Raw genomic sequence first — 56,073 nt, 5'->3', positions numbered from 1 at the left:
GACGCAAGCGCTGTGACCGTGAAGGCGGCATCTTCCGCAGGCGGCGGGTCGGCAGGGACAGCGGCTAGGGCGGCGTCTTCGGACCAGGTCAGGGCGAGCGTGCCCACAGACAGGATTGCGACGCCTGCTGTCAGCAGGATGTAGGGTTTCATCATGGAGGCTCCGGGTAGGTCGTCAGGGAAGACGAATCAACATAAAACGGACATACGTCCTTTTACATGGAAAATAAAAAGGGACAACCGTTTTATAATAGAGTCTGATCCTGGCGATTACGGTGACCTCGCAGCACTGGTTTATGCCCATTGCGATGCCTGAGCGCGCGCGGGAGAGGGGCAGCGCGTCCTAGCGAAGGCGTTCGTCCTGTGCTGGTGGGAGGAGGCAAGGATCAGGGACAAGTTGCTTGCCGAGGGGTTTCGCTGGGTGCGAACTGGCCGCGGCTATGTTGATTTCGCCTGAGCCGGGGAGGTTCTGACGATCCTCGCGACTCCGTGCATAGATTTCGCTTGCAAAGCCCTGCGACTCAGTTCATAGAACGGGCGTCCGTTTTAGAGATAGTGTCATGCCCAAGCTAAGCCAAAAAGAGATGGAAGCCCGCCGCCGCGAGATCATCGCGGCCGCCGGGCGCTGCTTTGCGCGCAAGGGTATCCAGGCGACCACGATGCGCGAAATTTTCGCCGAGGCGGGGATGAGCGCCGGTGCGGTCTACAACTACTTCAAGACGAAGGACGATCTGATCGCTGCAGGGATCAGGGACAGCACCGACGAGAATGTCGCTGCGCTGCGTGGCGCCACCGATGCCGAGGGCAGAGCGCTTGGCTTTCGCGACCTTGTCGAGATGTTCCTGTTCGATCTGGACGCATCGCGCCGAGACGGTCGCGCACGGTCAACGCCAATGATCCACGCAGAAGTCGCGGTGAAGCCGGAGCTCCTCAAGATGTTCCAGGAGGGGCGGCAGAATATCCGCATCGCCGCACGCGAGAAGGTCCTTCAGATGCGCCCCGAACTGACCGAGGCGCAGGCCGCCACGCTCGTGGATTTTGTCTTCCTGCTCTATCAGGGCATGGTCACCGAAGCCGCGCTTGACGAACCCACCAACATCGACGGCATGCGCGAGGTCATCGACCTTGTGCTGCGACGCTACCCAGAGGGCTGAGAACCTTCGCCCCCAGTCAGAACCCGATCAACTTGCGTCCCCATAAAAAACGGATGTCCGATAAAAAGAGTGTTCCCACATGCTAGACCAGACTCCCGCCCTCCGCCTTTCCGCCCTGCTCCATCGGCAGGCCATAGCCATCCAGTCACAGCGGAAGCGCCGCAGGATTTCCACGCCGCCTGCGCGGTTCGCAACGGAGACCATCCCCATGAACACCGTCACCCTTCGCCCCTGGCACCCGTCCGACATTGAAGCCTGCATGACCATCTGGCGCGCAGGCTCCGAGCAAGGCCACCCGTTCCTGAGTCGGGCCGAACTCGATGCTGATGCAATCCTTGTGCGCAATGTCTACATGCCCGCGACCGACATCACCGTGGCCGAGCAGGCGGGCGAGATCCTTGGCTTCATCGCGCTTTCGGAGAATTTCATCGGAGCGTTGTTCGTTGCCCCCGAACGGCACCGGCAGGGTCTGGGCAGGATGTTGCTGGCCGATGCCGCCCAGAGGCATCCTTTGCTTCAAGTCGAGGTATATGCCGAGAACTCGGCCGCGCGCCGGTTCTACGCGACCTCGGGTTTCATCGAGACGCTGTGCCACCTGACCGATGATCAGGGCCGCCCGCATCCGCTGATCCGCATGCAGTGCGATGCGGTCGCGCGCCCTGCGCCTGTGCAGACCGCCGCCTGACGCCCGACCCGGAGATCGCCCAATGTTCCCGCGCATGACCCCGATCCTTGCCATTGTCTTTCTGGACGCCATCGGCATGGGGATCATCATCCCCGTTATGCCGGGGCTGATCACCGATTTGACCGGCAGAGAGGCAGCCGATGCAGTCCTCTGGGGCGGGCTATTGACCGGTGCTTATGCCGCCATGCTGTTCATGTGTGGTCCATTGATCGGGGCGCTGTCCGACCGTTTCGGACGCAGGCCCGTCCTGATCGCGGCGCTTCTGGCAATGGTTCTGGACTACCTGTTGCTCAGCTTCGCTTGGACAATCGGCCTGTTGCTGGTCGGTCGGCTGATCGCCGGGATTACCGGGGCGAGCTATGCGGTTGCCACGGCCTGCGCGGCTGACATGACACCAGCGCGGGATCGACCGCAGGCCTTCGGTATGATCGGCGCGGCCTTTGCGCTGGGTCTGGTTCTCGGGCCGGCGCTTGGGGGCGTTGCGGCAGGTTTAGGATTGCGCGCGCCCTTCGTGCTTGCGGCTGGGCTTTCGGCCACGGCCTTGTTGGGTGTGCTGTTTCTGCTGCCCGAAACCTTGCCCGGGGCGCAGCGTCACCGCTTTGACTGGCGCCGCGGCAACCCGCTGGGCGCGCTTCTAATGCTGAGGCACACACCGGCGCTGGTCCGCCCTGCGCTGTTGATCCTGTTCGTGAGCATCGCCCACCAGGCCTATCCGTCGGTCTGGGCGTGGTTCACGACAGTGCAATTCGGATTGAACGTCACAATGATCGGCCTGAGCATCACCGCTTTCGGCCTGTGCATGGCGCTGGTTCAGGGCTTGCTTGTCAGCCGCGCCATCGCACGGCTTGGGGAAGCCACGACCTTGCAGGCGGGTCTGGGTGTGAACGTGATCATCCTTGCCGTCATCCCCTTCGTCACGAAGGAAGCGGTCTTCTTCGCGCTGATCCCGGCCATGGCGCTGGGCTTCATCGTCGGTCCGATCCTGCAGGGCATGATGTCGCGCGCAGTCAGCGCCGATTCGCAGGGTGCGTTGATGGGCGTCATGAGCAGCCTTGCCGCCGTTGCGATGATGATCGGTCCCCTTGCGATGACAGGTGTGTTCCACCTCGCCACGATGAAGGACAAGGCCATCCAGTTGCCAGGCGCACCTTTCCTGCTGGCCGGGTTGCTGGTGGGGGGGTGCCTGGCCTTTGTGCCGCGGCGGGTCGAGCGTGCGGGCTCTCACGCCGCTGTCTTATGTCCAACCCTCAGAGGGTTACAACGGCCTTCGCAAGAATGAGCGAGAAACGGCGCGCAGAAGCCTTTGCCTCTCGCGCTCCAATGCGCAAGATCCGGGTCGCGCGTCGTGCAACAGCCTGCCTATGTGCTTGTCCAACCCATGGAGACACTTTCAATGCTTGAGTTAACCGTCGCGCTGCTCCTTTTCCTTCTGCCGCTTGCCTACAGCCCGGGTCCCGGGAATATGGTCTTTGCCGCCATTGGGGGACGGTTCGGATTGCGCGCCTCGATCCCTGCCTCGGCAGGCTATCACCTTGCGACCTTTGGCGTCACCGCAGCGGTCGGGCTCGGGTTTTCGGTCGTGGCAGGCTGGAACCCGCTTGTGTTCGACATTCTGCGCTATGGTGGGGCTGCCTATGTGCTGTGGCTCGCCTATGTTCTGACGCGCGCCGGTGCCGTGATTGAGGGCGTTGAAGCGCGCCCCGCCTCGGCGCTGGACGGGGCCGTTCTTCTGGTTCTCAACCCCAAGGCCTACCTGATCATCGCGCTGATGTTCACCCAGTTCCTCGCCGTAGGATCGGATCCAGCACGCGTGCTCTGGATCACTGCAATCTTCACAATCAACAACCTCGTCGCCTTCACGCTGTGGACGGTGATGGGGGATGCTCTGATGCGCCGCTTTCGATCCGATGCTGCGGCGCGACCGATGAATATCGGCTTTGGTTTGATGCTGGCTGCGGTTGCGGTGTGGATGCTGCTCAGTTAGCGCAGAGGTAGGACTTCCACATGATTACTTTTCCCACTGACCGCACCGACTGGCCATTGATCCTCCTGCTCTGGACAACAGGCCTGCTGGTCGCATGGCAATTTGCGAAAGTGACTCTGACGCTGGACAGCTTGCAAACGCTCTATCCCGGCTCACCGGTCGCCTATGCGGTCTCTGGTGTGGCATTGATTGGCATTTTGGGCGGGGCGATGGCGGGGTTCGTGGTGGCACGGTTCGGGCTGCGTCATTCAGTGCTCTGGGCTTGTGGCCTCTCGGCAGTGCTGGCACTGGCCCAAGGGCTGGAACTGCCGTTCCGGGCCTATATGATCTTGCGTATCGCCGAAGGGGTCGGGCATCTGCTCTTTGTTGTCGCCTTGCCAACCTTGATGGCCTCACGTGCGCGCGCAGCAGACAAAAGCGTGGTCATGGGCCTTTGGGGCACGTTTTTCGGGGTCGGTTATGCGCTGATGGCAGTAATCGTACCGCCAGTTGAGGCTTGGGGTGGTCTGCGGGCGGTGTTTGTCGGCCATGGTCTTTTGTTGGTTGCGGTGTTTCCCTTGCTTTGGTGGGTCTTGCCACGCGGCATCATGGGTGTACGCGATTCGGTTCCTAACCCGGTCGAGGTCCACCGCCGCATTTACACCAACCCGCGACTGGCTGCGGCCGGACTGGGTCATGGTACATATACGGCGCTCTTCATAGCGCTTGTGGCATTCCTGCCTGCCGCAATGGGGGCCATGTGGCTCTTCTTGGTGCTGCCAGTCGCAAATCTTCTGGGCACCTTTGCTGCGGGATTTCTGTCACGCCGGGTAGCGGCACCCCGCATTGTGGTCTGGGGGTTTGGTATCTCGGCACTGCTCTTTGCGACAATGGCAATAAGCGGCCTTCCTGCCATTGCGGTGCTCGCTTTTCTAGCCACGGGGGTTGTAGCGGGTGGCAATTTTGCGGCTGTTCCTATGCTGAACGACGCCCCCCGCGACCAGGCCCTGGCCAACGGCGCCATGGCGCAACTGGGCAATATCGGCACCTTCAGCGGTACACCGCTGTTTGCGTTTGTGGCGGGCAGCCTTTGGGGGCTGGCCGGGCTGTCGATTGCGATCTGTATGTTTGGAGTAATCGCCGCTGGATTTGTCTATCGAACGGCTGGGCGCGGTTAGGTCTTCGATTTGTGTGGCGGGATCCAGCGTTGCGCCGCAATTTTCCACGCCGATGGAGTAACGCATAGGACGCTGCCGCCGACGATGACCATCACTTCGCCGTCCTGAATGTTGCCCCGGAGTTTCAGGGTGGGGTTGCCAGCTTTGCGACCTCGCCTGTGTCGCTGGCGGAAAAATTCATGACTTGAAGGTTCTCAAAACGGGTTGCGGGTTTCTTGATCTTGTTCCCCCACATCGCGGGCGTCTTGCCACCGTAAGGATAGACAATCACCTTGACTGCTTTGCTGCAGGATTGTCGCATCACCTTCTCGCTCGGAAGGTCCAACCGAAAGGACCGCGCGATCCGATGCCTTGACCTGCGTCATGCCGGGGATGCGCTTGATGTGATAGGGCGTGTCGAAAATGCGCGATAACGCGGCCGACCTGACAGGTATAGCGATGTTGACCCGACCCTTTGCCGCGCTTTGCGGCGTTTTGCCGAGTTTGTGGCTCTGCCTGTTTCCCGCCATGGCAGACACGTCCACGCGCGACGCTCTTGCCGCACACTTCGACGCGCTGGCCTTCGGCGGGATGAGCTGAGCCATGCGGGGGCTGCGTCTGCGCTGGCTGCTGCTGATCGCAACCTGCTGCGCCATGGTCGTTGTCGGGCTGGTTTGGCAGCGCGACATGCGCGCCATCGAGGCACAATTGGCGGCCAGCGCGCGGGTGATCCAGACCTCGTTCGGACCGGTCGCCTATGCGACAGGCGGGCAGGGCGCGCCGGTGCTGGTGATCCATGGCGCGGGCGGCGGGCACGATCAGGGGGCGCTCATGGCGCAGGCCTTCCTGCCCGAGGGCACGCGCTGGATTGCTCCCTCGCGCTTCGGCTATCCCGGGTCAGGCCTGCCCGCCGATCCCTCGACCGCCGCGCAGGCCGTTGCCTTGGCCGAGATGCTGGACGCGCTGGGGCTGGACCGGGTGACCGTCGCCGCCATGTCGGGCGGCGTTCCCCCGGCGCTGCAATTTGCGCTGCGCCATCCGGAGCGGACGCAGGCGCTGGTCCTGTTGTCGCTGGCCCCTTACGCCCCGCTCTCGGCCGAGGAACAGGAGCTGCCGATCCCGATCTGGCTTTATGACGCGCTCTTTGCCACCGACCTGCCGCTCTGGGCCATCCTCCGCCTCTCGCCCCGGGCGCTTGCCCCGGTCTTCGATGCAAGGCCCGAGCTGACCGCGCATATGACCGCCACCGAGGCCGCCTTCCTTGATGCGATGATCGCGGCCTTCCTGCCAGTCACCCAGCGCCGCGCGGGGCTGGCGAACGAGGGCGCGGCCATCGATCCTGCCGATCCCATCGACCCGAGCGCGATCCGCGCGCCCGTGCTCATCGTCCACGCCGCCGACGACCGCCTGACCCCCGTCGCAACCGCACAGTTCACGACGGAGGGGATTCCCGGCGCCGAGGTGCTGATCCTTGAGACCGGCGGGCACCTGCTGCTGGGCAATCACGATGCGGTTCGCCAGCGGATCGCCGCCTTCCTTGCCACCCATGTCCCTGCATTGGCAGAGTGATACCTATTTCAGGAGCTTGCCCCATGACGATCCTCAAGATCACCCTTCTCGCCCTCGCAGGCTTTCTTATCGCTGCCGCCGCACTCAGCATCTGGGTTCATTCCCGTGACAAGGCGCAGGCCGCGCGGGTCTGGGAGGCGCTGGAGGGTGCGCGCGAGGCTGACCCGCTGCGCTACGATCCTGCGATGGTCGCAGACCTGCCCGAGGTGGCGCAGCGCTACTTCGCCCGCGCCATCGAGCCCGGCACGCCCCCGCACCGCATTGTCCGGCTTCAGATGGAGGGCAGCTTCATCATGAACGGCAACGCGATGCAGATGACCGCGCGCCAGATCCTCGCGCCGCCCGCGCAGGGCTTCGTCTGGCAGGCCGATATCGGCGCGGGGCTGATGCGCTTTGGCGGCTCGGATGGCTATCACAAAGCAAGCGGGGCCGAGGAAAGCTGGACCAAGTTCTGGCTGCACGGCCTGATCCCGCTGGCGCGCATCGGCGGCACCGATGACCACGCCCGCGCCGCCGCCACCCGCGTGATGCTAGAGGCGATCTGGGCACCTGCGAGCCTGCTGCCGCAGTTTGGCGCGGAATGGGTGCAGACCGGCCCCGACAGCGCTGAGATCCGCTTTACCCACACGCAAGGTATTGAGCCGATGCAGATCACGCTCGATGCCGAAGGCAACCCGGTCGAGGTCTGGTCCTTGCGCTGGACCGATGCCAACCCCGAGCGTGTCCACCGCCTGCAACCCTTCGGCGGGCGGATGCTGGAGATGGTGCGGCATCAGGGCTTTCTGGTCCCGTCAAGGGTCGAGCTTGGCAACATGTACGGCACGCCGGACTATGCGCCCTTCTTCCTCGCCACCATCATCCGCGCCGAGTTCTGAGATGATCGCCCCCGCCGCCGCGCCCGGACTGCTCCGCCTCTCCGATGTGGCCGCCGTGCTGACACTGGCCGCCGTCGCCGCGGCTCTGATACTTGCCGACCCCTACGCCGCCGTCCCCGACCACCTCCGCCCCGGCGCCTGGAGCCAGGACACGATCTCGGCCCCCGCCGCGCTGGCGCTGCTGGCGGTGAACGCCCGGCTGCGGCAGGGCTGGGCCAAGGGCTGGCTGATCTGGGCGGGGCTGATCGGCTATCAGATCTATGCTTACGGGCTTTACAGCTTCGACCGGGTGATGAACCCGGCCTATCCGCTCTATCTCGCGGTGCTGGCCGCGAGCGTTCTGGCCGCGGTCCTTTTCGTGCGCGCGGTCGAACCCGGGCGGCTTGTCAGCGCGCACCGTCCGCCCCCGCGCCGCATTGTCGCTGGACTGTTCGGGTTGCTGGTGGCGCTGTTCACGGCGCTCTGGCTGTCGCAGCTTCTACCCGCCATGGCTGCGCGCCAGCCCTTGCCGGGGCAGACGATCTTCGTGCTCGATCTGGCCTTTGCGCTGCCGCTGACCGGGCTGACCGCCTGGCTTCTGTGGCGTGGCACTCCCGTGGGCGACCTGATGGCGATCCCAATGCTGATGAAGGTGGCGGTGCTGGGCGTGTCCGTATTTCTGGGCACATTCTACACTTGGGCCTTTTTCGACGGGCCGTTTCTGGCCTTCGATCTGGCGCTTTACGCGCTGATGGGCTTCGGCCCGGCCGCGCTGATCTGGCCCTTCTGGCGCGGACTGGAGATTTCGGAGGCGCCCGAATGATCCGCCGCACGGCGCTCCTTGTCCTCCTTGCGGCCGGTCTCGGGCTGGGGTGGAAGGCACTACCGGGCCGCACTCCCGTCCTCACGGGCCCCGATCCCATCGCGGCGCTGGAACCGGTCGCGATCGGCGGCATGACCCAATGGCTGCTGATCCGCGGGCATGACCGGACCGCGCCTGTTATCCTATGGCTGCATGGCGGGCCGGGGGCGGCGCAGATGCCACTCCCGCATGCCACCACCCGCGCGCTGGAGCGCGATTTCGTCCTTGTCCATTGGGACCAGCGCGGCGCGGGCAAGTCAAACCCGCGCGGCTTCGACCCAGCCACCATGACGCTGGAGCAGTTCCTGCAGGACGCGCATGAGGTCACGCGTTACTTGCAGGCGCGGCTTGGGACCGAGCGCATACTTGTGTTGGGCCATTCCTGGGGCACGATGCTGGGCGCGCGGCTGGTGGCGCGCTGGCCCGAGGAATACGCGGGCTATATCGGCGTGGGCCAGCAGGTCAGCACCCCGCGCGGGGTTGCGGTGACGCTGGACCGCCTTGCACCGCTGATCCGCGCTGACGGCAATTCAGCCGATCTGCGCTGGCTGGAGGGCGCGACACCCGAGGGGTTGATGAAGCACGCGGCCTATGTGGCGATGATGCAGCGGCTTGACCGCTACAGCGGTGGCATGAATGTGCCGACATGGCGGCTTGCGCTGATGCTTGCGCGCGCGCCGGAATACAGCCTTGGTGACCTTTGGCGCTGGCTGGATGGGGCCATCCGGGGCAGCGGGTCGATGTGGCCCGACTACCGCTCGCGCGACCTGCTGGCTGAGGTGCCAGAGATGCCAGTGCCGATGCTACTCATCTCTGGCGCGCGGGTTCTAAACACGCCGGTTGAATTGGCCGCCGAGTGGTTTGTGGGCGTTGACGCACCGCAGGGCAAACGACACGAGGTCTTGAAACCTCCGGCCACGCGCCCTTCCTGACCGAGCCAGCACGCTTCGCCGACCCTCGCGTTATCTTCGTGCGTTCGCGATCAGACGCTTGCGAGCAGCTTTGATTCAATCTGTGACTTGCGCCGTTGCATGGAAATAACGCGGCGCCATTCCAGGCCACCGCGCTCCGTCCTACGGTGCGAGGTATCTTTCACGCAGTATGAACAGAGTGCTTGACATGTTACCTACCGGTAACGTATGTATGTTACCGGTAGGTAACAGGAGATTCGCATGCCCGTCGATCAGGCCCGAGACCGTGACGCAACCGAGGCGAGCCTCATCGCCGCGGTCGAGGCGATCATCCTCGAGGAAGGTTTCGGCGCCGTCGGGATCAACACGATCGCCCGCAGCGCCGGGGTCACCAAGCCGCTGATCTACCGCTATTTCGGTGGTCTTTCCGGCCTGCTTGCCGCCTATGCCGAGCAGGGCGATTTCTGGTGGCGGGTCGACGACGTTCTCGCCGACCCGATACCCGCACCAGATTCGCCCGACGCCCTGGCCCGGACTCTGGCGACTGTATTCGAGCGCCACGCGGCCTTCCTGCGCACGCATCCGGTGACGCTCGAAGTCATCACCTGGGAAATGTTGGAGCGCAACGAGTTGACCGAGGCGCTTGAGACGGTGCGCGAGACGCGCAGCGCCGAATTGATGACCCGCCTCGCCGTGCGGTTCGACCTTCCGCAGCGCGAACTCGCGGCGCGCCTGCAGCCGATGCTCGCCCTGCTCGGCGGGGCGGCAAACTATCTCGCAGCACGCGGCCGGCGAATCCGCCGGTTCGGCGGCATCGACCTTCAGAGCGACGAAGGCTGGCACGATCTGAACGACTGCGCGGCCGAAATGATCGCGGGAAGCCTCTCGCGATCCTGACCACGGACGGCCCTGAACGCCGTCAACCGATAAAGGAGACCTTGACCATGACTTCCCGACTCAACCGACGCGGCGCCCTGCGCGCGCTGACCGGCCTCACAGTCCTTGCTGCTGGCGGTGGCGTCTGGCACGCCCATGCCAGCGGCGCGATGGGTAACGGCGCGTCCTCTGCCTACACCCCTTGGTACGCATGGCGCAGCGGCGCTGATTCCGGGCCGCTCGCCATTGTCCGCGCCGGCATCCTGGCCGCGAACGCTCACAATACGCAACCATGGCGGTTCGAATTCGACGCAAACGGGATCCGGCTCCATGCCGATCACGACCGCCATCTCGGCGCCTTCGATCCCTACCGCCGCGAGATGACGCTCTCGCTGGGTTGCGCGCTTGAGAACATGATGCTCGAGGCTCGGGCGCAGGGCTACACGCCGCGGCTGACAATGACGCCTGCGCGGCTGGAACTGGGCGGACCGCGAGACAGGACGAGCCCGTGTGCGCATCTGACTCTCGAACCGGCTCCGCATGACAGCGATACGCTGCACCAGGCGATAGGTCGGCGCCATACCCACCGCGGCGCCTATGTGCCTGACCTGCCCGTCGATGCAGAAACGCGGGCGTTGCTGCGCGAGACTGGCGCGAGTCCGGACGTGCGGCTCTTCCTGCTGGACTCCCCCGAGCAGATGGCGCGCTTCGCTGAACTGACCGTGGGTGCGACCGAACGGATCATCACGGATCACGCCATGGCGACGGCAAGCGCCGCCTGGTTCCGCTTCAACCGCCGCGACATCGAGACCCACCGCGACGGGGTGACGATCGACGGGTTCGGCCTGCCCGCGCATCTGACCGCGGCACTGAAGATGCTGCCGCCGCCCAGCGACGAGGAGGCCGACCGGCAGTGGCTGCGGGCGACGCGCGAGACGCATCTGCCCACTGCGCCGCTCTTCGGCCTGGTCGCGGTTCGCGACCTCTACGACCGGGCCACAGCGCTGCAGGCCGGCCGCGCCTGGCAGCGCATGCATCTGCTCGCCACCACGCGCGGCCTCGTCGCCCAGCCGCTCAACCAGCTGCCGGAACTCGTCGATCGCGAGGCGGAGTTGGGTCTGCCTTCCGCAACCGCCGATGCTTTGGCCGAACTGCTCGGCACCGAGGAATGGCGGCCGACCTTCGCCTTCCGCATGGGCACAGCCGAACTAACGCCACGCCCAAGCCCCCGCCGCGGCACCGAACTGGTCGCCCGCGCCGTCTGAACCCTCCGCTTTCCCAACCGAAAGGAACCACCATGACCTACAGTGCTGCCATTCTCCCATCCGCCCGCAATGGTCTGATCGCCATTGGATTCGGCGCTGCCGCGGCGCTCGCCGCCGGCATGGTCGCCGATATCCGCGGCTTCGATCAGACGCGCGGCGGCTACGAGGCGCCCTACACCGGTTTCACCGGAACGCCGATCGACTGGTCCGAAGTCGAGACGACCGACACCGGCATGCGCCGGGATGGCTACGTCATCGACGTCACCGTCGATTGCTCTTCGGGCATGATGCATTTCGATCTCTTCGGACTGGCAATCCCGTTTCGCACCTTTTCGGAGCGGGCGCTCGTCGTCCACCGCCCACGCGAAGCCTGCATCGAGCGCGGCTTCGATCCACAATTCTGACGGCGCTGCGTTCCACGTCGGAGCCTCGTCGCCAACCCTGCCCAGCGCAGGAGCGGGGGCGACTGATCCCGAGCTGGCCTGCCGGAGACGATCCGGCAGGCCTAAGCCTTGAGCGAGGAAAAGCCGGTAATTTGAAGTTCTCAGCCACTTCCGAATGGAGGGATTGGGTCGGACATTTTATTCTGTGCCAGCAAAGCGGATCGTCCTGCTGCGCTCCGTCCTAATGTCGGTGAAGGGTTCTGCACCGCGAACCAGTGCGGCAGTTCGCATTTAGAGGGGCAACGATGGAATGGCTGCTTCAACCGCGTGCCGCGAACGGATTGCCGCACATGCATCTATCCGCAGTCCGCCCTCCACGTCGGTGACTCCGTAAGCGCGAAAAGGTATCTGCGCAGGTGTACCGCATGGCAGAAAGGGGGTGCTACGGCCTCCACTCCGGCACTTGCTGATCAGCCCGCAACGCAAACCGACGAGCCTGAAGACCTGCGAAAATCGGCGCAGGGCCGTCTGCGTTGTCCCCGTTGATCGGTAGGGAAGCACGCGCTTCGGCCTGAAATCTTTCGGCGATGTTACGCTGGCACAGCCATGCTCGTTCCCACCAATCGAGGATTCGATCCATGCTGTTATCCAGCACCTCGGCAGCAGGCAACCGGTCGCGCTTGCCATGGCGGTTGACGGTCGGATCGGATGGCAGGAGGTTCCAGAGGTCCTCGCAGGGCCATGCGGCCCAAGGCAGGCAATGGTCGATGTCGAGTCGTCTTTCTGTGAGTTTTCGGCCCGTCCAGACACAGAATACCGAGCTGTCACTTATCAACATTGCAGCGGTTTTGCGGGCAAAAGCGACGTCCCGGCTGGGTTCGTGCCAGCGCATAGCACGGGCTACCAACGCTGGATCGAGATCGCGTCCTTGGCCCCGAGCATAACCTTCCATCAGTCGCACCCATTCCGCAACCAGCGCCGGTTCGATCCAGACGTCATGACGCACCATGGCACGCCATAGATGGAGTGGTACCCGAAGTTCACCGAAGTCCCAGAGATATCCGGCATCGACGAAGAGGCGCGCTGGTGCCATACCCGCACGCCCGGTGCGCGTTGGCAGTACTGGTGCTTGTGACCCGGGGAAGGTCATGTAGGTGGCCGGCATCCGCGCGATCGTAACAGCGGCGTCGCGCAGCGCAGCATGGAGCGCCGCTGCTCGCATGCCGCTAAACTGCGCTCCCACCCGCAGATCGGATGCCGAGAACTCAGCGATTCCGTGCCACCCGTCCTTGATGAACCCGAGCCCCACCGGTCCGCGATTGCGTGGCATTTGCGGAAGATCGGCGTCGATAAGGGGTTTATAAAGTCGCAGCCAGTTCAGCGCGATCAGCCCGAGGGGCAAGGCCATGGTGGTGTCATCGACGGCCCGGGCCATGCCCTGGGCGCCATCGGCGGCACGAGCTACTGCGCGCAACAGAGCAAGTTTGTAGGTGGCTGATTTAGCGTCGTTGAGGATGACGTGGCGCAGAAGAGGAAGCGCCCCCGTCCCGTCGTCTGGAAGACGCAAAACCAACTGTGCCCATGAGACCTCATCTCTTCCGAGGCGATCGGGGGTATGTTCCACGCTTACGACAGCGACTCCGTGGTCCCGCGAAAGCGCTTCAATCTCAGCGACATTTACTGGATGCATGTCGCGGTCGGGCGCTGGCGGTCCGAGCCGGAGGGTGATGGATAGCGTGCCGCCGGGCTTCAGAAGCGTGACCAGTTTGCGAAAAGCGCGAGGGCGGTCACCGGGCGGAATATGCATCCAGACTGCAGAAAGCAGGATGACATCAAACGCCGTGCTGAGACGGAATACCGCTTCAAGCCCCGGCAGGGTGTCGGTCACCCAAGAAATGCCAGGCAATGGGTGTCGTCTTTGGCCTTGTGCGCGCATTGTGGCTGAGGGCTCAACCGCAAGCACACTGTGTCCCAAATTGGCCAGCCAGGCTGCGTCGCGCCCTGAACCGGCACCCACATCGAGGATGGCGGCCGGCGCCGGGGGCAAATGCGGAATCAGTGCCTGATGTAGAACCGCCGGATCAACGCTCTGATATTGCTCAGCAAGTGCGCGTCCGGACTCTCCTTCATATCCCCGCGGCGGCTTTCCCATGGATATCACGCCACCGACCGGAATATCTCGAAACGTGAGGCAAGCCGATCCCTGTCTGGGCGATCCCGTTCCCGACCGGGCAAGTGTATGACCTCGCCGTTGAGGGATTTTAACGCCTCAAGGACAGGACCGTCCTGTTGGGAGAGGAGTTGTTCAGACACATGCAGGCGGTAATCTGGATCGATGCCGATCAATTGGGCATCAAAGGCAGCATGGTGGATCTTCGAGAGAGGCAAGCCATTGGGCACGACGGGCTGGCCGAACCGCTCGTCAGCATCAGCGACGATATGGGCGGCATCCAGAAGCCGAGCTTCCGGCAGGCGCGACAGCGCGCAGCGGCCTCCGTAAGCGGCGATGACTGCGGCGCGGAACTGGGCTTGATGCAGCCGTTGCTTGACCAGTCGCAGCCCATAGCGCCGTTCGGCGGCGTTTTCTGGTGGAGCCATTTCACTGGCCGCAGCCTCGCCGAAGACGACTTGGGCTTTAAGATTCCGGGCGTCCCAATCTCCTATAAATGCCGGTAAGATGGCGTGATACCGCTTCGGGGCGATGCCCAGAAAATAGATAACGGGGATTTGCCGCTCCCAGGCATCTCGAAGCCATTGGTTGTCGGCGGACTCAGGATTATTGCCCATGAATGCATAGTCGACCGCCTCGTGCCCACCGTAGATCTGCGCATGGACTTCGCGCTGATCATCATACCACACACGGCGGCCGACGCTTGGAAAGACTGTCCGTATCGAGAGGAGGTATGGCATGCGTCTTGGCTTGAAAATGCCGCGCTGTGGATTGACCAGTGGGACCCTCTCACCCTCGAAGGTGAAGCCTGCCAAAAGATGTTCCGACGTCAGAGCGTCATGGAGCATTCCCAGTTTGCGAACATGGGAAAATGCGGCGAGGCGCAGGGCGGTATCCGGATCATCCGCGTCCATCGACTTTGCTCCATTCACCCTTCGTTAACCCTTTTAGCTCAAGGTGATACTATGCATGTTTGGAGCTTTTGCATAGCTGCAAGCCAGCGCGAGCCAGACCTCGCCCGTGGCTTCGTACGCGCCCGCACTGCGGTCGAGGCGCTACGGCGTATCGGCCATCCTGACGCAAACGTCTATCAATGCATGTGCGATGTTGATCTGCCCTCCGGCAGCGGTCCCTTCTATGAGCCCGCCGACCACGACGTATGCCGGGTGTTTCGACAATAGGAGCGATGCACCGGTCCCTACACTGCAGGTATTCTTGGTAAAAACATGTGCTCGACTATCGGGGCGCACCGTGGTCACAGCCGCCCCAGATCGATATCGACCGAAATCGGGCAATGGTCTGACGGATACTCAGCGACTGGCCCGCTGAAGGTCGTCTCGGTGAACGAGCCCTGCAGCTTCGCACCAACCGCATCATCGTTCAGGATCAGAAAATCTATGAACTCGCGGTACTGGGGCAGGCAGTTCGGGCGGATGCCCGCGCCTGCAATGTGCAGGTCATTATACTCGTTGAGAACAGCCCAGAAGGCGTCATTCGGAACCTCGAGACGGCGGTTCAGGTCGCCGCCAATGAGGACGGGGCCGTTATGCGCGTCATACCAGTCGCGCAACACAGGCAGCTGCGCGAAGAGATCGCCGCAGGCTTGACGTCCTGTGCCTTCAAAGCAGCCGGATTTCAGATGGGTGTTGAGAATGGTGAGAGGGCGGGGGCCTGTCAGCTCGATCAGCACGCCATGGCGTAGCGACCCGCGCCCCGAGACATCGAGCGCTTTGAGATCGGGCAGACGGCGATGCGCGACATCCTTGCGGATGACAATCGCCGCGGCCTGAAACGAGAGGCGTTGGCCAGGGGTATGTCGGCATTCCGGATAGGATCGACGCGGCCTGCGCTCCTCGATATGCACCACCCATTCATCGTCCTCGAACACACGCGCAAGGGCGGCTGCCCCTTCGATTTCCTGCAAGAGCCAGATATCGGCATCGACTTCTGCGATGACATCGCGCACGCGCTGGAAATCCGCCTCGCTGCGCGGCCGACAGCCGCTGTCATTGCCTGCAACCAGATGTTCGATATTCCAGCTTGCGATCCGCAGGGGCTCGGCGCTGGCCAAGGATGCCCAGAACAGGGCGGCGATGATCGTCAAAATGCGCATCTTTTTCTCCAAAAATTTGTTTTGATAAGCAATCCAAGCCCTCGCCCGCGGGACGCCGGCCATGGACAAAGCGGTGATATGTTTCCGTCGATCATAGCGGTCGGATTGCAAAGGTGCCAGACGCGCGGGGCTTTGATCGCGAGCGCGATGGCTGGGTGCGACCGTGACGCCCGCCCACCACGTGACCTCATGAGTGAAACATAGCATACCGCTCCGACCACTGTCTGACATGTCCTGCAAGACCACATATAAGCCGCCATCATGGCCCATCGTTATCATTCATGTTGTTACGCCCTGCGAGATACCCTAAGCCCCGTCGCAGAAACGTAGTGCTCGGGACATGAAAGGATCCAGGATGATAGAGACGCGCGACGAGCAGCCCAATGTAGTGACCGAGGAAGTGCTGCGTGGTTTTCTGGCGGGTGGGTATTTGCTGGAATTGGTCTGCACCCAAACCGCCGAGAGGCGTCACAACACATGGTATGGTACTTGGATGGCGCGCGCTGTGACTGAGGATGGCCGCCACGCCATGCGGCTTGTGACCAGTCGCAGCATTCTCAAGACGCGCGAGTTCAAGACCATCGTGGGCCTCGTGAGCTTCCTCGCGGAGATGGGCTGCACGACAGCCAGCATTCCGCTGAAGGAAGGCGGGTGCGAGCGCCATGCGGCTCCAGGCCAGCTTGCGTAAGTGCGCGCTATTCACGACCGCGACCTGAGGCGCCCCGCGATACCTGCCCCTTACCTCTCACGTTACCGGCCTTGCAGCCTTGCAGAAATTCACCCACCGGCTTTTGACGGATGGATGGTCAAAACTGACGGCATAGCGGGCGAGATTGCCCCTGAACTTCTCGGCAATCCTGTTCATGCAGGGTCGCGATCGCCCGCTGGGGAGGTGGGTGCGAGCGAGGCTGGCCCAGTATTCATCATACCGGATCGGACCAGAGGCCGGAAATGCCGGGGTGCTCTTCTGATCCTGAGGATTTTCAAGGGTAATTGATTTATCTTGGAAATCTTTCTTCTTGGGCGGACAGGAGCTGTCCGGGGTGGCTGATATCTTCTTTCTGAACCAATCGCAGAACCCTGCAAATCGCACGCGGTTCAGCAGGTTCTTGTACCGATGATGCGGGCTCTTGCGGTATTCGCGGGCGATGAGGCCGAGGATCTTGAGCTCGGCCAGCCAGCGTCGGACTGAACGGATGGTCACACCGAAGCGCTCCGCGATCGCCGCATTCGCCAAGGGGCGCGTCTGAAACGCGCGCCCGGCTGAGAAATCATAGCGCTGTTGCTCCAGCCAGCCCAGGAGGTCGATCAGGACCGAGACCTGTGCGCGGCTGACATGGGAGGCGAGCAGAGGGCGCACCACCTCCTCGAGATAGGTGCGGAAACTGGCGGATGAGGGTTTGAGCGGCTTTGGGTTCTTATTCATGGGTCTTGCTTCTGTTCAGAGGCAGGAAACCGGCCGCAGGAGATCATTCGCACAAGATGCGTTTTTCCACTTGCGATTGGGGAGATATCGAGCTACTCAACCCATGGTTTTTGTTGGCGTTTCCAAGGCTGGCACCTTGGCGTTGGTGAGCTCGATATCTCCCCCGTAGGTTTCCTGCGGGGGTTTTACTTTTGCGGTGAGGGGATGGCCTTTTCTGGTGGGGGGTGTCTGGGCCGCGCAGGTGATGCTCAGCGGGGCGCTTGGCGTCAGTAATTCACGAATTCAGTGTGCTTGCGGCCTTCATGGTCTTCATAGCGGATCGCGACCACGGGACTGTGCCCAAACCACATGCCGCCAGAGGGCCAGTTCTCATAGTGAGAGACGCGCCATTCCCAGCAGCCATTGTCCGTCTCACGCACACAGACCTGGATCGGCACGCGCCGGATGCGATCTGACTCTGCCAGCCATTCGGGCCCATGGCGCAAGCTGGCGCTGACCCAGCGATGACTGCCGTCCTCGAGATAGACCCCGCGCTGCGTGTGATCGCGCCAGGAGTTCGGCGGATCGTCACGGTCCATGGGAGGGAAGGTGCGGATGTGATAGATCTCGATGGCATCGCGGTATCCACGCACCTGATCGGTCAGCCCGTCCGGGCCAAGACGGATTTCCGGACTGCCCGGGGCGGGAACAAAGCCAGCGGGCAGGCCCATCGGGCAATTCCAGAGCTGCAAAGGCGGTGTGACCGGCCAGGGCGTGATGCGCCGGATCATCGTGGCTTTGGCAGCCATGCATTCCGCGCTCGGGGGAAACCCACCCGCAAGGCAGAGAAGGATGGCACAATCGATCGGATAGGCCTGCGCCTTGGGCGCAGGGAGTGCGGTGGCTGTCAGGGCAAGCAGCAGGGTCGCTGCGCGGGATGTGAACATGATCAGACTCTCTATTGTCGGGTGGGAATGTGACGAAGGAGCCGGGCGCCTGAGGCCAAGCCTTGATCTGAGTTGGCCGGTCGTCCTCATGGCGGCGCCCTGCGCAGCGCCTCGAGAAACGCGCCATATTGCGCGGTGACCTCAGCCGCCTCGCGCCAGGCACGCGCGCGCTCGGCATCGATACAGCGGAAATACAGGGTGACTTCCGAGAGGTAGTGTTCGAACTCCGCGCGCAGAAGGTCCTCGAATTCGCGCATGAGCCCTGCGTCGCTAGGCAGGTCTGGCGGGATCAGCGGGAGGCAGGGCTCCGCATGGCCTTGAGCCTGCAGCGAGGCGGCAGAAGCGCAAAGCATCACCAGCCCCAAACCCGCCCGGATAACGGACGTCTTCGGCCAGACCCTCACGTGCCTCACGAATCGCCCGCCCCCGAAACCGCCATGGACGATCTGATTGGGAGGTGATTCGCACGTGCGCAACTGGCGGAGAACCCGACCGTGAAGCGCCGTCACAGGGCAGCGCCGAGAGCCCTCACCACCCCCGAAATGCTGCAGTTGCATTGGTGCGCTACCCTTGCAAAACAGGCCGGGACAAAGAGTAAACAGAAATCGTCTCATGGTTGTGTTTTCCGGGTTGTGCCTCAAGAACTGGGTGTCTAAACAGCGCGCCAACACAACTGATAGAGGATTTGAAAAATCATCATTTCGACTACAGCGTGCATCAAATGCCCGCCTGCCTATGTCGGAGGAGCGATTTTTCTGCAAGTGCAAATGAGGATTTAAGGTATTATAGTAAAACAATAATCTGACTGCAGTGCTGCTGTGACAGCGCGGGTTTTGCCTGTCTGCATACTGCCCGAATTGCGCCCTACGGAACTCAACCTGAAGGCGTTTTAATTTCAATCGATGAGCCCCGCTATCCTTGAGGGGCTGTTCAGGAAACCTGTCGCTGGATGACGGGTGATGGCGAGTGCGCTGCACTCAGATCACCCTTCGAGCCAAGGCCGCGCAGCTGAGGTTGCGCGGCAGGAGCGCGGCTGTGCCGAGAGCGGCGCGAGGGCCTGAACAGCATGACGAACACGCGCGGTGAAGGCCTGCGATCTGCAGGATGTGGAGTGCGGATTTTATGCGCGTGAAGTCTTGTCCCGGGGCAGCGGTCCCGACTGTGACCCGGCCCATGGTTGCTTCTTTGGCCATGCCTGTGATGTTGCCCGCAGCATTGTCCTTGGCCCTGACCCTCGGGTCCCCGGCACTCGCGGGCGAGGGGCTGATCCTGCGCTTCGGGGCCGATGGCAGTTTTGGCCCCTCCCAGAACACGCGCAGCTTTGCCAAGCATTATGCCGGTGGCGAGCTGATCGCGCCCTTGCGCGAGGCGGCTTTGGTACCCGATACGGCTGAGGGATCACGCGCTGATCGCCTGCGCGTTCGCCCGGCACCAACCGCCCGCCCCGAAATCCTTGCGCTGATTTCCGAGACTGCCGCCCGCTATGCAGGCCATGAGGCCTTGCGCGCCGTCGGGCTCAGCGCCTCGGACTGGGCGCTGCTCTTCCAGTCCAATATCGAGATCGAGAGCGCCTATAACCCGAATGCGCTTTCGCATGCAGGCGCCATCGGGCTGGGGCAGCTGATGCCTGACACGGCCCGCAGCCTTGGTGTCGATCCCCATGACATGGCCCAGAACCTTGATGGCTCTGCGCGCTATCTGCTGTGGCGTCTGGCGCAGTTCGGAAGCCCTGAACTCGCGCTTGCGGCCTATAACGCGGGTGCGGCCGCTGTGATCCGCCATGACGGCATTCCCCCTTACCCCGAGACCATTGGTCATGTCCGCAAGGTCATGGCTGTGTTTGACCGCCTCCAAGGAGAGACATTATGACCAGGATACTGACCAACCGGCCTTGGGCCATCGCCATGAGCTTCGGCATCATCGCCCTGATGCTGATGGCAGCCCCCGCGCTTGCGCAATCGATCGACCTCAACCCGGTGACCAGCCTCTTGCAGGGCATCATCGACACGGTCACCGGCCCTCTGGGCATAGCGATTGCCACATTGGCCGTCGTGGGCATTGGGCTGTCGTGGTTTTTCGGGATCATCGATTTTCGCCAGGCGATGTTCGTGGTGATCGCCATCGCCATCGTCGCCAGTGCCGCGACCATTGTCAGCGCCATCTGGCAGACCTGACGGGTAGCCCAGGCAATGTGCGCTCGTTCGACCTTGTTTCTTGGCCTCGTGCGGCCCCCGCAAATGCTGGGGCTGCCCATCCTCTATGCGGTCCTGTGGATTTTTGGGTCAGTACTGGCCCTGATCTGGTCGCAGTCGCTCTGGGCCTTTGCCCTATCGGCTGCGGCCTATCCGGCACTCTGGCTCGCCGCCCAATGGGACCCGGCATTTGTCGAGGTCATTCGCGTGGTCTCCGAGCACACGCGGCCGACCAGAAACCGCAAAATCTGGGAAGGTGACTCCTATGCCCCGTGATCTTGGCGCAGGCGCAGGCGCCGCGCATATCCTGCCGCCTTGGGCGGGCGATGAGGCCCGCCTCGCGCATCATCTGCCCTATATCAAACTCGTCGATGATCACACGATCCTGACGCGCGGCGGCGAATACATGCAATGCATCCGGGTGAGCGGCACCAACAGCTTCACGGCACCCGATGGCCGCCTCGACAAGACCCGCGCGATCATCGCCGCGGTCATCGCGCAAAGCGGGGCGGGGTTTTCCTTTTACGTGCATAAGGTCTCGGCGCGCGTGCCAGTCGAGCTCAAGCCCATGGAAGCGGGCGGCTTTGCCGAGGCGCTGGACGCGCGCTGGCAGGATCATCTCGGTGCCACCGGTCTGCGCGACCGCACGCTGACCATCACTGTGGTCAAGCGCACGACCATGCTCGAACGCCTGCCGCTCTTGCGCAGACGCGCGGGTGGCCAGCGCGCCCGGCAAAGCCGCGGGCAGATCGCGCGGCTGAAGGAAGTCGTGGAGTTTCTCACCCAAAGCCTGACCGAGATGGATGCGCGGCTTCTGAGCGCCTCCTCGGGCGAATTGCTGGGGTTTCTGGAAGCCCTGCACACAGGGATCGAGCTGCCCACCTTCCCGCGCGGCTTTCCCTCCACCATCGCCGATGATGTCGCCAATATGCGGGTCACGTATCGCGGCGACAGGTTTCTGGTCACAGGTGGGTCGGGCGAGGATCGCATTGGCCAGATCTTTACGGTCAAGAACTACCCCAGCCAGACCTGGTGCTCCATGTTCGACGATCTGGCGCTCCCAATCGACATGGTCGTGACCCACAGCTTCACGCCGGTGAATTCAAGCGTGATGGGCGACCGGATCAAGCGCCAGATCCGCATGATGCGCGCGGGCGATGATGCGGCGATCTCGCTGCAAAACGATCTCGTGCAGGCCGCCGATGATCTGGCCTCCGAGCGGCTGATCTTTGGCGATCACCATATGAGTGTCGCGACATTTGCCGAAAGCGAGGCCAAGCTCGACAGTATCGCGGCCGAAATCCGCAATATCGCGGCCTCCGTCGGCGTGAAGCTGATGATGGAGAAATACTCTGGCCGCGCGAGCTATTTCGCGCAGGCACCCGGCAATGCGAGCTACCGCGCGCGCCGCGCCACGATCACCAATCTCAATTTCGCCGATATGGCGGCGCTGCACCGCACGCCACTGGGCAAACCGGGCGACCGCGCCCCGTGGGGCACACCGATCACGATGTTTCCGACACCTGAGCGCTCGGCCTATCGCTTCTCCTTCCATGAGAAGGGCAGCCCGGACTCTGAGCCCACCAGCGGACATACGATCATTCTGGGCCGATCCGGCTCGGGCAAATCGGTGCTCGCCACATTCCTCATGGCACAGGCACGGCGCACTGGCGCGCGCATTTTCGCCTTTGACTATCGCTACGGGCTCGAGATGGGGCTGCGCGCAATGGGCGGGAGCTATCAATCTATCCGGGCAGGCGAAGCCACAGGCCTGAACCCGCTCTGGGTCGAAACCGATGCAGCCGGGCGCGAATGGCTGACCGATGCGCTGATCAGCCTTCTGGAATCGCGCGGCGCGCAGCTCACGCCGCAGCAGACCCATGCGGTCCAGGCCATCGTGCGGCGCAATGCGGAAGCGGGCGATCCATCCTTGCGCAACTGGACGGAATTCGCAGGCCAGTTCCGCTCAATCGATGATGGTGGCGATCTGGCAGAGCGCGTGCGGGAATGGACGCCGCAGGGCCGTTTCGGCTGGGTCTTTGGCACGACCGTCGAGGACCGCTTCTCGCTTGAGGGCGATGTGCTGGGCTTCGATCTCACCGGGCTTCTGGACGCCGAGAATGAAACCGCGCGCATGGCTGTGCTGAGCTATATTTTCCGCCGCATCGAGCGCAAGATCGAGGATCGCCGCCCCACCATCGTGCTGATCGATGAGGCCTGGAAGGCCTTCGACAACTCCTATTTCGCGAACAAGCTCGAAGACTGGCTGGTGACCGCGCGCAAACAGAACACTGTCGTCGTCATGATGACGCAGTTTGCCTCGCAGCTCGACAAGTCGCGCGTGGGCAGCACGATCATTCAGGCGCTGCCGACCCAGATCCTGCTGCCGAATTCGCGCGCGAAAGCTGGAGATTACGGCCCGCTGGGCCTGAGCGAGAAAGAGCTCGATGTGATGCTGAACGCGCTGCCCGCCTCGCATCTGGGGCTCATCCGCGATGATCAGGGCGCCCATATCATCGACGCCAATCTCGCCCCGCTCGGAACCCTATTGGCCGTCCTTGGCGGCCTCAAATCCGGCGAGGCAATCGTCGGCACGGATTATCGCGACACACCTGAATTCTGGAGACGGGCCCTATGAAAGTTGCCGTGTTTTTGTTGATCCTCACATCTGTCATCGCAGGCTGCGCCGCGACACCGTCCGCGCCCGTGCGCTCGGACTGCTTCCGCGCTGACGGCACCCCGCGCTGCAAGTTCACGCCGCTGCCGGCCCTCTGGGCGCAGGAGGCGGCGCGCAATGCGTGATGGAATGCGACGACCCGCAGGTCTCGCGCCTGTGGCGCTTGCCATGGGATTGGGCGTCTGGGCTGCGGCCCCGGCACTCGCCCAAGGCGTGCCGATCTTCGATCCGGCACTGGCGGCGGAGAATGCGCGCCAGATGGTCGAGCGCCTGCAGGATCAAGCCCTGCAAATCGGCAAGGGCGAGCAACGCGCCCGGATCGAGGAGATCAAGCGCGAGCAACTGGCGCAGCTCGAGGCGATTATCGAGAGCGGGACGATCTCACCTGCGAGCATGTCAGCCACGATCCAGAGCCTCGAGGCGGGAGCAGGGACAGAGACATCCGCCGCCGCTGTCTATCCCGAGAGTGAGACCAGCCTGCCTGCGCGGCAGCTCTTTGGCGATGCGCGCCAGAATGTCGAGGAAATCATCATCCAGGGCGCGCGCGACACCTATCATCATCCCGGTGTTGCCCGCGCTGGCCTATCGCCAGTGCAATGGCGCGCGCTGTTGCAAGCGCTGATCTGGCAGGAAAGCCGCTTCAACCCCGCCGCCGAAAGCCCGGTTGGCGCTTATGGCCTTACCCAGATCATGCCCGGCACGGCGAGCGATCTGGGTATCAACCCCGCTTACCGCACGGATCCCTTGTTGCAAGTGCAAGGCGGTGGGCGCTATCTCGCGCGCCGCCTTGATCAGCTGGGCGGTGATATCATTCTGGCGCTCGCGGCCTATAACGCAGGGCTGGGTCGCGTGCAGCAATATGGCGGCGTGCCGCCCTTTGCCGAGACACAGAATTACGTCCAGGTGATCCCGCGCAAATACAATGAGTATCTGCGCCTCATCGGGGGCGAGGACGCGCTTGGCACGATCTCGGCCGGCCATATGGCCAATGCCGAACTTGGCCTGCGCGGTATGGCCGCCATTGGCTATGCGGAACTGGGCCACGCCAATATCCGCCACGCTGCCGAGCGTCTGGCTGCGATCGTGCGCCAGGTTGGCGAGGGCGCGGATTGGGCCGAGGCCCAGGCGCTCAACACCTATGCCCGCGCCGAGATCGGGCGGCTGCTAGTTCTGTCCATGCGCCTGCAGGCCGCGCGCGCCCAACCCCTGAGTGCAGAGCAGCTGATGGTCATCGCCCAGATGGCCGATGAGAAGCGCTTTGCCGATCTGACCCTTGAGGAGTTCTGAGATGCGCCCGGCATATGTTTCATCCCTGATCGCAGCCTATCTGAGACCGCGCCGGACCGCCCGCCTGCGAACCAGCCGCTTTGCTCTGGCAGCGGCGCTCGGTATCGCGCTCGCGCCCCTCACGGCACTGGTACCCGCTCCTGTCCTCGCGCAGGGCGTGCCGACTTTTGACGCACAAAACTTGACCAACCAGATCCGGCAGCTCCAGCACATGCTTGATGATATGGGCATTCAGACGGATCAGCTCGACGCGCTCTTGGAACAGGTCAGCCTTCTCGATGATCAACTCACCCAGCTGCAGGATATCTACGGCATCCTGACCAGCGAGAACCCGATGTCGCTTCTCCGGGGCGGGGATCTCGACTGCCTTCTGCAGCAGGACTTCGAAAGCCTGACCAGCGCGGTCAGCAGCCTCTCGCAGGGCGATCTGATGGGCGCGCTCACGGGCGGTTGTGGCAATATGGCAGCCTCGGTCGAGCGTGTGCTGACCAGTACAGGTCTGTCGCCTGCCATCGTCCAGCAACTCTCGCAATCCGAGGTCACGGGCGAGCGTCGGCTGGGCCAGCAGGCCTCGGCCGCGGTCGTTTCCAGCGCGGCCGCGCAAAGTGCCCATGAGCGCTCGAACACAAGCGTGCGGCGCATCGAGATCATGGTGGGCGAGATCGGCAACCTCAATGATGTCAAAGCCTCGGTCGATCACAACACGCTGGTGACCGCCGAGATCGGTATCATCCTTTTGCAGATGCTGGACCTGCAAGCCGCCCAGACCATGGCCGATGGCGTGGCCGGTGTGGCAACGGCTGCCCAGCAGGCCGAAGAAAAAGCGTTCTCTGACCTGACCATGCCGCCCCTGCGGGTGCAGCAATGAGAGGTTTTGAGCGCAAGCCCAAGGCACTCCCCGATATCGGGGAAACCGTCACCGAAGAGCTCGTCTTCGGGGCACTGCGCCGCGAACGGCTCTGGCAGATCATGGGCCTCAGCGGCGCAGGCTTTGGCGCTGTTATGGGGCTTGGCATGATGCTGGTCGCCTTCAAGCACGAGATGCCTGCCCCGCAGCTGGTACCGTTTGACACGGCAACCGGTGCCGCTGTGCCCTGGGCCGAAGTGCGTGCGATTTCACTTACTGAAGAGCGCGCTGTCACCGAGGCGATGATTTTCTCCTATGTGCGCGACCGCGAGACCTTCAACCAGCTCGACAATGATCTGCGCGTGCGCTCGGTGATGAGCCGCTCCACGGGCGATGCAGCCGCCAGCATGCGCAGCCTCTGGAGCAGCGCGAACCCCAACTATCCGCCGACGCGCTATGGCTCTGCCCGCATGGATGTCGAGATCATCTCGATCGCACCCCTCTCGGGCAACCGCGCACAGATCCGGCTGCGCAAACGCCTGCGCTCGAATGAGGGTGATCAGATCGGGAATTTCACCGTCACGCTGGCTTATGATTTCGAGCCGATGGAGTTGCGCGAGATCGCCGATGTCTGGGCCAATCCCTTCGGCTTCAAGGTCCGCGAATACGCCATCACCTCTGACCGGTTCGAATGAGGATTTTGCAATGAGATTTGCGCCCCGGAAACTGATCCCCCTGTCACGCGCGCCGATGCGACTTGCGGTCAGCACGGCCCTGGGCCTGTTGCTCTTCTCGGGGCCGCTGGCCGCCGAGATCACCCCGCGCGCAGGCCCGCATGATGCCCGCGTGCGCGATGCCATCTATATCGACGGGCAGGTCTATAACCTCGTGCTGATGCTCGAGCGCGTCACCACAGTAGAGCTGCCGCGCGGCGAAGAGATCGTCTCGGTCGTGGCCGGCGACACCCAGAGCTTTGATTTCGACGCTGTCCCCGGTGGCCGGGCCTTTGTCATCAAGCCCAAACGCTCGGGCGCGCGCACCAATATCACCGTCTTCACCAACCGCCGAACCTATTACTTCGTGGCCCAGGAATCGCGCAACACCGCCTTCTATTCGGTTCGCTTCACTGTGCCTGCAGATCAGGCCCGTGAGCGCGGCGCGCGTGTGCCGGAACACCGCGTTATCAACAACCGCTATGGCGGCAGCGCGATGACCGCGATCACGCCGCAAGAGGTCTGGGATGACGGGACCTTCACCTATTTCCGCTTCTCGGGCGCGCGCGAGCTGCCCACGATCTTCGCGATCTCCGACGGGATGGAGCGCATCGCGAATGGTCAGGTTCAGCGCGACGGCACAATCCGTGTGAGCGGCACCAGCCCCTATTGGGTCTTGCGGCTGGGCCAGCTTGAGACCGCCATCGCCAATCTGGGGGTGCGGCAATGAGTGATCCGTCCGATCTCTCCTCGCGCCTCAAGGCGCTCGAGGATGATTTTGCAGCGCCCAAAGCCGCAAAACCCAATTCGCCATTGCTGGTGCTGGGAATCTTGGGGGCGGCGGCCGTCGTCGGCACTGGGGTCTATTTTGCCCTGAGTGGGCCTGAGACCACGCCGCGAATGGCGACGCAGAGCGCGCAGGATTTCCAGATCGGGGGATCGGCCTTTGGCGACATGGATATGGCGCGCCGTGATCCGCCGCCCGCGCCCCCGCCAGCCGCTGCGCCAGAGCCCGAGACACCCAGCGAGATGACAGCGCTGCTCGAGCAACTCTCCGCCATGCAGGCGGAACTGGCCGCTCTGCGCGACACACCCACACGCCCCGATGACGGGCGCGCGAACGAACTCTCCGATCTGCAGCGCCAGATCGAGGAGATGCAGTCTGCGGCCAATCAAGCGCAGCGCGAGGCGCAAGAGGCCGCGCGCAGGCTCGATCGCGAGCTTTCCGAGCGCAATCGCGAGATCACCCGGCTTGAGAGCGAATTGCAGATGGCGCGGCTTGCGCCCCCGCCTGTGCAGATCGCAGGCGATACCCGTGATCTGGAGCGCGAGGAGCTGGAACGCCGCCGCGCCGCCGCCGAGGAAGCGCGGCAGGCGCGCCTCAACTCCCCCATGCTCGCCATTGGCGGGCGCGGTGGCAGTGCCGGGGCGGAATCTGAACAAGAGGCCCGGCGTCTCGATGACAATGAAGACTTCGTGCGCAGTGTCGGGCGGCCTGCGCCGGTCGAGCGCGCCAGTGTCATCGTCAATCCGGCCAATACCGTCACGCAAGGGGCCGTCATTCAGGCCTCGCTGGAAACCGCCATCGACTCGAGCCTGCCCGGGCCTGTGCGTGCAGTGGTCACGCAGGATGTGCATTCCTATGACGGCACGCGCATCCTGATCCCGCGCGGCAGCCGGTTGATCGGGCGGTATTCGGCCAATGTCAGCATCGGGCAATACCGCGCCATGGTCGCCTGGGAGCGCATCATCCTGCCCGACAATCAAAGCGTGGCCCTCTCGGCCTTTGGCGGCGATGCGATTGGCCGCGCGGGCGTTGCAGGCCGTGTGAACCGCCGCTTTGGCGAGCGCTTTGGATCGGCGGCGCTCATCTCGCTGCTCTCCTCCGGCCCCGCGCTTGCCGCGCGCGAGATCGAGAATGACATGGCCCGCGATGGTGCCACCCGCGTCTCGGGCGATCTGCGCGATGCCACGGGTTCGGTGCTGAGCGATTATCTGAGCCTGCCGCCCATCATCACCATCAACCAAGGCGCGCGCGTCACCGTGATGGTCGACCGCGATCTGGAGATTTTCTGATGGACGGGCTGATCGCGCCGCGCGCGAGCGGCGGGCAGGCGAGTTATTTCGCGCAGGAAATGGAGCGGCTGGGGCCGATTGTGAAGGACCCAAGCCTGGTCGAACTGTGCGTCAATCCCGATGGCCGCGTCTGGGTCGAGCTGCAAGGCGATGCCATGATGCGCGCCACTGACCAGACCCTCTCGCAAACCGAGATGGGGGATCTGGCAAGCAATATCGCCTCCACGGGCAACAGCACGCTGGGGCGCAGCCGTCCGGTGATTTCGGGCTCGGTTATGTTTGCTGGGCGCGCGGTGCGCTATCAGGTCGTGGCCCCGCCGGTGGTCGAGCACGGGCATTCCATCTCGATGCGGTTTTTCTCGAGCATTCCGCTGGAGGCGATTGAGCTCAAATTCCTCCATGGCAAGGAAATCTCGCTCGGCGCGCAGCGCGCGGCTTTGGGGCGGGAGTTAAAGGCGCTGGTCGCGACAGGTGATCTCGATGCTGCCGCGCGGTTTTGCATCGCGCATAAGCTCAATCTCATCGTTGCAGGCGGCACCTCGACGGGCAAGACGGTGCTCGCGCGCAAGCTGATCTCCTTTGTGCCCGCGCATGAGCGGATCATCACCATCGAGGAAGCGGCCGAGCTTTTGCCCACCCAGCCCAACACCGTCACCCTCCTCTCCGAACGAGAAAACCCCCTGCGCTCGACCGATGCCCTGCTCACCTCTTCGCTGCGCATGCGCCCTGACCGGCTGATCGTGGGTGAGGTCCGCGGGGCCGAGGCGATGACATTTCTGGAAGCCATCAACACAGGCCATGGCGGCTCGATCACGACCCTCCATGCCGAGACCCCGCAGCTTGCCATCTCGCGCCTGGCCATTGCCGCGCTCAAATCCAACCTGCCGCTCACCTATGACAATATGTGCGCCTATATCGCCCGCTCGATCGATGTGATTGTCCAGGCCGGGCGCAAGGACGGCGCGCGCGGCATCACCCAATTCTATTTCCCCGCTCTTCCCGATGAATAGGACCCCCGGATATGAAACACGCCCTCCTTGGCCTTGCGCTGACCTTTGCTTTGCCCGCCCTCGCGCAGACCGCGCCGGAACTTCGTGATCTCGACCCGGACACCCTGCCGCCCGCACCTGCGGAGAGCGCGGCACACGACTTGACCCTGCCAGAGCTCTACACCTCCGCCGAGCCCGACCGCGAGGTCAATGGCTGCATCGTCCCCGGGCGACCCGACTGGCTGGTCGAGATGAACCCCGCGACGACGAATGAGCGAATGATTGTGCACGGGATGCAGCGGCTTCGGTGGAAACAGGCCGTCGTTGAAAGCGGGGAGTGTTCCTGTGAACTGCGCTATCCGGACTGGGCTGCGATAATCTCTGATTTCAACGAAAACTATGCACTTCTCGATCGCCAGGCGATGTTCGAAATCGACATGGCATATCACGACAAAGCCGCTGCTTTGCGTGCAGAGGCAGCAGCAATTTGTCATGAACACGGACGATAGGAATGAGCGGGATAGTCTCTTGGATTGTCGGAACGGTCGACGGCTATCTGGATGGGGCAGGCGAGACCACATTTGGGGCGCTGGTCTCATCTGTCGGCACGATTGGCATGGCGATGGCAACCTTGGCGGTAATCTTTGTCGCGCTCAATGCAATGCTGCAGGTCAAGTCGATCGATCTACGCACGGCTGTCATGCTGGGGGTCAAGCTGGCACTTGTCGGAATTTTTGCCCGCAACTGGGCAGAGTTCAATTCCGTGACGAACGCCATCATCGGCGGATCCGAGCGATTGGCGGGCGTCATGGTGGGCGCAGCCGGAGGTCAAGGAAATGGGTCGGCGCAGAACTTTGCTGCGCAATTTGACAGAATTATCTCAGACTATATCGGTATGGCGAACTCTATTGGCAGCGCCATGAACTGGGTCGGCGGCGCAGTATTCACAAATATCGCTGTTATCATTCTGGCGGCGATGGGTGCAGCGGCAGGCCTGATGATGGTTTTCGCCAAGCTGATGATCACCTTCTATGTCAGCATCGCACCGATCATGATCACCATGTCGCTCCTGAACGCCACCAAGGACTATTTCCAGAACTGGCTGACCGGGATCATCAGCTATGCCTTCTATCCGATCATCATCGCAGCGGTTTTTTCGGTGATCATATCGATGAGCCGAAGCATGGCCGCAAATGTCAATGCGGGCGATCTGGCGACCCTCGGTCAGGCGATCCCCTTCTTCGCGATGATCATCATGGCCTTCTTTGCGATCTTCCTGATCCCCGTGATCATGCGCCAGATCACAGGCAATATTCAACTGACCTCCGCCATGAGCGGCCCGATGGCAGCCCTTGGCACACTCTCTGCCGCGCGCATGGCTGGACTTATAGGACGGCCCGGGCCAGTACAGCCCGCAGGCCCTGGCGCAGGTGGCGCAACGCGCGGACCCGCGCCCGCAGGCGGCGGCAGTGCCGCTGCACGGGCGAATGCGCGCATGGCCCGATCAGCGCGGCTGGCAGGGAGATGAGCATGGAATTGACGCCGGTGAGCTTTGGGATGATCGCGCTTGGCGCACTCCTCCTCGTAATCATCGCCGCCTGGCTCTCGCGCAAGGGCATTTTCGCGCCGCCGTTCGAGCGGCGTCCGCTCATGAACCAGACAGAACTGCGCCTCTTCAAGATGCTGCGCGGCGAGTTGCCCGCAGGCTGGAGCGTGATGTCTCAGGTGTCCTACGGCGCCTTCCTGCGCAACAAGAGCTTCAAGCGCTATATGAGCATCAATTCCAAGCGCGCGGATTTCGTGCTGCTGGGTGCCGACCTGAATGTCGCTGCCGTGGTCGAATATCAGGGCAAGGGTCATTTCGGGAACTCCCGCGACAGCCGCGCCCGCGCCGAGAACAGTGATGCCGTCAAGCGGCAGGCCCTGCGCGAGGCGGGGATTGCGCTGATCGAGCTGCCTGCAAAGTTTGACCGCGAAACTGTCACAGGGATGATCCAGACCTTGACCACGCAGGATGACAAGGAAGGGCAGCGCATGGGTGTCAAGCCCTGAGCCTCTGCACCCGCGACACGATTATGCCTTCTGATCTTGCCTATACAGACAGCAGCCTGACAGCGGGCAGGCGCGCGGCTTTGCGGTCGAAGGTCACAAGTTCCCGCGACCCGGCGCGCCTGGCAGCAGCCGCAATCATCAGATCGGCAAAGCCAAAACCCTCGAGGCGGTAGCGTTCCACAGCCTGGCCTACATCGTCAGCTGCTTCGATCACCAGTTCGATTGCGGACAACAGGCCATCGAGCGCCGCCGCGATATCGGACCGCGCGTAGCCATAGGCGCGCTCGAGAACCCAGACCAGCTCGACCAGCACCTCGCGGCTGACAAAGCCCGGATCTGCATCGGTCAACTGATCGAACAGGGCCGTGGCGATGCGCGCCTGATCCGGGTCATCCTGAACCAGAAACCGCACCAGCACATTGGTATCAAGCGCGATCATCGCTCAGGCAGGGCGCGTTCGGTCGCAGCCGCGCCAATCGCCTCATCCATCTCGTCAAGGGATACTGGCCGCTGGTCGGACCGGGCCAGGGCGCCGCGCAATTCCTTGACCGACCGGGCCTTCAGGATGCGCACCTCCCCGTCAAGGATCACATAGCGCACACGATCACCGCTGGTCAGACCCAAAGCCGCGCGCACATCGCGCGGCAGCGTGGTCTGTCCTTTGACTGTGATGGTCGATTCCTGCATCGAGACTGCCGCCTTACTTATCCATCACTCTCCTTACTATATAGTCAGTTGCATTGCCAGCGCAAGCTGCAGGACGGTCCCTGTGCCATCCGTTACGTCTGACTTGAAATTTGCTCCGCGCGATGTCATGTATCTCAAATGCGATACGCGAGCCGATAGTCTCCGGAGGTCACCCCATGCCCGCAAAAACATCGATGGTCCATATTCGCGTTGACGACAAGCTCAAGCAGGACGCCACCGAAGCGCTGGCCAGCGTTGGGCTGACCTTGTCCGATGCCGTGCGTATCCTTCTGACGCGGGTGAGCGCAGAAGGTGGTCTGCCTGCGGGCCTCGCCAGCGATCCAGATGCCTATGACGCATGGTTTCGCACCAAGGTGCATGATGCGCTTGCCGATGCAGGCCCAACGATACCTCATCGACAAGCAATGGCCGAGACACGAGCTCGATTGAAGCGCCAAGCCAGTGCTTGACATCGAATGGAAAGCGCTGGCGCTCGCCGACCTTTCCACCATTCTTGACTATATCGCAGAGGCAAACCCGACAGCGGCAACTGCATTGCTGGACGAGATCGAGGCGAAGGTCGAGGACTTGGCGGAACATCCAAAGCTCTGTCGGCCAGGCAGGGTTGTCGGCACTCGAGAGTTGATTGTTCGGCCCAACTACATTGTTGTTTACGCAGAAAACGAAACCACCGTCACAGTTCTTCGCGTGCTCCATGCCGCTCAGATGTGGCCTTGATCAGGATCACCCCTTCGAGAGGTCGGGGACGTATATCTGCTTCAAGGGGATCAGCGAGCGGTAGCGCGGGGACAGCTTGTCGTAATTCTCCAGCAGCATCTCGACAAACTGCTCGCCGTCGATCAGGCGCAGCTTCGCACGGTTCCGCTCCAATTCTATCGCGCCGCGCGCGTATGAGCCGAGATTGACATAAAGGCCATACTCTCCCTCGCCAAGCGTCCCGAGTAATTGGTCAACCTCGGGCCGGGGGGTCTGCTCCGTCTTGCGCTTGCACTGCACCTTGACGATGGGCGGCTGAAAACCGAGTGCGTCCATGTGTGCGATGACATCCACGCCGCCGTCGCCGGACTTTGCCGTGACGCGGGTAGTATAGCCCATGCATTCGAGAACATGGGCGACGAAATGCTCGAATTCGTGCCCGGTCATCCCGGTCATGATGCGCCGGATCACGAAGTCTGACGTGGTGCCTTCGGCCTGCTGCGCGACGGCCTGTGTCGCCGTGTCATCGTCGGCGGTTTCCTCCGTCCCCTCTGCCGCCGTGGCTGGATCAGGCGCGTCGCCCGTCGCGGCGAGCTTCGACAGGAACTCGGCTGCATGAGAGCGCACCCGAAAGATGGTGACCGCCGAGCCGATCTCATTCAGCGCGCTCTGGCTGAACTCGGTGCGCGGAAAATGCCCAAGCCATTCCACCGAGCGCCGATTCGGGTATTCGTCAAGATCATCGGGCAGATAGCTCGCGTCGCCGGTGAACCGCCCGATGTTGATCATCCTGTCGTGCTTGGAAGGGTAGACCACCACGTCACCCGCACTCATTTCATGCACGAAGCGAAACAGCGTCCCGGCGTTGACTGGCACAGCCCCCTCTTTCAGATCGGGCAGATGCTGGCGCAGGGCGCTCTTGAAAGCTTCCCTGTCGGCGGGGATGGCGCGCAGATCGCCGAGCGCCCGCCAGCCGATGGCGACGTAGTTTCCCTCAATGGGGCGGTCGCCAACATGGCCGCCCATGTGGAGGCCCCAGACAGTTGGTTGTTGCTTCATCGGTCCGGGCTTCCTTCTTCAGATGTCACGGTTTCCACGCAATTCTGCGCACGATGCTTCTCAAGGCTTTCTTTTTCAACGCGGGCGGCGGAGTCACCGATATCGGACGCAAGTGTTTGAATGATTTTGACGTAGACCAACCGGTCCAAATTGGGTTCGCCATGCAGAAGAAAAGCTGCGGTCATTTGCGACAACGAAATCGCGGTCATGTGCAATGGGTCGATGAAACCGGAATTGCTCGGGCCGATCTGAAACATCGGCTCTTTCGCTTCGACCATGCCGAGAAGTTCTCCGGGGCGACGGAAGGCAGAATGCACATGCTGTGACGCCCATTTGTAACGCGGACGCCAGTGATCCAAGCCGACGTTTCGCTCAAGGTCGATGAACTTTATCCGATCACGTGCAAACACACTTGATGCCCAATCCCACTCACCCCTCAAGCGACGACCGATATGGGCTTCGGCCTTATCTCGCATCGCCTCGATATCGGCGAACTCCGCTTCAGAGAACGGCTGCATGTTCGCGCGTTCGGCAACCGCGTTCAGGGCAACGGCAGCCTTGTGATTTTCAAACCATATGGATGATCGGTAGTCGCGCGCGACCTCATGGCCATGCTTCGCGATGAACATCGCAGTAACGACTGTCTCGTGAAGTGATCGCCAACGTGTCAAAGCACCATCGGCGAACCCGCCTTCCAGCAGACACATGATTTCGCTTGTGATCAGCAGTGCCCTCGGGTGCAGATGTGCCAAGGTATCGAACACCAAGGGATCGGTCCCATTCGGCCCTTCGTGGGCATGTGCCTCGCCGATTTCCTGAGCCGTGATCCAAAGCATCCAGAGCAAGTCCATCGGCTCGCGCCATCGCTCGTAACAGCGTGATCTGAAACCTTCATTGTCTTCTCGCATCGCAGCGAGTTGATCTGGTGCACGCGCTTTGAAATCGTCAAGAAGCTCCGCATGGCCCAACGAAATGCATCTCGCAATAAGGGCCTCAACCTCATCATCCGAGAAGCAATGCTCTTTCGTGGCTTTCTCGATCTCCGCAAGTAGCGTCCGGTCGAGCATTTGCAGGAGTGGTGTATGCGTGGGCAATCGCGGCTCCGTTTCAGTCTCATGATGCTGCATCGTTGGCTATTCCCGCCCGCTTCTGATTGAGCCGGAACAAGCGGGCGAGGATTTCGTCGTCGCTCAGGCGACCCGCGCGCCAGTCATCGCCCCAGCCATAGGCTTCGGCGACGGCCTCATCCAGCGCCTTGTGCGCATGGTCGAGCCATGCGGGGCGGGTGTTGTAGAGGTTGGTTAGGGTGCGCTTCTTCAACTCCTTCTCGGCGGCATCGTCCTTGGGCAGGATCCGGTCGGGGTAACCGGGGACGACCTCGGAGACGCGCTCGACCAGATCGGGCGGGTTGAGCCAGTTTTCGCGCAACTCGTTCAGCCTGACGGCGGCGGCGGCGATCTTCTGCGCGCGCGGGTCGTCGGCATAGTCGGCCGCGGGGATGTTCGGGGTCAGGCCCTCGGGGAAGGGGAAGGTTGCGAAAGTTGATGTGTGTGTATAGCGCGGCCTGTCTTGAAGGTCCGACCCCTTTCTACGCGCCCAAAGTTCGTGGAAACAGCAATGCAAAATCCCGAAAATAGTGTCGTCGGCGCGGGGAATAACAATTAAGTTCTTGTCAGGAAGGACTGGTAAACTCAGCCAAATAAAGAGCCGATGCTGTGCTGTCTCTGGCGTGACGATGTATCGATCAATCGTCGATATTCTGGATCGCATTTCAGGTCGAGGCCAGTGCGGCTCCCACCAACGTGGCCCCCCGCGATCACCAAGCTCTTCTCGTAAAGTCTTTACAGTTTTACCATCACTGTCTTTGGTGTTCGCGAGATGATTAAAAGGTGCCGAAAAAAGTGCTGCCTCAGCCTCGCTTACGCCCAAAGGCAAGTCGATGAACCACATGTCACGAGGGCGCCCAGTTACATCATCTCCATTCCAGTATGGTCTCAGGACTTCGGAATTGTGGCGTCTATTCGGGTTGGTCGGCTCCTTGAGCCATTTGCGTGCAACTGTCCCTGAGACATCAAAGGGGCCGCTTTTCTGGATGCCGAGGAATGCGCCTTCATGGTTCTCTGGCTGGATGGCAGCTTTTGTAAGGTCGAGGCCCGTTGTTAAATCAGAGTTTATTTGCTGAACGGGGCAACCATTCAGCATAGGAAGGTTCTCGCTGTGCCCGAAGCAGACCAACGACACATCGACCGCCGCGCCGTCAATGGTCCACTTTTCTTCTGACCATGCATCAAAAATTTGCGTTGTAGAGACGATCCGCTTCATGACGGGTAAATTTGTATTCTTTCGAATTGAGTTCGTTGAAACAAACCCAGCCCTCTGAGCCCTTCCTGTCTCTATCATCTCTCGAGCGTTTTCGAACCAATAGCAAACTAGATCAGTAAATCCGGGCAGTCGATCATGGTACAGCGCTCGTATGGCCTCGGTTTCCAAGATACCAAGCCTGCGTTTCAAGAGCTTTGCTCCTAGATACGGGGGGTTGCCAACGATTGCGTCTGCGTCTGGCCAGAACACAGCGGTACCATCGGGGTTCACGATGGCGTTTCGGTTTTGAATGGTGCCCAGTTTGCGCAGGATCGGGTTTTTCGCGGCCTCGAACCCGTTGCGGCGCATCCACTGGATTTCCCCGATCCAGACCGACACGCGGGCCAGTTCAGCAGCGTAGGGGTTCAACTCGATGCCCTTCACAGCCTCTGGCCCGACACGCGGCATTTCGCGTTGCAGGCCCAGTGCCTCGGCTTCAAGGTTCACGCGGTGCTCGATATCCTTTAGCGCCAAGAGCGCGATATAGAGGAAATTGCCAGACCCACAGGCCGGATCGAGCACCCGAAACGCCGCCAGCCGGTCGAGGAAGGCCGAAAAGATCGCCCGCGCCTCTGCCTCTGCCTTGGTCGTTGTGGCCTTGGCCTTGGCCTTGCGGGCGCGGTCCAGCGCGGCCTCTATCCTGTCTTTCGCATCAATCCATTCGGCCAGCAGCGGGTCCACGATCACAGGCCCGACGATCTGCATGATCTTGTCGCGGTCGGTGTAATGCGCGCCCAACTGGCTGCGCTTGTCGGGGTCAAGCCCGCGTTCAAACAGGGTGCCAAGGATCGAAGGATCGATTTCTGACCAATCAAGCGTGGAGGCGCGGATCAGATCATCCAGATCCTGCCAGTCGAGCGGCAGGGCGGCGTCACTGTCGAACAGGCCGCCGTTGAACCATTCGACCCGCTCGAAGCCGACCATGCCGCCGGACTGCATCGCCGCGAACAGCGTGCTGGCGAGGGTCTGGAAGGTTTCGGGCTTTTGCCGCCCGGCCTTGATCATCCGGGCGAACATCTTGTCGGGCAGAAGGCCCACATCCTCGGCGAACATGCAAAAGATCAGCCGATTGACGAAATGCGCGACGTCCTCGGGGTCATGGCCGCGCCCGCGCAGGCGCAGGGCAAGGTTCGCGAAATGGGCGGCGGCGTCCTCGGTCAGGCTTTGGCGGGTCTTGCTCGGGCGCAGACGCTCGGGGTCAGTGAAGGCCGCGCGCAACAGATCGCGCTTTGATCCGTCGGCCAGATCATCAAGGCTCAGGTCATAGACCTTCTGAACAGTGTTGGTCCAGTTCGTGTGAATGCGGATACGGTCGGTGTCCGAAGTGATCAGAAGCGGCGGGTTTTCAAGGGCGATGGCGTATTGCAGAAGCTGCGCGAAAGCCCGGTCGAGGTCTTTCTTCGGCCCCTTGTACTCCCAAGCAAAGTGCCCCTTGCGCCAGACATCGGCCCAGCCCTCGCCGCCGCTGGTCTTGGACGCGCCCTTCTCGAAGGTGAACCACTCGCCCTTGGGGTCAGCGGTGACAGGATCATCAACGCCCAGCAGGCGGCACAGATCGTTGAAATGCGACTGGCTGGCGCTGCGTTCTTTCAGTTCGACATGTCGCCACTTGGCGATGAATTCCTGCGGGGTCATATGGGCCTTCACCAAATCAATGCCTTGAATAGACCACCCCGGCGCGGCAAAAGCAAACCATTGGCGTGGGGCGTTTTCAGGTGCGGGGCTGCGACTTTGTCTGCGACTGACGCTGATGGGAAGAAATAGTAGGAAGCGAGCATGACACCAGAGGACATACTGCGCATCTTCGCCCGTCGCGGACCCTTGCCGATCAAGGCGATCGAGGCCGCGCGGGACCAGCGCAGCGCCATGGTGCCGCTGTTTCTGGAGCATATCGCCTTTCTGCAAAAGGCGCGGATATCTGATCTGTCAGAAGACGATCCCTTCGTGTTCATCTACCACCTGCTGGCCGAATGGCGCGAGACCAGTGCGTACCGCCCGATGGCGCGGCTGTTTCAGCGCGATCCGGAGTTTCTCGACGCGCTTCTGGGCGATGCAATCACCGAAGCCTCGGACCGCGTCATGCTCGGGCTGTTCGACGGGGATCTGGAGCCGCTCTTCGAGATCATCCGCAACCTTAAAGCCGACAGCTTCCTGCGGGGCGAAATGTTCGACGCGATCACGCTGGTCACGCTGCGCGCGCCGGCGTTGCGCCCTCAGGTCAAAACGTTTCTGGAGGCGTTTCACGACGCCTCGAGCGCAGAGACCGGAGAGGAAATCTGGTGGGCCTGGGCGCAATCCGTGGGCGTTCTGGGGTTTGACGATATGGTGAGCAAGGTCCGTGCCGTGTTCGAGCGCGGCTGGATCACCCCTGATCACACCGCCTATGCCGATTTCGAGCATGTCTTGCAGACGAACCGATCCGCAGACAGCGCCAGCGGGTTCGCGGCCGATCATCACAACCGACCGATCATCGACACAGTGGCGGAACTCAAAGGCTGGTACTGCTTCTCGCCGGAATATCTGGCGCGCCAGTCAAGGGTGCAGCCGCTCGCCCTTACCAACCCCGAATTGTTCGCCCACGAGCCCATCCACGCCGAGAGGAAACCCGGCCGGAATGACCCCTGCCCCTGTGGCAGCGGGAAGAAATTCAAGAAGTGCTGCGCCGCCTGACAGGGATCGACATGGCAAGCTGACAGGCCCGAGCAAAGTCGCCCTGCGGCGATTGTGCCACCAGCAGCGCAGATTTCACCTCGCGCGTCCCTTCACGCGGCCTTGCCCTGCTTCCGGATCATCTCGATTTCCGCGGTTATGCTTTCGACAGCCACGCAGTTCTCGAGCGTCGGGGTGATGAGCTGCGCTTTGGCCATGACGGAGCTGCTCATGCGTCGGCGATGCGATATCTGGATCTCAGGGGTATGCCTGGCATTGACAGGTCTCTGAACAGAGAGAGGCAGGCGCCTTGGTGCCTTTGCCGCATCGAAGCCTGATGTATCGAGCAGACCTGTCAGAAGTGACACGCTCGCTCGGGATCGTCTGCGCAGCAATGGCTTCGTAACGGTGCTTTCTGACGCGGCCTCACTTCCCGTGCCAACTCGCCGCGCCGCGATCATGCCTTCGGTCCGCCGCTGCACGATGGCTGCCACGCGATCATCGATCTCGGCGGCGTCCTGTGCATTCAGCTTGCCCCCAAGCGGCAGGGGATAGTCGCCGCTCTGCCCCTCGAAGAGATGGCGCAGCTTGGCGTCCTCATAGTATTTGATCCGCTTGGCGCGCGCCGGGTGCTGGCCATCAATCACGAGAATGATGTCATCAAGGCTGAGCCGCGCGGCCTCATCCTCGGTCAGCAGCGGGCGTTCCTCAGTCCGTTCGCTGACATTGGTGTCGAACATACCGCGCCCTATGGAACGGGATTTCGACACCACGCGCTTGGTGGTCATGCCGGTGGCTTCGCTGACCTCAGTGACGGTGCGCTTTTCCGAAGGGGTCATATAGAGCTTGACCCCTGCGCCGCCTTGCAGCGACAGGCGCGTGTTTTCGCCGTAGATTTCATCGAGCGCGGGGATGGTCTGGGTGATGATCGCCAGATGCCCGCCATAAGAGCGCAGCGTCTTGATGCTCTCGGCCACGATCGGCATCTTGCCCAGCCGGTCGAACTCATCGAGCAGGATCATCACAGGCCAGGGCTCTTCCGCGCCCGGCTCATGATCCTGAAGACAGGCGATCAGATCCGAGAAGAAGAGCCGGATGAGCGGGGCCAGCGGTTTGATATTGTCGGGAGAGACCACAAGATAGACCGTCTGCGGTTTGCGCCGGAAGGTTGAGAAATCGAAATCCGACACGGAGGTCGCGCGGTCAATCGTCGGGTTGTCCCAGGCGCTGAGGCCTGAGGTCATCAGGAGTGACAAATACGAGGTCAGCGTGCGGTCATTGGTCGAGGCCAGCCGCTCGAAGATCAGCTTTGCAGGCGCGCTGCGCACTTCGCCCGCATAGCCTGCATATTGCTTGGTCTTGTCACCCCCTGAGGAAGCAAGGCGGTAGATTTCGCCAATGGTGGGCTCGCCGCGTTCCATGGCGAGGATTCCGCAGGCGACGAACAGATCGATGCCGCCCTCCAGCAGGCCCTTGGCATTCTCACCATCGGCCTGCAGGAAGAGATTGGCAGTCTTGCGCAACTCCATCTGGCGCTGATCGGGATTGGAGAGGGCCGCGATGCGCTGCAGCGGGTTGTAGCGATGGGTGGGGCGCTCCCAATCGACCGGGGCAAAGCGCCAGACCTTGTCACCGCGCGCGCGGCGCTTGCGTGCGGTCTTGTCGAAATTCTCGCCCTTCACATCGAGCACCACGGCGGATCCGACAAAGCACAGCAGGTTCGGGATCACGAAGCCCGTGCCCTTGCCGCGCCCGGTGGGGGCTACGACCAGACAATGCGGGAAGCTGGTCGAGCAGAGGAACTTCGCCGATGATTTTGGCTTGCCCATCTTGCCCAGCAGAAACCCGCGCCCGGGTTTCTCAAAGAAGCCGTTGCGCTTCAGCTCGGCTTTCGACTGCCAATGGGTCTCGCCGAACCGCGTCAGGCCTTCATGGACGACGAAGGAGCCCAGGAGCAAGCTGCCCAGCGTGGCGAACAGAAAGATCAGCCCGATCACCTGCCAGAGGTCTGGGTGGCGCAGCCGGATCGCCTGCCAGTTCTGGAGGAGCAGGCCCCAATCGAGCGTGGCAGCACTGCCGGTGAGTTTGAGCGCCAGATAGCCCGTGGCCAGGATATAGGCCAGCGCCAGTCCGAGAGCGGCAAAAAGGCCAAGCCCAGCAAGAATGCGTGTCTTAATCATGCTCGAGTCCCCGCTCTTGCGCGGCATTGGCAGCGCGTTCGTCAAACCACTCTTCACTGACCTGGCGCAGGGCCTGGGGCGAATTGCCCTCGGCCTTGAGATATTCGCGCGCAACCGAGAGTTGGTCTTCGCGCGAGCCCACACCTTCGAGCCCCGAGATATCGCCCTGTTTGAGGCGTGCGATCTCGTCGGGGGTCAGACGTTCCTCCACAGCCTCGCGATAGGCCTCGGCGCGCTTCGCGTCCGTGGGCGCGGGCAGTTTCGCGAGATCGGATTTCGAGGTGATAAGGAGGCCTGTGGCGGCAGCAGCCGTTGCAGCAGCGCCAGCGCTTGCCCTTAGGCCTGTGCCTGTTCCCGTGTCCGTGCCTGTCTCAGTCCCACTTCCGCGCTGGATATCCTGCGCCTCCCATGTCCGGCGGCTGCCCTGCTTCTCGACCAGCTCATTGGTCACGGGATCACGCGTGGTGATGGTCACAGGCTCGGAGCGGGTTGAAGACAGGGTGAATGTGTCGCCCACTGAAACGCCCCGATCCGCCAGCGCCTTGGTCACTCCCATGCCCCAGACATCATGGGTGCGGCCATTGGGCAGTTGCAAGCGCACATAGGGCGACTCCGCCGCGCCGGGGCGATCGAGATAGGGCCGCGTGCCTTGCGCAAGCACTGTGCCGCGCACACCCTGACTGTAATCGACCTTGTCGCTAGATATGCTGGCGGCAACAGGAGCTCCCCGATCCTGAGACAGGTCGCGCGGCTCGGAGACCGCTCTGTCGTTCAACGGCCCATCTGTCCGCTGCAGACTGCGCGGGCGTTCCATGTCACTGCGCCGTGCCGCTTCCTCGATATCGCGCTCATTGGGCTTGTAGCCTTCGACCTTGATGCCCTTGGCCACCCCTTCGATCCACATCTCGCGCCGGAAATCCTGCGGGCCTGTGACCTTCATCGATTCCCAGCCGCGATGCGCTGCGAGACCCGCCATGTCGAGCGCGGTCGCCTTGTCGGCAGCCTTGGTGCTGAGCGTGTGCCCCGTATCAATAATGGCCGCACGCGCGTCATCGTAATGACGGTAGAATTCCTGACGGTCGCCCTGTTTGGTCACGACGAACCGCTCAAAATAGGAGGATGGAGTGTCCAGCGGATCGATCCCGCGGCGCGCAGGCGCGATACTTTCGGCCGAGGCCTCGCCTGCTGCCGTATCGCGCGCCACCTGATTACCGTCAGCCTGGGGGCCTTTGGCCGTGTCCACTGTCTGCTGTCCGGCACGATCTGCCTGCAACATAGGCTGAACTGCGGCCTCTGTGCCTGCAAGCTGTTGCGGTTGCGTGCGCGCAACGCCCAGAACTTCGGCCCTTGCCTCTGCCCGCGCCTGATCCTCGATGTCGAACGCGCGCGACGAGATCGATGCCCTGTCAAGCCCCTCACGGCGCAAGGCCGTGATCGCGTCCTGGATATTCTGCGACGTCTTTTCCTCAAGCGCCTCGCGCTGCGCGGGCGTCAGATCGAGGCCGACATCATCCCCGATCCGGTCATGCACGCGGTCCACCTCTTCCAGTGCGCGGTCGAGATCGTCCTGCTTTGACAGATCGAGCCCATGGTATTCGGCCACGCTGCGCAGATCATCCATCAGCCAATCCTGCTCCAGCGATGCAGTCGGCGCGCCTTCGCGCAGCCGTGCCATCAGCGTGTCACTGCTGATCCCGCTGCCCTCAACCGCCCCGCGTATCCGCCCTTCACCAACCCGCGCGACATGCTCCATCGCGATGGCTGCGTTTTGGGCGGCATAAATGCCCGCTTCGCTGGGTGGCGCGCTCAGCTCCTGATCCCGCGCCTCTGCAGGCAGCAGGGCGTCGAGCTTTGACAGTGCATCGCTGAGACGGGCTTCTTCTCGCGGACGCTCGCCCGGCACGGCTGCCGCAATCCGGTCTTCAGCCTGCGCCACGACAGCATCGAGGCGCTCCAGCGCCTGAGTGAAGCGCTCTTGTTGGTACATGGGGATGGCTCCGTAAGTATGGGGATGAATGCTGCGCCCGGAAGCGAGATCGCTGGCCGCGCGCTGAAGGTTTTGGGCAAGATCGGACAGACGCGTGTAAGAGGCGATCTCGCCCCGGGTGAACCGGGCATGATCGATGGCCTCGATCCCGCGTGCATGCGCGGCCAGTGCCGAATAACTCTCGGCATGGCGGGCGATCTGCGCGCGGGCATAGTCCAGATCCGCCCCGATCCGGGGGCGCTCAGTGGTCCGGCCGCGGCGATACTCGGCATCTGTGGGGGCACGATGGATAATCCCGCGCTGCAAGCGGCTGGTGGCTTCCAGTGCCACACCATAGGACTGGCCCAGCTCGACCAGTGTGTCCTTATAGGCCTCATAGCTGTGATCCGTGCCAGCGCGCAGGGTGAACAGAGTACCATCCTCTCCGCGCCGGTTGACGACGATATGCGCATGCGGATGCGCGCGGTCGCTATGCGTGGCCGCGATATAGTCGAACTGCCCCTCGAACATGCGCTCGCAGAAGCGCTCGGTGATCACTTCCACATCGCGGCTGTCGGTGTCTTGCGGGAAGGACAGGATCAGATGCGCGGTCTGGCCCGACGAGGTCATGCCCTCCCAACTCTCGCTCCAGCGCGTCGCGGCCTCGCGCGCCTCATCCGCAGTCAGCGGCCCGCGCTGCTCGAATGTGCCCTGTGAGTCAAAGACCCGGTCGGCCTTGCTCATCAGATAATCGAGCTGGTTGCCAAGCTGGCGGCTGTCATGGCACCCGCCCCCGCGCACCAGCTTGACCACGACCGCCCGGTTACCCGCCGCCGCCCGCGCCATATGCTGATAGCTGCGCGTGGCCCCGAGGCGACGCCCGAAAGACTTGGGCGCAGGCTCATCGCCCCGCCCGCCCGGGCCTCGCGTCCAGCCCTCGTCGAACAGCGTCCCCATGGCCGCGCTCACAGCATCCGGCTTACCCGCCATGCGCCACCTCCGGGCTCGTATCCCCGACAAGGGCTTCGCCCAGGATCGCCCGGAAGGCCGCATCGCGCCTGCGTGCTTTCTTGCCCCAGAGCACGGCCAGATGCTCCCGCGTGCTGGTGACGGCATCGCGCAAGTCGCGCAGCACCTCTGCATCGCGCTTGCTCAGTTTGCGGTCTCTGGGCTGCAAACGCGGGTCGTTCAGCCGTCGCGCGATCTGATTGAGGTTTGACCCGATCGCTGACAATTCGCGGCGCATCGCACCAACTGCCTCTGCCAGCTCCGCATCCGCAGTCAGAAAGCCGCTTGGGTGGCGGACAAATGCGCGCAGCGCGGTCGATTTCTGATCAACCCCAAGGCGCGAAATCACCCCCTCGAAGACCCGGATATCCATAACGGGGACACGGGCGGCCACCATCGCGCTCTCTGATTTGGCCTGCGCCCGGGCCAGCTTGTGGTCGCGCGTGATGTTGCGAATGGTCTGCTCCGACACCCCATAGCGGCCTGCAAGCGCCTTTGTGCCAGTGCCGCTCTGCTTCTCGGCGATGATGACCGCACGCTGCTGCGCGCTCAGCCTTGCTTTCGCCTTGGTTGTGGTCGCGTTCCTTTTTTGGTGTGTGTTATCATTATTCATTTCCTGCCAATCCCTCACACCAATCGTCCCTGCTTCTAGTCTCGGGCAGAGCTTTGCGTCAACCGCGATTGAGCGGGTAAGCTCATTTTGTATGTTATTTTGCAATATGTTATGTGTGGGTGTCTGCATGGCAGCGTGCGGGTATGCGTGCATGGCAACTTGCGTGCGCAGGTGCATGCGGGGGTGTGTGCTGCCGTGGGAGTGTGCGTGTGTGCGATTGTGCAGGCGTGCGATCAAGCGTGCTTGTCAATCTACTTTTGCGTGTGCTACCTGCGCCGCTCAAGCTTTTGCAGCGCCCGGATATCCCGCGCTGCATATCATGTTTCAGCAAAGAGAGATTTCAGCGTGAGCGCAAAAACACCGATCCTGATCGCCGCCATGAACCGCAAGGGCGGGATCGGCAAAACCACTTTGGTGCGCGCCCTCACCTCTGCCATCGTGCATGCAGGCAAAAGCGTGCTGTTGATCGACACCGATCCCAACCGCGCGCTCATCTCATGGCAGATGCGCGCGGAAGCGGCGGGCTTTGGCTCGCCTCTCATGTCCTGCAAGGAAACGCTGGATATGGATGCTCTCAATATCATGCTCGACGAGGCGTTTGAGGAAGCTGCGGTGGATTTCATCATCATCGACACCCAAGGCGGTGGGGGTGTCTGGGCGGATACCATAGCCGCACAGGTGCAGATCATCGTCGCCCCTGTGATCCTCGCGCGCACCGATGTGGAGGACAGCCTCAAATCCTTTGCCTGGTATCAGCGCCTGGCGGATCGTGTCGATCAGCCAGAGCTTCTGCCGAAATACTGTTCGGTCATCACCAAGTTCGATTCCAGGACACGCAGCGGGGAATCTAAGCTGCGGCAGACCGAGCAGCAGCACCTGCTGACCGTCGCGCAAAAGCTCAAACCCCTCTCCTATGCGCTGCGGCTGCGTCCGGCCTATCAGGACATGGATGAGACCGGGCTCTTGGGCGAGATTGCGCGCCGGATGCGCGAGGACGTCAATGTCTTGAAGCGCGGACAGGCGATCCGGTTCGAGGAAGCGCTGCAAGAGGCCACCTATGTGCTGAACGAATTGCTGGCCGCGGATAGTGGCGTGTCTTTCAAGCCTGAGGCCGCGCATGCCTGATCGCAGTCGCCCCATGCTCACTGTCCGCGGGGTTGATCCCGAGATGGGCAGGGCCATCAAGCCCCTGAGCGCGCCAGAACCGATTGACGCGCTCCCAAAAGAGAAGGCCCGGGAAGAGAGTGGGGTGGCAATGCCTTTAGCCGCTGGCACCCTCGACAGGCCTGCCCCGCGCAAAAGCACGGCCCTGCGGCAGGCGCGGGAAAAAGATCCCGTCGCAGCCGGTCTTGCCCCTTGCGACGACGCCGTTACCATTTGGCTCGCGCTGCATCCCCTGCAGCGCCATGCAGAGTGCCTCCACGCCTTGCGGGCGCAGGGTGTGGAGATCGCGATCCTGTTCCGCTTGGCGTGGCAGCAGTTCAACGACGCCCTTGTCTTCGTGCCGCACTATCAAAAGCCCGAGCCCTACATCTGGTGGCGTGCGCATGTGCATCGCAAGCGCATCAAATTGCCCGCATCGCTGCTCGCCGACATTTCCCGAGACGCGCGGGATTTCGGGGCGCTGAAACCATCCGAACTGGTCGCAGGCCAGATCCAGCGCCAGTGGATCGACGCTCTGGACAAGGCCATCGCCAGGGTCGAGGGCGAGGTTTGAGGCCGCTGGCGAGCGCGCGGGAGGTTCTCTCGCGCGCTGTTGCCACGCCTCGGCGCTGAGCAACCGCCCAAGTTTTATCCGGGATCAAATTGCTCCTCAGGAAAACAACCTTGAGAAGGAACGCAAACGTGAGCGATCTACCACGCCCGAAGTATTCAACAGCCCGGTTTTACTTCGAGATATTGACAGTGCTTTGCATCTTGCAGATTGTGGTCGCAGTGGTGATCTTCATCGCAGCATTCTTGTCCGGCCAGGACAGCAGAGGGGCCATCGCTCCATTCGTACACCTGCCAAGATCAACCGTGATGTGGTTGGCCTTGTTCGCCGCATTTCTGGGTCTCGGGGAAATTGCCGCGATACAAGTGTCTCAGGCGGTGCTCGACATGGCCGATAATTCGCGCATGACGCTGGAGCTCACGATCAAGCATCAGCACGTCATGATCGGTGGTGCCGCCCCGCAGATCGCAAAGCTGCGATCGGAGCCGAAACTCAAGCGAGACGCGCCGTCCGACACCGCCAGTTGAAGACAATGCGCGGGGCGCGCGCAGCACCAGCCACGAAGCTCGAGGTCCACCGCCCGCCTTGCAAGAGGGATGCAGCCCCGCAGGGCTGAGACCTGGCCGTGCATGCGACCATGCCCCCGTGGGCCGAGGGGCTGGGTCAGCATGAGACAGTCTTCGCCGCGCCTTGGGGCAGGGAGCAGGCGCGGTCGGGCTCAGAGCAAAGCTGCAGCAGCCCGGCCCCGCTTGCAGGGCTTGCACATGATCACCCACCAGAAGGCGGACACTCGGCCAGCTTGAGGTGCCGCAGGTGCTGTCGGCTGGTTCGCCTTCAGTAGCCTAAATGCCATGTGAGGGCGTTTATCGAGAGTATTCTGAACGCGCGCCCTGCCATGCAAAGACTGGGGTGAACGCTGCTGGAGCCAGTGAGTCTTCGCTTCTCATTTTCCCGATGTTCTCCGGTGTCATTAATATGATCGCTGGACCTGCTACGGGCACTTTCAGGTTCTTTTCCAATGCACGTACAGACATCTCGATGGCTAACCTTCCCTGCAAGACTGCAAAGTCGGTAGGCGCAGCCAGTATCCGACCCCGTTGCAGGGCACGAAAAACACCGTGGCTCATGTATGTCGAGACGATGCCGATCTCGTTTGTGAGACCCCGAGCGCGCAAAATCGACACGGCGACCTCAGCCATCGGGCCGCTCCCCACGAGATAATTAACAGACGAATTTTCCCCCAGCGCCTGCTCCACGAGAAGGATTTGCTCCTCACGTCCCGTGTCACCGTGATAGGTACCATGTATTTTGACCGAGCTTTCGGCGATAGCTTGGCGGAAGCCCTGATCTATGAAATCCACCCATCCTGCTCCGGATGGTCCGGGAAACCACGCAACGCCAGCTTCCGGTGCGCCCGCTGGATGACGCTCAGCCAGAAACCGCCCGGCTGCGGCACCCATCTCAATCCACGACACTGCGGATTTTGCCACAATGCCCTCTGCATCAATGTCATTCACGACCGCAATAATCGGCTTTCTCTTTGAAGCCTGCTGGACCTCCGCAAGATGTCCATCAAAGGTGACTGTTCCTAGAACAATCGCATCTGCATCTGACTGTGCGCAATGGATCAATTGCTCCATCTGACGCGTCTCGTTGGGGTAACCGCCTGCTTCGTTCAAGATGAAGGATACGCCTAGACGTTTGGCCTCTACATACATACCGTAATTTACGCTCAGCCAGTAATCGTCTTTGAGATGCGGATACAATATGCAGAGATTCCATGCCTTTTGGGCCCGAGACAAGGGCTGGTACTCAAACGGAACGGTCTGCGTCCTACCATCACTGCGGATTGCTGGACGTTCCAGTAGCCATAAGTCATCGCTCGCCCACGCTATTGATTGCCCGATTATGGCCATCAGGACGGCAAACACACCCAAGCTGCATCTGGCTATGCTCAACGCTATCTCCGCTGGTTTACCCACTGCACTGTCATCGTGAGTGAATGAAATGTCAAATCAACGGACGGTCAGTCTTGGACGAAAGTTGCTGGTAGCATTCATGTTGATTACTGGCGCACCTATCGTCATGGGAGCCCTTGGCTGGTTCGAACTGCGTGATGTGGCGCATAACCAGACTGTGGTTGTCGATGAGGCGATTCCGGCGATCTCGCTCGTACGAGGTATTGTCCGTTACACGAGCAGGGCCGTCTCGATCGCACCTGAGATGGCAGCGGTGACAACAGAGGCAGGTCGCAATCAACTGGCCAGAAATCTGCGACAGCAGGTGGATGGCTTGTCCGATCTATTGTCCAGTTATGCGCAATCCGGCGGTGAAGCGCCCGTAGCGCTGATGAACGCCGAGAAGGAATTACGCAAGAATATCGAGGCGATCGACAAGTTGGTACGATTGCGACTTGATGCTCTGGCGCGCCGCGAGCAGATGCTTAATGGAGCATTGCAGGCCACGACCGAACTGCTGGAGATTGCCGACACACTGGTCGCAAATGCAGAGACGAGCGCGGTCGCAATAGCGGTTCATCTCTATGATTTTGACTCCGGTGAGATGATGCGCGAAACCCGGTTTGAAATGTTGGACAGACTGATCGAGGTGGATCTGTTCCAGTTTCGTCTTATGCTCGATCTGCGATCACATGCTGCCGAGATCGGGTTACTACTGAGTCGGCTGCCGACCTTGACCGATATTGACGATCTGTTGTTTGTGCATACCGAAGTTCAGCGCAGAACAGAAATCGTGATCCGCCGCATCCTGAACATTCAGGATCCCAGCAGGGCACGGCAGGCTAGGACGCTTGTTTCGTCAATCTATTCTGCAAGTGAAGGGCCGCCAATGGCCGATAGTCTATTCGAGGCGGCGCGCGCGGTGCTGGAAATTCAGCCGCGACTCGATGAAGCGCAGAATGCGCTGCGCGCGGCCGCCAACATACTTGATCTGCAGGCAGAACAATTGGCCGACCAGATTGAAGGCCGCGCCGCATTCGCGGGTGTGACTGCAAAGGCCAGTATCGCCAACATGCAACTGCTTTATGCGTGGGGCGCCACCTTATCGGTGGTCCTGTCCGTGCTTGTCATGTGGCTCTATGTATATCGCAGCCTCTCGCGGAGGCTGGATGCACTTACCGGCGACATGCTGTCACTGGCTGAGGGCTCAGGGAGTGCTGAGATTGCCTTTCCGGTCGGTGACGAAGTATCGCGACTGGAGAGTGCAGTTGGCGTTTTCCGACGTCAGGCGGACGTCAACCGCAAGCTCGAGGCAGATCGCGAACGGATGCTCCAAGAACTGTGGAGGCATCGGAATGAATTGCAGCAGTTGGTCGATGAGCAGACCAACCAGCTTCGCCAAGAGGTCGAAGCCCACGATGCCGCGCGCGCGCGCGCCGAGGCTGCTGATCGCGCCAAATCCGAATTTCTCGCCGTCATGAGCCACGAAATCCGCACACCTATGAACGGGGTTCTGGGAATGCTGCGCAGTCTCTCGCGCGACGCGCTGACCGCCCGGCAGAAGTCCTGGTTGCGCGCTGCCATCGCCTCAGGCAACGGTTTAATGGATATCCTCAACAGCCTGCTTGACATGCTCAAGCTGGATGCTGGTGTTGTTGAGGTGGAGCGCACGCCGTTTCATCTCAATGCCCTGATGAGTGATATCATCTTGCTGATGACGCCGGTTGCGGAAGAGAAGGGTTTATCGCTTCTGCTAGAGGGAAATGCTGCAGCTATGCCGCCCATGTTTGGGGATGCCGGCAAACTTCGACAAATCCTGTTCAATCTGGTTTCAAATGCCATCAAGTTCACCGAAAACGGGGGGGTTACACTCGTTGCGGATTGTGTTCGGCGAAATGATACAAATGATTCTGGGCGCTTCGATGTCTGCCTGCGCGTTATTGATACGGGCCATGGTATAAGCCACGATGCGCAAGATCGGATTTTTGAGCCTTTCAGTCAGGAAGACCTTGACACGGCGCATAAGTTTGGTGGCACGGGGCTTGGCCTTACGATTTGCAAGCGTCTGGCGGAAATGATCGATGCCGAGATTACTGTCAGCAGCGAGCCAGGAAAGGGCAGCACTTTTCAGATCACGATGTCACTTGAAGAGGCGGCAAGGAACAGTCCGACACTGGATGCCTTGGATGACCCCAGTTTTCACGAGTTCGTGATTGCTGAAAGTTTGGGCATCAGTCGGCCACTAAGATTTTTGATTGTAGAGGATAATGTTGTAAACCAGAAGGTTATGGAGAGCTTCCTTGATGCTGCCGGGTGTGATTGGGATACGGTTGCGACCGGCGCTGATGCCGTCGCGTTCACATCTCGGGGCGTTTATGACATTGTGCTGATGGATGTGAACCTGCCTGACTTTTCAGGGCTTGAGGCAACGCGTCAGATCAGATCACTTGGGACGCAGCCACAAGCCGATATACCGATCATTGGTGTTTCAGCACATGTTCAGGACCGTGACCTGGAGAACTGCAAAGCTGCGGGCATGAACGCGATGATTCCCAAGCCGGTCACCCCTGAGGGCCTGGTCAGAGCGTTGCGGTATACGCTCCAAGAATCCGAGGCGATTTTTCAGTTTCAGAACAGCAGTATAGTCAACGATACTGTGTCTTCAAAGGCTCCGACAGCCATTGAGACAATTGCCAATGATCTTGGGCCAGAAAAGGCAATTCGAATGGCACATCTTTTCTTGGCAAATCTCGACCCAGCGCTCAGTGCGGTCACGGATGCAGCGCAGAGTGAGAGCATTGCGATGCTGCAACGCGCTGTTCATCAACTGAAGGGGGCTGCAGATAACTTTAATCTGCCCGCATTTCGTGACCTCATCGCCGATCTGAACCGCGCAGCTGAAAGCCAAGACATGGTGGCCATAAAAAAGATACTGGCCGCGCTGCCTGCAGCTGCCGAAGCGGCGAGGAGAAAACTGAACCAGGATATCGAGAGTTTGACCGCCCCTAGTTCGGATGAGGGATGAAAAAATATCCCTCGCCGTGAGATGTTCCGATAATGGCAGGCGCACGCGGGTCGTCGTCGAGTTTCATGCGCAATCGTCGGATCAGGACATCAACTGTGCGTAGGCTGATGTCGTCATGTCGATGCGGCAGCGAGGTGGCTAGGCGCTCGCGGTGCATGACCTGACCCGGCGAGTTCGCCAATAAGCGCAGCAACTCGAACTCCGCACGCGTCAATGCCAGAGGTTGGCCAGCAGGGTCTATAAGCTGGCGTGAAAATACATCGAGCGAGAAGCCTTTGAATTTTATTATTTTCCGGGGTGAGACATGCCTTGCACTGGTGCGTCGCAACAAATTCTTCACGCGCGCTGCAAGTTCGCGCCGGTTGAATGGCTTGCACACATAGTCATCTGCGCCAAGCTCAAGGCCGACGATACGGTCGATATCGTCTGTGCGTCCGGTCAGAAGAATGATCCCTATCTCGGATTTGACCCTCTGCTCACGGGTTATCTCGAGCCCGTCTTTGCCCGCCAGATTGATGTCGACAATGAGCAGATCCGCACCATTTTCTTCCATACATTTCTCTGCAGGCCCGGACTCTGAGAATGCAGAGACCCTGTGACCGAAGCCCTCAAGATAGCTTGCCAAAGCCTCACGCGTAACGGGTTCATCCTCAATCAGGACGATATGCGCGCGTTCTGTGCTCACCTGTCAACCTCTCCATCTGCTCCGTTGTTAACATCTTGTAACAAACCTGTCGAGTTCGTTCACGGCTTCGGCCTTACTTGTTCATAACCCGCATTTACGACTCAGCTTACGGCCAGACACCAGTGGCCGATTAAAAGAACATCTGGACATCAGAACAGCCACACATGGGAGATATGCAGAAATGAAACATCGTGCTTTCCTATTGATTGGTGTCGCCACCATGGCGATTACCACGTCACCCGCATTAGCGGCCGACTCGTCTGATCCGATCATCATTCCGATCCACAACTGGTCCAGCCAGATCGTGATGAGCCATATCGTCGGTCAGATGTTCGAATCTTTGGGGAATTCTGTAGAGTTTGTCTCTGCCGACAGTCAGTCCGTATATGAGGCCGTGCGTCTGGGCGATGTTCATTTGCAGGTCGAAGTGTGGGAGGGCGCATTCGCCGCATCCTTTGATGCTGCGCGCGAGCGTGGCGGTATCCACGCTGCAGCCGTCCATGACGCCGTGACCCGCGAAGATTGGTGGTATCCGACATGGACAAAAGAAGCTTGCCCCGGCTTGCCCGACTGGCAGGCTCTCAACGAGTGCGCGGCAATGTTTGCGACTCCAGAAACCGGCGATCGCGGACGTTTCCTTGGCGGTCCGGTTGACTGGCTCAAAAATGATCACATCCGGGTCGAAGCTCTTGATCTGAACTTCGCCGTTGTGAATGCCGGTTCCGCTGCAGCCCTCTGGGCAGAGGTGGCCGCCGCCGAGCGCACTAACACCCCAATCGTTCTCTTCAACTGGACGCCCAATTTCGCCGAAGCTGTCTGGCCGGGCGAGTTCGTGGAATTTCCAGCTTGGGAAGAAGGCTGCAAAGCCTGCGGCAACCCGGCCGACGGCTATCTGAAGATTGCAGCCTGGGATGGCATGCCGGAAAAATGGCCCGGAGCCTACGATGTTCTTACACGGGTCAGCTTTAACAACGCCCAGATTGCCGAAATGGCCCGGCTTGTCGATATCGAAGGTCTTGATCCAGAAGATGCGGCGACAGCCTGGATGGAAGAAAATCAGGACGTCTGGCAACCCTGGGTGAACTAAGCGGGGTCGCAATCGATCCCATGTTCACCCGTCCTGCCTGATGCTGCCTTATCTGTGTGGCAAACATGCTCTGCCACACAGAAGAAAAAATTCAAAAGGAGTCCGCCATGTCTGAACCCGCTATCGAATGCTGCAATGTCTGGAAAGTCTTCGGACCCAATCCGGTTGCACATGCACGAACGCTGAAACAGGAGCCTTCGGCGGGTTCGGATGGCCATGTTGTTGCAGTACGAGATGTGACCCTTCGGGTGAAGCGCGGCGAAATGCTGGTGGTGATGGGACTGTCCGGCTCAGGCAAATCAACGTTGGTGCGCTGCCTGTCACGCCTTGTCGACGTGACTGACGGCGTGATCAAGATCGACGGGCAGGATATCGGGTCGTTGTCCGAGCGCGATCTGATCGCTTTGCGGCGAGAAAAGATGGGGATGGTGTTCCAGAGCTTCGGGCTGTTGCCCCATCGAACTGTCCTCGAAAATGTCGCCTTTCCGCTGGAGATGCGCGGGCAGTCCCGCAGCGCCAGGATCGCGCGCGCGCGCGAGGTGCTCGCTCTGGTGGGCCTGGCTGAACGAGAGGACTACTATCCGCGCGAATTGTCTGGTGGGCAGCAACAGCGCGTCGGAATTGCGCGAAGCCTTGCGATTGAGCCAGATATCTGGTTTCTGGATGAACCTTTCTCGGCGCTGGACCCGCTCATAAGACGCGAGATGCAGGATGAATTCCTGCGCCTGAAGCAGTTGTCGGACCGAACGATCGTCTTCATAACACATGATTTCGATGAAGCCTTGCGCTTGGCGGACCGGATTGCAATCATGAAGAATGGTGCGATCGAACAATGTGACACACCGGATCGGATTGTTCTACAGCCCGCGACCGACTATGTGGCGCGCTTCACGCAAGGCATTGACCGGGCCCGGGTGGTTCACGCAGGCGCTCTGTGCACACCGCTAAATGGCAGCATTGTCGAGGGCGCGCCTGTGGCATCAGATGTGACAATCCGTGCACTCTCCCGCAGGCTTGTCGCCGAGACACGTGCCTTGATCCCGGTTGCGGATTCCCAAGGACACATCATTGGATCGCTGAATCGAACCCAAGCGCTTGATCTCTTGCTGGGCGAGGCACAGTGATGTCGGATCTGAAAGCAGACGCATCCGGCTTTTCGCAGCCTGCGCCCACGCCTCGGACCGGAGGAATTGCCATTGCGACAGCGGAACTGTCGGGGTGGAAGGTGCTTTTGGTTCTGGCCCTGTGTCTGGCCGCCGGGAAAATACTTTTACCGGTTGGAATGATACGGCCGCCTGATTGGATGATCCTTCCCTTCGCAGCATGGATTAATGCGGTTTTTGATTTCCTGCGTTACGATCTTGGTTTGCTCTCTATCACACGGACGATTGCTGACGGGATCGAATGGTGTCTCGATGTCACGGGAAATCTGCTCTACGGGCGGAACCGCTGGCCACATCTCGGTCCAATTCCGTGGAGCGTCCTTGCGATCAGTTTTGCAATTCTGGGCTACGCGCTGGGCGGCTGGAAGCTCGCGGTCCTGTCAGGTGGGACGCTGGTCTGGATTGCCGTCATGGGCCAGTGGCGCTGGGCGATGGAAACTCTTTCGGTCATCGTGGTCGCCGCACCATTGTCGGTGCTGATCGGTATGGTCACAGGCGTGACGGCATGGCGCTGGTCATGGTTTGAGCGCGCTTTGAACCCGCTTCTGAACATTGCGCAATCCATGCCTCATTTTGCCTATATGATCCCTGTCGTGGTGTTTATCGGCGTCGGGCCAAAAGCAGGCGCAGTGGTAACGATCATCTTTTCTGTGCCGCCTATGATCCGGCTTACATTGCTCGGATTGCGGAAGGTTCCCGAAGAGGTTGTCGAAGCCGGCAAGATGAACGGTGCATCGCAATGGGCCTTGCTGACCCGCGTCAGGCTGCCAACTGCCAGATCCGAGTTGCTGCTCGGGGTCAATCAGGTCATCATGCAGTGCCTTGCCATGGTCGTGCTGGCCTCATTCATCGGAATGCCGGGTCTTGGCCAAAGGCTGTTGCAGATGTTGCAGGCCTTGCGCATCGGACCAGCCTTCGAGATAGGGATAACGATTGTCCTGATTGCTATCACGCTGGACCGCTTGTCAAAGGCGTGGGCGACTAAAAAACCGGTTCACCACGAATCGGGCACTCATTGGATGGCACGCCATAGGCTCTGGCTTGTCTGGGCTGGATTCGCGAGCGTTGCGTGGTTGGTGGCGCAGGTGATTCCCTATCTTCATGAAGTGACCCGCAGTCAGGCCCTGTCGATGGCACCTGTGATTGACATGTCGGTCAACTGGTTTCTCACCCTCGCGGCCCCTGTGACCGAGGCGATCCGGCGGTTTCTGATCATATGGGTGCTCATACCATTTCGTGACGCCATACTCTGGTTGCCTTTCACGGCCATTCTTGTCGCTGTCGCAGCTCTGGGCTGGGCTCTTGGGGGGCGGCGCTCTGCCTTGATCTGCCTGGCGTTCATGATCCCTATCGCGATGACGGGGTGGTGGGACCGCGCCATGATCACTGTCTATACAGTGCTTACGGCGGTCGGTCTTGCTGCTTTGGTTAGTCTGCCGCTCAGTGTCTGGGGCGCTGGCAATGCGACGCGGGCGCGTAGGATGCTGTTGGTCTGTGATACGCTGCAAACCTTCCCAAGCTTCATCTATCTCATTCCTGTCGTGATGCTGTTCGGGGTTTCGGATGTGGCTGTGCTTGCGGCAGTCATGGTCTTTGCCGGTGTTCCGCTCGTGCGCTACACGATTGAAGGTCTGAACGGGATCGAGCCCGAAGTTCTCGAGGCAGGACAGATGAACGGGACGACATGGTGGCAAGCCTTGCGCCACATCCGTTTGCCCCTCGCTTTCCCTACGATTCTTATCGGCTTCAACCAGTCGGCCATGTTTGCCTTGTTCATGGTGATCATCGCCGCATTTATCGGCACGCAGGATCTGGGGCAGGAAATGCAGCGTGCGCTATCGGCAACCGATGTGGGCAAAGGGCTGACTTTAGGATTTGCAGTCGCGTTTCTTGGGTTGATGGCAGATCATTTGTTGATGCGGTGGTCGAGAAATATCCATGAAAGAAGAGAGGCGAGATCATGATGTTCATGGTGGGACCCTCTTACCGATATGCGTTCGGATCGAGAGATCCTTGCTGCAAGAAACTGGCTGCACCAAATCGGACCAAACAGGG

General features: G+C 61.4%; 55 protein-coding genes (1 of these 55 only partly in view). 37 read left to right on the top strand and 18 right to left on the bottom strand.

The annotated features are described in order from the left end of the window. On the bottom strand, positions 1-155 hold the 5' end (the start) of the coding sequence (locus tag BG457_RS07775) for an efflux RND transporter periplasmic adaptor subunit (protein ID WP_071796463.1). It extends 913 nt beyond the left edge of the window; the window shows 155 of its 1,068 coding nt (coding positions 1-155); its start codon is at positions 153-155; its stop codon lies off the left edge, out of view. Positions 156-559: 404 nt separating this feature from the next. On the opposite strand from BG457_RS07775, the gene BG457_RS07770 reads away from it, so the two are divergent. The 5 genes from BG457_RS07770 to BG457_RS07750 all read left to right on the top strand — a co-directional run bounded on the left by BG457_RS07770 (position 560) and on the right by BG457_RS07750 (position 4,979). After that, complete coding sequence (locus tag BG457_RS07770) at positions 560-1,153, top strand: TetR/AcrR family transcriptional regulator (protein ID WP_084657540.1); 594 nt, start codon at positions 560-562, stop codon at positions 1,151-1,153. A 208-nt stretch (positions 1,154-1,361) separates the two neighbouring features. Continuing rightward, positions 1,362-1,838, top strand: a complete 477-nt coding sequence (locus BG457_RS07765; RefSeq protein ID WP_071796461.1) for a GNAT family N-acetyltransferase — start codon at positions 1,362-1,364, stop codon at positions 1,836-1,838. 22 nt (positions 1,839-1,860) lie between these two features. Continuing rightward, positions 1,861-3,117, top strand: a complete 1,257-nt coding sequence (locus BG457_RS07760) for an MFS transporter (protein WP_071796460.1) — start codon at positions 1,861-1,863, stop codon at positions 3,115-3,117. 114 nt (positions 3,118-3,231) lie between these two features. Further along, a complete protein-coding gene (locus BG457_RS07755; RefSeq protein WP_071796459.1) occupies positions 3,232-3,822 on the top strand; it encodes a LysE family translocator in 591 nt (196 codons plus the stop codon). 56 nt (positions 3,823-3,878) lie between these two features. Then, entirely contained in the window at positions 3,879-4,979 is a 1,101-nt protein-coding gene (locus tag BG457_RS07750) for an MFS transporter (RefSeq protein ID WP_245770956.1), read from the top strand. Positions 4,980-5,103: 124 nt separating this feature from the next. On the opposite strand, the gene BG457_RS20565 is transcribed toward BG457_RS07750, so the two are convergent. Beyond that, positions 5,104-5,280 carry a YaeQ family protein gene (locus BG457_RS20565; RefSeq protein ID WP_245770959.1) on the bottom strand — a complete coding sequence of 59 codons (177 nt, stop codon included), beginning with the start codon at positions 5,278-5,280 and terminating at the stop codon, positions 5,104-5,106. A gap of 101 nt (positions 5,281-5,381) precedes the next feature. Here BG457_RS20565 and BG457_RS20560 point away from each other — a divergent pair, with 101 nt between their 5' ends. The 8 genes from BG457_RS20560 to BG457_RS07710 all read left to right on the top strand — a co-directional run bounded on the left by BG457_RS20560 (position 5,382) and on the right by BG457_RS07710 (position 11,699). Then, positions 5,382-5,558 (top strand): hypothetical protein, encoded by a 177-nt coding sequence (locus BG457_RS20560; protein ID WP_245770955.1) that lies wholly within the window; start codon positions 5,382-5,384, stop codon positions 5,556-5,558. Positions 5,559-5,561: 3 nt separating this feature from the next. Continuing rightward, positions 5,562-6,527, top strand: coding sequence for an alpha/beta fold hydrolase (locus tag BG457_RS07740; protein WP_071796457.1), 966 nt, complete (start codon positions 5,562-5,564; stop codon positions 6,525-6,527). A gap of 23 nt (positions 6,528-6,550) precedes the next feature. After that, positions 6,551-7,402 (top strand): DUF6544 family protein, encoded by an 852-nt coding sequence (locus tag BG457_RS07735; RefSeq protein ID WP_071796456.1) that lies wholly within the window; start codon positions 6,551-6,553, stop codon positions 7,400-7,402. A 1-nt stretch (position 7,403) separates the two neighbouring features. After that, complete coding sequence (locus tag BG457_RS07730; protein WP_071796455.1) at positions 7,404-8,204, top strand: hypothetical protein; 801 nt, start codon at positions 7,404-7,406, stop codon at positions 8,202-8,204. After that, on the top strand, positions 8,201-9,175 hold the full coding sequence (locus tag BG457_RS07725; protein ID WP_071796454.1) for an alpha/beta hydrolase: 975 nt from the start codon (positions 8,201-8,203) through the stop codon (positions 9,173-9,175). Before BG457_RS07730 ends, BG457_RS07725 begins: the two co-directional genes overlap by 4 nt. Positions 9,176-9,415: 240 nt before the next feature. Beyond that, a complete protein-coding gene (locus BG457_RS07720) occupies positions 9,416-10,051 on the top strand; it encodes a TetR/AcrR family transcriptional regulator (protein ID WP_071796453.1) in 636 nt (211 codons plus the stop codon). Between the two features lie 47 nt (positions 10,052-10,098). Beyond that, on the top strand, positions 10,099-11,295 hold the full coding sequence (locus BG457_RS19685) for an Acg family FMN-binding oxidoreductase (RefSeq protein WP_084657537.1): 1,197 nt from the start codon (positions 10,099-10,101) through the stop codon (positions 11,293-11,295). Positions 11,296-11,327: 32 nt separating this feature from the next. Next, positions 11,328-11,699, top strand: a complete 372-nt coding sequence (locus BG457_RS07710) for a hypothetical protein (protein WP_071796452.1) — start codon at positions 11,328-11,330, stop codon at positions 11,697-11,699. Positions 11,700-12,120: 421 nt separating this feature from the next. On the opposite strand, the gene BG457_RS07705 is transcribed toward BG457_RS07710, so the two are convergent. From BG457_RS07705 to BG457_RS07695, 3 genes are all read right to left on the bottom strand, one after another. Next, complete coding sequence (locus tag BG457_RS07705; RefSeq protein WP_071796451.1) at positions 12,121-13,830, bottom strand: class I SAM-dependent methyltransferase; 1,710 nt, start codon at positions 13,828-13,830, stop codon at positions 12,121-12,123. Positions 13,831-13,835: 5 nt separating this feature from the next. Next, entirely contained in the window at positions 13,836-14,762 is a 927-nt protein-coding gene (locus BG457_RS07700) for an HNH endonuclease (RefSeq protein WP_071796450.1), read from the bottom strand. Positions 14,763-15,103: 341 nt separating this feature from the next. Further along, positions 15,104-15,961, bottom strand: coding sequence for an endonuclease/exonuclease/phosphatase family protein (locus BG457_RS07695; protein ID WP_175546763.1), 858 nt, complete (start codon positions 15,959-15,961; stop codon positions 15,104-15,106). 355 nt (positions 15,962-16,316) lie between these two features. Here BG457_RS07695 and BG457_RS07690 point away from each other — a divergent pair, with 355 nt between their 5' ends. Continuing rightward, positions 16,317-16,649 (top strand): hypothetical protein, encoded by a 333-nt coding sequence (locus BG457_RS07690; protein ID WP_071796448.1) that lies wholly within the window; start codon positions 16,317-16,319, stop codon positions 16,647-16,649. Between the two features lie 57 nt (positions 16,650-16,706). Here the strand turns inward: BG457_RS07690 and BG457_RS07685 are convergent, their stop codons facing one another. The 3 genes from BG457_RS07685 to BG457_RS20205 form a co-directional block, all read right to left on the bottom strand. Then, the gene (locus BG457_RS07685) at positions 16,707-17,387 is read right to left on the bottom strand and encodes a hypothetical protein (protein WP_071796447.1); all 681 of its coding nucleotides are present in this window, start codon (positions 17,385-17,387) and stop codon (positions 16,707-16,709) included. A gap of 266 nt (positions 17,388-17,653) precedes the next feature. Continuing rightward, positions 17,654-18,313 carry a hypothetical protein gene (locus BG457_RS20555; protein WP_071796446.1) on the bottom strand — a complete coding sequence of 220 codons (660 nt, stop codon included), beginning with the start codon at positions 18,311-18,313 and terminating at the stop codon, positions 17,654-17,656. Between the two features lie 86 nt (positions 18,314-18,399). After that, positions 18,400-18,570, bottom strand: a complete 171-nt coding sequence (locus tag BG457_RS20205) for a hypothetical protein (RefSeq protein WP_175546762.1) — start codon at positions 18,568-18,570, stop codon at positions 18,400-18,402. 1,006 nt (positions 18,571-19,576) lie between these two features. On the opposite strand from BG457_RS20205, the gene BG457_RS07670 reads away from it, so the two are divergent. From BG457_RS07670 to BG457_RS07610, 13 genes are all read left to right on the top strand, one after another. After that, positions 19,577-20,182: a lytic transglycosylase domain-containing protein gene (locus BG457_RS07670; protein ID WP_071796474.1), complete on the top strand. Its 606-nt coding sequence runs from the start codon at positions 19,577-19,579 to the stop codon at positions 20,180-20,182. After that, the gene (locus BG457_RS07665) at positions 20,179-20,487 is read left to right on the top strand and encodes a TrbC/VirB2 family protein (RefSeq protein ID WP_071796444.1); all 309 of its coding nucleotides are present in this window, start codon (positions 20,179-20,181) and stop codon (positions 20,485-20,487) included. Before BG457_RS07670 ends, BG457_RS07665 begins: the two co-directional genes overlap by 4 nt. A gap of 15 nt (positions 20,488-20,502) precedes the next feature. Continuing rightward, entirely contained in the window at positions 20,503-20,781 is a 279-nt protein-coding gene (locus BG457_RS07660; protein ID WP_071796443.1) for a VirB3 family type IV secretion system protein, read from the top strand. Further along, positions 20,771-23,143 carry a VirB4 family type IV secretion/conjugal transfer ATPase gene (locus BG457_RS07655; protein WP_071796442.1) on the top strand — a complete coding sequence of 791 codons (2,373 nt, stop codon included), beginning with the start codon at positions 20,771-20,773 and terminating at the stop codon, positions 23,141-23,143. The genes BG457_RS07660 and BG457_RS07655 overlap by 11 nt, the downstream gene beginning before the upstream one ends. 156 nt (positions 23,144-23,299) lie before the next feature. Beyond that, positions 23,300-24,469, top strand: a complete 1,170-nt coding sequence (locus BG457_RS07650; protein WP_245770954.1) for a lytic transglycosylase domain-containing protein — start codon at positions 23,300-23,302, stop codon at positions 24,467-24,469. A gap of 1 nt (position 24,470) precedes the next feature. Then, the gene (locus BG457_RS07645; protein ID WP_071796441.1) at positions 24,471-25,337 is read left to right on the top strand and encodes a type IV secretion system protein; all 867 of its coding nucleotides are present in this window, start codon (positions 24,471-24,473) and stop codon (positions 25,335-25,337) included. Next, a complete protein-coding gene (locus BG457_RS07640; protein ID WP_071796440.1) occupies positions 25,334-26,011 on the top strand; it encodes a VirB8 family type IV secretion system protein in 678 nt (225 codons plus the stop codon). Before BG457_RS07645 ends, BG457_RS07640 begins: the two co-directional genes overlap by 4 nt. Positions 26,012-26,021: 10 nt before the next feature. Next, the gene (locus tag BG457_RS07635; protein ID WP_342715426.1) at positions 26,022-26,759 is read left to right on the top strand and encodes a TrbG/VirB9 family P-type conjugative transfer protein; all 738 of its coding nucleotides are present in this window, start codon (positions 26,022-26,024) and stop codon (positions 26,757-26,759) included. Continuing rightward, on the top strand, positions 26,756-28,105 hold the full coding sequence (locus tag BG457_RS07630) for a TraB/TrbI/VirB10 family type IV secretion system protein (protein ID WP_071796439.1): 1,350 nt from the start codon (positions 26,756-26,758) through the stop codon (positions 28,103-28,105). Before BG457_RS07635 ends, BG457_RS07630 begins: the two co-directional genes overlap by 4 nt. Further along, a complete protein-coding gene (locus BG457_RS07625; protein WP_084657536.1) occupies positions 28,105-29,115 on the top strand; it encodes an ATPase, T2SS/T4P/T4SS family in 1,011 nt (336 codons plus the stop codon). The genes BG457_RS07630 and BG457_RS07625 overlap by 1 nt, the downstream gene beginning before the upstream one ends. Positions 29,116-29,126: 11 nt before the next feature. Next, complete coding sequence (locus BG457_RS07620) at positions 29,127-29,603, top strand: hypothetical protein (protein WP_071796438.1); 477 nt, start codon at positions 29,127-29,129, stop codon at positions 29,601-29,603. A 2-nt stretch (positions 29,604-29,605) separates the two neighbouring features. Further along, the gene (locus tag BG457_RS07615; protein WP_071796437.1) at positions 29,606-30,622 is read left to right on the top strand and encodes a TrbL/VirB6 family protein; all 1,017 of its coding nucleotides are present in this window, start codon (positions 29,606-29,608) and stop codon (positions 30,620-30,622) included. A gap of 2 nt (positions 30,623-30,624) precedes the next feature. Beyond that, positions 30,625-31,146, top strand: a complete 522-nt coding sequence (locus BG457_RS07610; RefSeq protein ID WP_071796436.1) for a DUF2726 domain-containing protein — start codon at positions 30,625-30,627, stop codon at positions 31,144-31,146. 40 nt (positions 31,147-31,186) lie between these two features. On the opposite strand, the gene BG457_RS07605 is transcribed toward BG457_RS07610, so the two are convergent. Together BG457_RS07605 and BG457_RS07600 are read right to left on the bottom strand one after the other, a co-directional pair. Beyond that, entirely contained in the window at positions 31,187-31,585 is a 399-nt protein-coding gene (locus BG457_RS07605) for a type II toxin-antitoxin system VapC family toxin (RefSeq protein WP_071796435.1), read from the bottom strand. Continuing rightward, on the bottom strand, positions 31,582-31,833 hold the full coding sequence (locus tag BG457_RS07600; RefSeq protein WP_071796434.1) for an AbrB/MazE/SpoVT family DNA-binding domain-containing protein: 252 nt from the start codon (positions 31,831-31,833) through the stop codon (positions 31,582-31,584). Before BG457_RS07600 ends, BG457_RS07605 begins: the two co-directional genes overlap by 4 nt. 176 nt (positions 31,834-32,009) lie before the next feature. On the opposite strand from BG457_RS07600, the gene BG457_RS07595 reads away from it, so the two are divergent. Together BG457_RS07595 and BG457_RS07590 are read left to right on the top strand one after the other, a co-directional pair. After that, the gene (locus BG457_RS07595; RefSeq protein WP_071796433.1) at positions 32,010-32,303 is read left to right on the top strand and encodes a type II toxin-antitoxin system RelB/DinJ family antitoxin; all 294 of its coding nucleotides are present in this window, start codon (positions 32,010-32,012) and stop codon (positions 32,301-32,303) included. Beyond that, positions 32,296-32,571, top strand: coding sequence for a type II toxin-antitoxin system RelE/ParE family toxin (locus tag BG457_RS07590; protein ID WP_071796432.1), 276 nt, complete (start codon positions 32,296-32,298; stop codon positions 32,569-32,571). The genes BG457_RS07595 and BG457_RS07590 overlap by 8 nt, the downstream gene beginning before the upstream one ends. A 6-nt stretch (positions 32,572-32,577) precedes the next feature. Here the strand turns inward: BG457_RS07590 and BG457_RS07585 are convergent, their stop codons facing one another. Genes BG457_RS07585 through BG457_RS07575 form a run of 3 tightly spaced genes read right to left on the bottom strand, consistent with a single transcriptional unit; the run spans position 32,578 to position 37,605 of the window. Continuing rightward, complete coding sequence (locus tag BG457_RS07585; protein ID WP_071796431.1) at positions 32,578-33,609, bottom strand: restriction endonuclease; 1,032 nt, start codon at positions 33,607-33,609, stop codon at positions 32,578-32,580. After that, the gene (locus tag BG457_RS07580; protein WP_139257609.1) at positions 33,606-34,703 is read right to left on the bottom strand and encodes a DUF5677 domain-containing protein; all 1,098 of its coding nucleotides are present in this window, start codon (positions 34,701-34,703) and stop codon (positions 33,606-33,608) included. The genes BG457_RS07585 and BG457_RS07580 overlap by 4 nt, the downstream gene beginning before the upstream one ends. A 19-nt stretch (positions 34,704-34,722) precedes the next feature. Beyond that, on the bottom strand, positions 34,723-37,605 hold the full coding sequence (locus BG457_RS07575; RefSeq protein WP_071796429.1) for a class I SAM-dependent DNA methyltransferase: 2,883 nt from the start codon (positions 37,603-37,605) through the stop codon (positions 34,723-34,725). Between the two features lie 141 nt (positions 37,606-37,746). On the opposite strand from BG457_RS07575, the gene BG457_RS20200 reads away from it, so the two are divergent. Then, positions 37,747-38,640 (top strand): DUF1186 domain-containing protein, encoded by an 894-nt coding sequence (locus BG457_RS20200; RefSeq protein WP_071796428.1) that lies wholly within the window; start codon positions 37,747-37,749, stop codon positions 38,638-38,640. A 92-nt stretch (positions 38,641-38,732) separates the two neighbouring features. Here BG457_RS20200 and BG457_RS07565 read toward each other — a convergent pair whose 3' ends face one another. From BG457_RS07565 to mobC, 3 genes are read right to left on the bottom strand one after another with little or no spacing between them, the layout of a single operon-like run. Next, positions 38,733-40,799 (bottom strand): type IV secretory system conjugative DNA transfer family protein, encoded by a 2,067-nt coding sequence (locus BG457_RS07565; protein WP_071796427.1) that lies wholly within the window; start codon positions 40,797-40,799, stop codon positions 38,733-38,735. Then, positions 40,792-43,755, bottom strand: a complete 2,964-nt coding sequence (locus BG457_RS07560; protein ID WP_071796426.1) for an LPD7 domain-containing protein — start codon at positions 43,753-43,755, stop codon at positions 40,792-40,794. The genes BG457_RS07565 and BG457_RS07560 overlap by 8 nt, the downstream gene beginning before the upstream one ends. Then, positions 43,745-44,386, bottom strand: coding sequence for a plasmid mobilization relaxosome protein MobC (mobC, locus tag BG457_RS20425; protein ID WP_071796425.1), 642 nt, complete (start codon positions 44,384-44,386; stop codon positions 43,745-43,747). Before mobC ends, BG457_RS07560 begins: the two co-directional genes overlap by 11 nt. A 345-nt stretch (positions 44,387-44,731) precedes the next feature. Here mobC and BG457_RS07550 point away from each other — a divergent pair, with 345 nt between their 5' ends. From BG457_RS07550 to BG457_RS19935, 3 genes are all read left to right on the top strand, one after another. Beyond that, the gene (locus BG457_RS07550) at positions 44,732-45,511 is read left to right on the top strand and encodes an AAA family ATPase (protein WP_071796424.1); all 780 of its coding nucleotides are present in this window, start codon (positions 44,732-44,734) and stop codon (positions 45,509-45,511) included. A 13-nt stretch (positions 45,512-45,524) separates the two neighbouring features. Continuing rightward, positions 45,525-46,103: a hypothetical protein gene (locus tag BG457_RS07545; protein WP_175546761.1), complete on the top strand. Its 579-nt coding sequence runs from the start codon at positions 45,525-45,527 to the stop codon at positions 46,101-46,103. 128 nt (positions 46,104-46,231) lie between these two features. Further along, entirely contained in the window at positions 46,232-46,627 is a 396-nt protein-coding gene (locus tag BG457_RS19935) for a hypothetical protein (RefSeq protein WP_139257608.1), read from the top strand. Between the two features lie 336 nt (positions 46,628-46,963). Here BG457_RS19935 and torT read toward each other — a convergent pair whose 3' ends face one another. Then, positions 46,964-48,016, bottom strand: coding sequence for a TMAO reductase system periplasmic protein TorT (torT, locus tag BG457_RS07535; RefSeq protein ID WP_071796470.1), 1,053 nt, complete (start codon positions 48,014-48,016; stop codon positions 46,964-46,966). A 142-nt stretch (positions 48,017-48,158) separates the two neighbouring features. On the opposite strand from torT, the gene BG457_RS07530 reads away from it, so the two are divergent. Further along, positions 48,159-51,083: an ATP-binding protein gene (locus BG457_RS07530; RefSeq protein WP_175546760.1), complete on the top strand. Its 2,925-nt coding sequence runs from the start codon at positions 48,159-48,161 to the stop codon at positions 51,081-51,083. Here BG457_RS07530 and BG457_RS07525 read toward each other — a convergent pair. Continuing rightward, positions 51,064-51,768 (bottom strand): winged helix-turn-helix domain-containing protein, encoded by a 705-nt coding sequence (locus BG457_RS07525; RefSeq protein WP_071796420.1) that lies wholly within the window; start codon positions 51,766-51,768, stop codon positions 51,064-51,066. The two genes, BG457_RS07530 and BG457_RS07525, sit on opposite strands and share 20 nt — an antisense overlap. A 181-nt stretch (positions 51,769-51,949) precedes the next feature. Here BG457_RS07525 and BG457_RS07520 point away from each other — a divergent pair, with 181 nt between their 5' ends. The 3 genes from BG457_RS07520 (at position 51,950) to BG457_RS07510 (ending at position 55,982) form a co-directional block, all read left to right on the top strand. Then, a complete protein-coding gene (locus tag BG457_RS07520; protein ID WP_071796419.1) occupies positions 51,950-52,855 on the top strand; it encodes an ABC transporter substrate-binding protein in 906 nt (301 codons plus the stop codon). A 65-nt stretch (positions 52,856-52,920) separates the two neighbouring features. Beyond that, positions 52,921-53,979, top strand: a complete 1,059-nt coding sequence (locus BG457_RS07515) for a quaternary amine ABC transporter ATP-binding protein (protein WP_425434916.1) — start codon at positions 52,921-52,923, stop codon at positions 53,977-53,979. Then, entirely contained in the window at positions 53,979-55,982 is a 2,004-nt protein-coding gene (locus BG457_RS07510) for an ABC transporter permease (protein ID WP_084657532.1), read from the top strand. The genes BG457_RS07515 and BG457_RS07510 overlap by 1 nt, the downstream gene beginning before the upstream one ends. Positions 55,983-56,073: the final 91 nt, after the last annotated feature.

Origin of the sequence: Natronohydrobacter thiooxidans (assembly GCF_001884735.1) — a bacterium.
GTDB classification, from domain to species: domain Bacteria; phylum Pseudomonadota; class Alphaproteobacteria; order Rhodobacterales; family Rhodobacteraceae; genus Roseinatronobacter; species Roseinatronobacter thiooxidans_A.
Note: the sequence above shows the minus strand (reverse complement) of the source record. Positions and strands in the feature narration are given on the sequence as shown.

Excerpts from the sequence above, each read along its gene's own strand:
- BG457_RS07615 (WP_071796437.1), top strand. The coding sequence starts at position 29,606 with ATGAGCGGGATAGTCTCTTGGATTGTCGGAACGGTCGACGGCTATCTG.
- BG457_RS07575 (WP_071796429.1), bottom strand. The coding sequence starts at position 37,605 with ATGACCCCGCAGGAATTCATCGCCAAGTGGCGACATGTCGAACTGAAA.
- BG457_RS07595 (WP_071796433.1), top strand. The coding sequence starts at position 32,010 with ATGCCCGCAAAAACATCGATGGTCCATATTCGCGTTGACGACAAGCTC.
- BG457_RS20200 (WP_071796428.1), top strand. The coding sequence starts at position 37,747 with ATGACACCAGAGGACATACTGCGCATCTTCGCCCGTCGCGGACCCTTG.
- torT (WP_071796470.1), bottom strand. The coding sequence starts at position 48,016 with ATGGCCATAATCGGGCAATCAATAGCGTGGGCGAGCGATGACTTATGG.
- BG457_RS07685 (WP_071796447.1), bottom strand. The coding sequence starts at position 17,387 with ATGAATAAGAACCCAAAGCCGCTCAAACCCTCATCCGCCAGTTTCCGC.
- BG457_RS07725 (WP_071796454.1), top strand. The coding sequence starts at position 8,201 with ATGATCCGCCGCACGGCGCTCCTTGTCCTCCTTGCGGCCGGTCTCGGG.
- BG457_RS07545 (WP_175546761.1), top strand. The coding sequence starts at position 45,525 with ATGCTCACTGTCCGCGGGGTTGATCCCGAGATGGGCAGGGCCATCAAG.
- BG457_RS07605 (WP_071796435.1), bottom strand. The coding sequence starts at position 31,585 with ATGATCGCGCTTGATACCAATGTGCTGGTGCGGTTTCTGGTTCAGGAT.
- mobC (WP_071796425.1), bottom strand. The coding sequence starts at position 44,386 with ATGAATAATGATAACACACACCAAAAAAGGAACGCGACCACAACCAAG.
- BG457_RS20555 (WP_071796446.1), bottom strand. The coding sequence starts at position 18,313 with ATGTTCACATCCCGCGCAGCGACCCTGCTGCTTGCCCTGACAGCCACC.
- BG457_RS07650 (WP_245770954.1), top strand. The coding sequence starts at position 23,300 with ATGCGTGATGGAATGCGACGACCCGCAGGTCTCGCGCCTGTGGCGCTT.
- BG457_RS07710 (WP_071796452.1), top strand. The coding sequence starts at position 11,328 with ATGACCTACAGTGCTGCCATTCTCCCATCCGCCCGCAATGGTCTGATC.
- BG457_RS07645 (WP_071796441.1), top strand. The coding sequence starts at position 24,471 with ATGCGCCCGGCATATGTTTCATCCCTGATCGCAGCCTATCTGAGACCG.
- BG457_RS07730 (WP_071796455.1), top strand. The coding sequence starts at position 7,404 with ATGATCGCCCCCGCCGCCGCGCCCGGACTGCTCCGCCTCTCCGATGTG.
- BG457_RS20560 (WP_245770955.1), top strand. The coding sequence starts at position 5,382 with ATGCGCGATAACGCGGCCGACCTGACAGGTATAGCGATGTTGACCCGA.
- BG457_RS07510 (WP_084657532.1), top strand. The coding sequence starts at position 53,979 with ATGTCGGATCTGAAAGCAGACGCATCCGGCTTTTCGCAGCCTGCGCCC.
- BG457_RS07765 (WP_071796461.1), top strand. The coding sequence starts at position 1,362 with ATGAACACCGTCACCCTTCGCCCCTGGCACCCGTCCGACATTGAAGCC.
- BG457_RS07530 (WP_175546760.1), top strand. The coding sequence starts at position 48,159 with ATGTTGATTACTGGCGCACCTATCGTCATGGGAGCCCTTGGCTGGTTC.
- BG457_RS07625 (WP_084657536.1), top strand. The coding sequence starts at position 28,105 with ATGGACGGGCTGATCGCGCCGCGCGCGAGCGGCGGGCAGGCGAGTTAT.
- BG457_RS07640 (WP_071796440.1), top strand. The coding sequence starts at position 25,334 with ATGAGAGGTTTTGAGCGCAAGCCCAAGGCACTCCCCGATATCGGGGAA.
- BG457_RS07700 (WP_071796450.1), bottom strand. The coding sequence starts at position 14,762 with ATGGACGCGGATGATCCGGATACCGCCCTGCGCCTCGCCGCATTTTCC.
- BG457_RS07565 (WP_071796427.1), bottom strand. The coding sequence starts at position 40,799 with ATGATTAAGACACGCATTCTTGCTGGGCTTGGCCTTTTTGCCGCTCTC.
- BG457_RS07770 (WP_084657540.1), top strand. The coding sequence starts at position 560 with ATGCCCAAGCTAAGCCAAAAAGAGATGGAAGCCCGCCGCCGCGAGATC.
- BG457_RS20205 (WP_175546762.1), bottom strand. The coding sequence starts at position 18,570 with ATGCGCGAATTCGAGGACCTTCTGCGCGCGGAGTTCGAACACTACCTC.
- BG457_RS07620 (WP_071796438.1), top strand. The coding sequence starts at position 29,127 with ATGAAACACGCCCTCCTTGGCCTTGCGCTGACCTTTGCTTTGCCCGCC.
- BG457_RS07665 (WP_071796444.1), top strand. The coding sequence starts at position 20,179 with ATGACCAGGATACTGACCAACCGGCCTTGGGCCATCGCCATGAGCTTC.
- BG457_RS07705 (WP_071796451.1), bottom strand. The coding sequence starts at position 13,830 with ATGGGAAAGCCGCCGCGGGGATATGAAGGAGAGTCCGGACGCGCACTT.
- BG457_RS07735 (WP_071796456.1), top strand. The coding sequence starts at position 6,551 with ATGACGATCCTCAAGATCACCCTTCTCGCCCTCGCAGGCTTTCTTATC.
- BG457_RS07515 (WP_425434916.1), top strand. The coding sequence starts at position 52,921 with ATGCTCTGCCACACAGAAGAAAAAATTCAAAAGGAGTCCGCCATGTCT.
- BG457_RS07720 (WP_071796453.1), top strand. The coding sequence starts at position 9,416 with ATGCCCGTCGATCAGGCCCGAGACCGTGACGCAACCGAGGCGAGCCTC.
- BG457_RS07690 (WP_071796448.1), top strand. The coding sequence starts at position 16,317 with ATGATAGAGACGCGCGACGAGCAGCCCAATGTAGTGACCGAGGAAGTG.
- BG457_RS20565 (WP_245770959.1), bottom strand. The coding sequence starts at position 5,280 with ATGCGACAATCCTGCAGCAAAGCAGTCAAGGTGATTGTCTATCCTTAC.
- BG457_RS19685 (WP_084657537.1), top strand. The coding sequence starts at position 10,099 with ATGACTTCCCGACTCAACCGACGCGGCGCCCTGCGCGCGCTGACCGGC.
- BG457_RS07760 (WP_071796460.1), top strand. The coding sequence starts at position 1,861 with ATGTTCCCGCGCATGACCCCGATCCTTGCCATTGTCTTTCTGGACGCC.
- BG457_RS07755 (WP_071796459.1), top strand. The coding sequence starts at position 3,232 with ATGCTTGAGTTAACCGTCGCGCTGCTCCTTTTCCTTCTGCCGCTTGCC.
- BG457_RS07520 (WP_071796419.1), top strand. The coding sequence starts at position 51,950 with ATGAAACATCGTGCTTTCCTATTGATTGGTGTCGCCACCATGGCGATT.
- BG457_RS07740 (WP_071796457.1), top strand. The coding sequence starts at position 5,562 with ATGCGGGGGCTGCGTCTGCGCTGGCTGCTGCTGATCGCAACCTGCTGC.
- BG457_RS07695 (WP_175546763.1), bottom strand. The coding sequence starts at position 15,961 with ATGCGCATTTTGACGATCATCGCCGCCCTGTTCTGGGCATCCTTGGCC.
- BG457_RS07630 (WP_071796439.1), top strand. The coding sequence starts at position 26,756 with ATGAGTGATCCGTCCGATCTCTCCTCGCGCCTCAAGGCGCTCGAGGAT.
- BG457_RS07600 (WP_071796434.1), bottom strand. The coding sequence starts at position 31,833 with ATGCAGGAATCGACCATCACAGTCAAAGGACAGACCACGCTGCCGCGC.
- BG457_RS07660 (WP_071796443.1), top strand. The coding sequence starts at position 20,503 with ATGTGCGCTCGTTCGACCTTGTTTCTTGGCCTCGTGCGGCCCCCGCAA.
- BG457_RS07655 (WP_071796442.1), top strand. The coding sequence starts at position 20,771 with ATGCCCCGTGATCTTGGCGCAGGCGCAGGCGCCGCGCATATCCTGCCG.
- BG457_RS07560 (WP_071796426.1), bottom strand. The coding sequence starts at position 43,755 with ATGGCGGGTAAGCCGGATGCTGTGAGCGCGGCCATGGGGACGCTGTTC.
- BG457_RS07610 (WP_071796436.1), top strand. The coding sequence starts at position 30,625 with ATGGAATTGACGCCGGTGAGCTTTGGGATGATCGCGCTTGGCGCACTC.
- BG457_RS07585 (WP_071796431.1), bottom strand. The coding sequence starts at position 33,609 with ATGAAGCAACAACCAACTGTCTGGGGCCTCCACATGGGCGGCCATGTT.
- BG457_RS07635 (WP_342715426.1), top strand. The coding sequence starts at position 26,022 with ATGAGATTTGCGCCCCGGAAACTGATCCCCCTGTCACGCGCGCCGATG.